This is a genomic window from Ruegeria sp. AI3, assembly GCF_056541245.1.
This window is the reverse complement of record NZ_JBQFYA010000001.1, coordinates 168,702-226,372: the sequence shown is the minus strand read 5'-3', so window position 1 is coordinate 226,372 and position 57,671 is coordinate 168,702. Positions and strand designations below refer to the sequence as shown.

Sequence of the window (57,671 nt, the reverse complement as noted above, 5' to 3'; positions counted from 1 at the left end):
GAATGCGTCGCCGCTACCGTTATCCAATTCGATGAAGCCGTAGCCTTTAGTTTCGTTGAACCATTTTACTGTTCCGGTCGTCATGAGATTATCCTTTCAATGACATGTGCGCCCGCCGGGATTGGCCGGGGCTGTTTGCTGCGTTAGGCAGCAGGTTGGGTGAACTCACCAATATTGGAGAGCATTCGCATAAGACCGTCCTGCGCTTGGGCGGGGTCGATCTTGTGTTTTTGGTGCCCGTTCCGCTGACGCGTTGCGTGACCAACCGTTCGCGGTTTTGGCGACGGTGCAATTTTGGCAGCACAGGGCTTTTGCGGTTGTGCAACCCGACTGCGTTTCGCAGGCTCGGCTTGCGTTTCATCGCCATTTGGCAGCCTGTTGCCGATCAGCTTTTCGATATCCCGCAGGAGGGGCATCTCTTCGCGATCACACAGTGAAATTGCGGTGCCGGTTCTGCCCGCGCGAGCGGTCCTGCCGATGCGATGCACGTAGGATTCCGGCACATTCGGAAGCTCATAATTCACCACATGAGACACATCGTCGAAGTCGATGCCCCGTGCCGCAATATCGGTTGCCACAAGGACGGTGGTCGCCCCTGTCCGGAACCCCGCCATGGCGCGTTCGCGCTGAGGCTGGCTTTTGTTCCCGTGAATGGATGCGGAGTTGATCCCGGCGGCAAACAAATACTTGCAGACGTTGTCAGCCCCGCGTTTGGTGCGCGTGAAAACAACGGCGCGATGCACGTCCTTGTCCGACAGAATGTCTGCCAATACACGGCGTTTGTCCTGCTTGGCCACATGCCGGACGCTCTGCGCGATCCGTTCAATCGGCTTTGAAACAGCCGCCACCTGAACCTCTGCCGGATCGTTCAGGAAGTCATCAGCGAGTTTTCTGATCTGCCCCGGCATTGTTGCCGAAAGCAGTGCCGTCAGGCGAGCCTCGGGCAGTTTTGCCATGATCTTGCGAATGCTGGGCAGAAAGCCCAGATCCAGCATCTGATCAGCCTCATCCACCACAATGGCTTTGGTTGCGGACAGGTTGATAACGCCTGTGCCAAGGTGGTCGAGCAGGCGTCCGGGTGTTGCCACCACAATGTCCACACCGCCGCTGAGAGCCTTGATCTGCCTGCCGGGGCGTACGCCACCGACGACAAGTGTCGCCGTGATCTGGCTGAACTTGCTGTAAGCGCGGATGTTGTCCACGATCTGCGCCGCAAGCTCGCGCGTCGGCGTCAGGATCAATGTCGTGCACTGTTTCGGAGCGGGTTTTGATCTCTCACGCTCAATCCGATGCAACAGTGGCAATACAAATGAGGCGGTTTTTCCTGTGCCGGTCTGGGCAATGCCGATCATGTCGCGCTCAGATTGCAGCAGCGGAATGACCTTGGCCTGAATGGGCGTAGGGGTCGAATATCCTTGAGCCTTGATGGCCTTCAGGATGGGCTCGGCAAGGCCGAGGGTGTCAAATGTCGTCAAAAGCGTTTGGTCTCGTGCCATAAACGCGGTTCACCGCTATCGGCACTTGGTCTCTCTAATCTACTGGGAAGCTCGTATGAAATAGCCGCCGTCGTTTCGTTGCTCTCAAGGAGCTATTCAAGACAACGATCTGGGAATCATGGGCGAGAATACTTTGCCGCTGATCTGGTCATCCACACGCGGCGTTGCGACTCACCTACAGGGCAAAGGTTAAGAAAGCAACAACTCATTTAAGAGCAGACATTTGCCAAGGTTACGTTGTCCGCAAAGCCGGAATAGCAAAGTCTTGGATTGAATGTCCGGTTTGCTGATTGCCGCCATGTCCTCGGCGAACGGAGTGGCGGATTTGTCCGCGATCTGTGAATTCAGGCTCGCCCAAATTTTGCTGTCGCAGCGAATGTCGGCAAAGCGGGTTGCAACCGCAGCATCGAGACGGGTGGCAGATGTCGGCTATGGGCCGAAATAGCTATCGTGAATGAGGATGCTGGTCTCAGTAGATTTTTTTGGGGAAAGAAAATGAAAAACTATTTTGATCTACCTGAAAGCAGACCCATCTGTTGTTCAAGACAAGTGCACTCGGTCGTGAGTAGGGCTACGAGAATGTATTCAGGTACAGTACTGGTCGCGAAATAATGGCGGAGAGACAGGGATTCGAACCCTGGGTGGGCTTGCACCCACAACGGTTTTCGAGACCGTTTCTAAAGGTGGTTTGGCAAATTTGACTCATATAAAATAAGGGGCAGGCGAGCCAACCTCGGGCAAAATCAGCAGGACTGGCAGCACGGGTTGGCATAGAAAGACGGCATAGTTCCAAAGCCATGCAAGCGAGTTGGATTCTGGCGTTGAGGAGGCTGGATGAGTTTGACCTTAATACCTCTAAAAGCGACAATTGCGGAACGGCGATCTATCTGGCAGGGACCAACACCCGACGCGTCAAGCGAGTGCTGTTCGGCCTGTTCGAAGGGGCAATTGGCAAGGGCGTGGTCAGCCGGGCATGGCGAAAGGCGAAGGTCGACTGGGACTTTTGGCGTGCCCGGGATCTGCCCATCCGGCGTTGCACGTGTCATAAGCACCGGAACCTCCTGGGCATGCTCCCAAGCGCCAGCTCGACGAACTGGGTGAGGACCACCGCGACACGCGGCTCTATGCGGTAGCCCCTGTCGGCCGAATTAGGTAGCAGGTACACAGCCAGGTGATCGTACAACGGCAAATAAATGAGAGGTTCCGATATTCGGTTGGACTATCCTCACTCACATTGCTTGAACCGCTTCCACACATCTGGCGTGAACTACGGTTTTTCACCAATCACCTGAGACCCAGCTGTGATAGGGAATTAGGCCGGGATTGGGCTTTTCTGAAATGTTGCGGAAGCTTGCGAAAAAACGGGCGGATGTTCGCGAACCATACGTTCAGGTCGGTATGGCTAAGATGGCGCGAACAGGAGGATTTCAACTTCTGGTGAGACGGTTTTTGCCAATATTTTGGTTGTTCCGGACCAGCTGGTCCTGCACAACTCAACCAAAAGAAGACCTGAGGCACGCGCTTGACGACGATACTCGACAGCATATTGGCATCGCGGGATGATTTGTGGCCGCGCCAGGATACGTTCTACTTCAAGGAGGGTGACGCGGTCTTCGAGATCTCGCCCGCGTCCAGTTTCTCGGCGGAGATTCCAGCGGACAACCAGAAGCTCTATTCAGAGACGTTTCAGTATGCCTGGCAGGTGCCGCGCCGGACAGCGGAGGGAAGCACTCAGGTTCGACGTTGGTTGGCGCGGATGACCTTCGCTGCGATCGGCTTTCTGCTGTTCGCGGCTTTTGAGATAATCAAGGCATACGTGGCACCGGTCGGAGATGCGACGGCATCATGGGACGTGCTAATGGAAGACGTCCGACTGAAATACGGCCTCTTCATAGCTGCTTTGTGTGGCGCGGCGCCGCAGCTTTTGGAGCAATGGCTGGGGCCAAGTCACTTCTATGAGAAAATTGCCTTCCGCGCGGCGGCACAGGGCCGGCGCTCTCGTGTTTTATTCTTCACGGACAAGGTGATTATCAAGCCGGGGACGGTTTCACAGATCACTATTCACCGTGATGAGCCGGATGTATCTCTCCGGGTGGTGCGGGGCAAAGGACTTTATGGTTTGGAGGTGCGGTTTGGCGGCAAGGTGATGGTCGTCTTCGGCCCGACGTTGAACGAAAAGGACGTCAACCTGCTACAGGATTTCCTGGGCATGTGGTGGCATGGCGAGGAGTATTTGGCTGCGGCGGCCGGACACATGATCCTGACAGACGGCGACTCAAGGCTTTTTGATATCATAATGATGGAGAAGTCGAGCTTTAGCGCGTGGGCATATGACGCGAAGGTGAACGTAGAGTTCGTCGACGAGCGCGCACGTAAAAACTGGATGCCCATTGGGGCGTCGGTGCACGTGTCGCCTGGCACGTGTCAGGTCTCTGGGCGATGGGTCGATCGAGGACTGTCAAAGCTGAATTATACCGACATGATGACGTTGCTGCGGGACCAAAAGCTCTCCGTCCTCGACGCCACGCTTGAGGCCGAGGAGGGCATTATTGAGATCCCGATCCGGACGGAAGATGAGTACCGCATGCTGGTCCAGCTGATGAGGGATTACGCGGATGCTTTCCTCTATCTCGAGGGCGACGGTGGAAACTACATCGTGGAAATTGCTGATCCAGACGTGCCTATTCGCGGCCCTCGTCGATATATCGGGGGCACGGATCATCTGAAGACGATGATGGATCTGGCTCGAAATTTTCGAGATTTTCGGGCTGAGATGTAGCAGCGTTCGCTCTGCTTTTCTCTGCCTGAAGCTGGCAGGGAAGGTGCTGAAGATTCACATCCAGATGGTTTGTCCCGTGATAGGATGGACAGAGGGCGACTGGCGCGAGTGTGCACTTCAACAACCTAAAGCTCCCTGCGGGTTAAAAGTTCGATTTCAACCCTGAAATACGCCGTGGAGCAGTATTTACTCTGCAAAGAAAATTATTGATAAAGCAATCGATGGTGATTGACATGGTTGAGAGAGCGCCATACTTACAACCTTAAGGCTATGGTCGGCCTGGGGCAGCTGCGAAGTTCGGTGCGGTTGACAAAGAGACCTACAGCAGTCGCTGCACCAACATGTTCTGCTACTTCCACCGAACAGTGGAGAGGCGAATATGCTTCAGACAACATCAAAATTTGCGCCGAAATACCTTCCGTTCAATAAGTTTCACGTCGCGGAGATCACAGGAATAGAGCCCGATTTTTTGCGCGGTTCAGCACGCCGCCTTACAAAAGACCGTGAAAGCATCAAACACACGACCGTTCTGAATTATATCTGCAAAGCGCTCGGTTTTCGGGGAGGGTTTTCAAGCTTCAAGCAGACTCATTCGCAAGAACTCAGTGTTTTCATGGAGCGTCATAAGTTGAATGGTGCCGGGCTATACGATCCAAGAATTCAGGACAAACCGATTCAGATCGATTTGGCTGAGATCTCTGGGCGATGCTTCCAGTCAGAGAATAACTCTCCGGCGCGCATCTTTACTGGCGCAGGTGTAGACTGGTTTGACCTTCTTGAGGCAGCTTTAGATGTTTCAGGTTTTGAGGTGAAAAACCGGTTCACAGGGCGAAAAATAACGGATGCAACAGAGATAGCGAATGCGCGGCGTGACATCCCGATGAACTGGATTGTTCTACACGAAAACAAGTACCTGTCGTTGGATGCGTGCTGGACTCTCAACACGCTGCTTGGTGATCAGTTGCTCCAATACGAAGGGCAACAAGGAGATGCTCAAACTTCATTTGTCGCGAAAGTCTACTTCCCGGATTATATGGAAGCTGAGGAGATTGCGCGCGACGAAGAAAGGTATCAGGGCGCGGCAGAGATGCTGACACGTATCCTGCCCAAATTGGACCGCGGCTGGGTTGATATCTTGCGGTTCAACAAAAACCTGATATTCGTTCGTGACTGGACCGGGGGCTATGACTTCGTATTTCCTCAGCTTAAGAAAACGAAGTTCAACCACAACATTCACACACCCTATCTGAAAAATGCCGACGTTCCGAAGTCGGATGACCTCTATCACTTCCGACGCTGGTATTTCTATGAATATGACGGCTGGTCGGAGTTGGATAGGCACAATGCGGAGCGTCACTTTTATGCGCAAAGCAACCAGCCATGCAACTACCCCGGTGAAGAACAAGTCCTCCGATCCTACTTTCTTGCCTCAGGACGCTACACTGCGCCGTCCGAAAAGGCATCGTTGGTCGAAGGTTTCATGGAAGTCACCATCGGCACCAAGCGGCTGGCCGTTTCGGATCCAATCTCGGTTGCGCAATTCCGGGATTTCATGATGCAAGAGAACGAATTCTACACTCGCTATCGACCTTGCGCGCCTCAGCAAGACGATTGGAGGCTGTGCAATCAGGATGATGACATCCAAGTCGCTCCGGCCTCTGCTACTTGGTATGACGCGACAGCATTTGCCGCGCATATCAGTAGGTCGAGAAAACTGCCTGTCCGACTTCCTACCGAGGAGGAATGGCTCGCGATCACTCACGAATTTCGGTCCAGCCTCCGTTTGATCCAAGTCGACTACGAGTTTCTCAATGAAGGCCGGATAGTCGAGAAATGTGAACGGGATGAGCAACACCAGTTTTGGGGGACCAGATATCAGTGCGATGAGGCTGATCTTCCATGGGAGAAGACAAAAGATGATGTCTGTTTTTTGAGAGCCATCGACTTCGGGGAATGGCTCATGCTCGAAGGGGCTGCGATCAATAGTCTACACTTCGGAGCGATGAATTTGGCTCCTCTTCATCTCTCTGAGACACATAACTCTGAAGCGGAGGAAGGCGACAAGTCTCCTCACTGGGAAAGAAGGGTTTCTGCTGAGAGGGATAGAATGTCTCCGCGTTCCACTGGGGCATACAAAGGTATGCGAGTCGGGTTCAGGCTTGTCTACGAACTTGCTTAAATTCGCGCGGTAATTTCTGCCGGTGATGCTTCCTCGCGCCCAGCGAGTGCGGCCTTGCCAGACCAAAATTCAAAAATGGTCATGTAGAAATAGCCGAGCGGCAATGAGTGTGAAAGCACGGTTCAATCAAATTTTTTCAAGGAGAAAATACGATGGGTAAAGGTCAAGGAAATGGCGGAGGCTGGCCGAGCTCCACTGGCAAACCTTCTGGCGGCGGACGTTCGAACGGTCCCGCAGGAGGAGGAAAACGGAAGTAACATGGATATGGCAGGGGCCTTTTAGGCCCCTGTCTACTTTCTGGAAGTCAGTCTATCTCGCCTCAGGATGATTGCCGGATCGAAAAGCGGCGCTAAAGGCTATTGCCACTACGTCTGCTCTGAAAAGAACATAGCGCTTGACCTGCCCCCCCGCTGGTCCCTCGCTTATAGGGAGAGTTCGCCGGGGCTGTCACGTTGAGTGATCTGCTGAAAGACATAGTCGTACAAATTGTTGAAAGCTCTGTTTGGCGTAGGGAAACCAACCAAAACCATTCGAATAGGAGGTGCGGTCTCGCGGCAACCGCCAGGGCCGTCACAGTGGAGTCGAACAACTTCTAAGATTCCTCGATTTTAATCTCAAAAATAGGTGTACTCGACCAGGTCAAGTGTTCAGAGAACCGCAGGTGTAGCTGGCCGACAATACCGTCTTCGGTTGCGTAATTCACTTCTACACAATGGCTCTCATCGTCTGACTCAGAGTATTGAATGTTGGAGAGCGTGTTTCCGGAAAACAGCCAAGCGAACCTATTTTCAAAATCCGAACCATACAAATCTATCCCATTCACCGTCGCGATATAGGATCCATATTTTGCTTTTTCGGCTTGGTGTTCGATCCTAAAATTTCCTTGCTTATCAGCACGTTCATAACGAAGATCTCTTATAATCCGCCCTTCGGATGCTCTTGAAACCAAAAGAACAGGGCAACTGCCCGTTTGATGTGCCAGTGGCTCCAAACCCCGCCAAAACTCCTCCTGACCGATACCATACTCAATAGTTCTAAGTGTACGGTCGCGCTGATCGAATGCTCTCCAGATCCGAATGCCGGTTTCTCTTTGAATACTTGAAGCGAAAAATTCTTCGAAGTTTGAGACCCGGTCGTCCATTGGCGGATCGGTCAGATAAGCCTTCTTAATTTCGCCAAATTCCCGGTCAATTGGCGACGCTTCGCTGAGGTTTGAAACGCGATAGATTTGTATGTCTTGAAAAAAGGGAAGGTTTGAAGGCCCCTTTAGGAGTGCATCTTCAACGGCTGAACGGATGCGTTCAAGCTGAGTTGCGTCAACGTCGCGATCTTTTAGACGCTTCTGTCGCACTGAATTTATAGCGGTTTCTACCGTTTTGAGAGTTTCTATGATGCTCTCAATTGAAAGGTCAGGTACGGATTCTGAAGTAAGCAACCGTAAACCCCTAAAAATTTGATCTGGTTTTTCCTCAAGTACAGATTTCAGACGGCTGATCTCTTGCAGACATTTTCGTAAGGATTGGTCACCCTCAGGCAAGAATTCTTCTTCTTCCGCCAATGTCTCAACACCCCTTGAAAGCGAAGCATCGCCGCCTTCCTGATGGGCAGCCAAAATAATCGCTGCAATAGACAAACCCAATCCGTCCCTGTTGTGCAAAGTGCTTGGGCTGTAGACCCTTCCTGGAACAACGCGCCGTTCGGTCATGTTATCCAAAGAGTTCACCAGCTGGTCGAGGTCACTGGCGTATGATCCTTCCGAATAGCGCTCACCAGCCATTTCAAGACGAAGAACATCCAAGAAGGTGGAGGAAAAGTTGAACACTCTCGAGCGCGATCTGCTTCCCATCTCGTCGCCTCTTTCTCGACGCAATACCGCCCGTGCGTTTCGACCCCCGATGTCCGAAACCTGTTTTCCCTCGATTGACCAATGGAGCAAAAGAGCAGAGACAAGAAGGAGGACGTCATCATGCGCGCCGCTAATGATGCCAGAGAATACTTGGTTGGGTGAAGGCGATTGATCGAATCTGAAACAAAGCGGTTCGACTTGTGCTAACGCTTCATGCCAGTTCTTTTTCAAGAGATCTGGATATACCAAACGCCGATGACGAAACTGGTGGAGATCGTCGAAATCTATTCTCAAGTTCTCTGGCCAGCGCACCAAGGCTTCATGAAAATGGTCAGCTCCTGCTTCGTCTTCATTCCATACGGCAACGGCGAGGCAATATGCTGTGTTAGTAAGGTGCTGCCAAAGGAATACCCAGCTTTCACGATAGGTCGACCAACACTCATCATCAGTACGAGACGAGTTTTTGGACCAACCGTAAATTGAAGCTGCTTTCTGAAGAAGGCTCTCCCAAGAACCGATCAGTTCTGGAAGGATACCCAAATAAGCCTTGGCATCCGAGCCAGACAGGGCCAGCCGCGGTTCAGCAGATTGGCCTTCGGAGGCCTCAATCAAGGTTCTCTTGGTTAACCATGCCTCAATCATGTGCATCATCATGGGTTCCAGATCGACAATCTTTTTGACGACATCAGGCGACAAGACTTGTCCGCTGGAGGGCTTCATTAGGCGAAGCGGGGTATATGCGAGTGATTTTATGAAGTGACCATCTTCAGGGATCCGTTCAGCAGCTCGTTCAAACAATCGCCGGTATTGTCCTGTCCATTCTCGGTGGGGGGGCATCCAAGAGTCACCTTGGATTTCCGCGAAGCTGAACGGCTTTCCATCAGTGGAGGGAGTTGAACTCAACTCCAGTAAGAAGCGATGGTAGCGCGTCATTTCAGCAATGGCGTCATCAAATGCCACAGGCGCCATCCTGGCTATCTGCTCCAGTGTTTTGTCCGCGAGCTCCTCAAGAATCTGCTCTGGTGTTGGAAGATCACTCATCTTCACTCTTCCTCCGAAATCTAAAGGCTCTTTGGATCAAGAACTTCTCGAAGCGATTCAATGGAATTCCGCCGCGCCTGCAACACCACTCCACACGGCCCTGTAGCGGGACTTCTAAACGCGGAGTAAACCAGATAACCGGCCCCTGATCGAAGAAGTCGGTTTGATGATTGGAGTTTTTGCTTGAGGCCTTCTGGCACCGCTTTTCCCAATTTCGCAGAGCCCAATGAAGCAACGCTACTCGTAGGTCAGACAAAACTACTTGAGACGAAAAATCTGTCTCAATCTCAACGAGATTAGGTGCTCCGATGTCGAAGCCGAACATTACGCTTGGTTGTCCGCTCTTGTTACTTGCATCTCCAAACACTCCGTTGGATGCGGATGCATACAAGTGCTCTCTAATGCGGTTGAGAAAGACCTTGGGCAAAACAACATGGGCCGTATACCGTTCCCTCATGCGCTCACGGGACGAGTGCTGGACAAACTCCAGAGTGGTCGCAATGAAATGCGCCAAGCCCGTCAGATTGACCAAAAGCCAAACTAAATGGATGCCCGCAATGCTTAACTCAAACACCTGCAACTCTATACCGACGTTGAAGTAGTCGAGTACGAGTTGACCCGGCCAGACGAGTTGAGCACACATTACCGCCAACAATGCAACCGAACTGGCAATCACTCCGAATGCGCAGGACTCGAAGTAATATAGTCTGACATCGGTTGAAGACCTTTCACGCTGGGCAAGGATTGTCACAAGTGCCAAAGCCAACGAGATAACACCAAGGACGCCGACCTGAGCGGTGATAAAATGGCTGGAAAGGCCAGAAAGCTGCTGAGACAGCTCGCGGGACCAGATAGCCTTCGAAATCCCAGGTAGCCAATGTGGAAAATACAGCGAAATTGCGACTTCGGAAATGACAAACCCCAAATAGACTGCGATGTAATACTTGATGTATCGCCCGAATGTTCCGATGGAAAAAAAGCCAAGCAGGAATTTGAGTGACGCCGAGTAACGCGAACGGCGAGCCGTAGGGTTGCTTCGGATTTGATTTCGAACCTCTTTTCGCGCCAATCTGTTTAGGCTTCCTGTCCACCCTCCATCTTTCCAATTGATCATTTGGGGAAAATCTCGCCGTGTATTCAGTTAAGTAATGTATTATTAGTAGTTACGCGTCGACTTTAAGGTAGGTTGCTCCAAATGCCTTCACCGCCCGGCGTTCCTGCATTGCGCCGGCGAGGTTGAACGCCACGCCGCTTTCGCCCTGGGTAGGAGAGATCGCCTACGGTTTCGAAAGTTGCTGCAGGTGCTTGATAGGCTACGAGCGCTTCCGTGGGCAAGGAAGAAATACCGTCAGCCAGTCAAGCCGATGCCAGTTTACCGCAAGACGGGTCATGTGACGTTGAATCGCCAACGGAAATTATTGGTTGGGCGCCGACCGAAACTCCCAAAACTGACCCAGCCCATTAGTCTTCAATCAGCGAAAAATCGTCGTCATCGCCCGACTTTCTTTTGCGGTTCCTTAGTTTCTTTGTTCGTCTCGGGCCTTTGGGTGCGTAGTTGTCGTTCAACGCTTTCTCGACCAACCATGTCGCAGGGTGATCAGGGAAACCTTCGCCGTAGTGGCGGATCAGATCGATATATTTGAACCCAAGCGCAGATATCTTACCGATCTCCTTGCCTGTAGAGGCGTTTTTGACCACAAGGCCGCCGCCCTTGGCCGCCAGTGCGATGTCTTTCTGTTTCAACGCTGCCGAAAGCTCATTCCAGGAACGCGTATCAGCAATAGCTGTGGTGAGGAGTGTTTTGAGGTCGAGTTTCGATGGACGATCAATCTCCTGTGGATCTTGAACCGAGATATCCATTGCATTTGCAGACGGGTCGGCCGCTTGTCGATATGGATTGTCCCTTACACGGACGGTCTGAACATCCTCTCGGGCTGTTGGTTTCGGCTGAGTATGCGAGGCTTCGGCATTCTCATGTCGGAAGATCAACTCTGGCAATAAGGTCTCCCAACTATCGCGCTTATGGTAGTGGGCGTAGTCTTCGCCACTATCAATCTTACGCCAGTTGATTATGGCCCCGATCTGGCCAGACGCAAAAACATGCCCGCGGGGTGGCTTCCACGATTTGGCCATACGTCCGACAACACGTTTTAGGGCGTCCAACAAAACCCAATGAGGTTGTTGAAACTCAAGGGAAAGGGTGTCCCCTACATTCGCTGTGCGCACGGCGTTGTGGACTTCATGTGCATCCCTTTGGCGACCGGCGAATGACAAATCTACAATATCGAGCGCGGGCATCTGGTATTTTGTTGCAGGCAAAGAGGTTTCGTCGAGATCGGGCGTCACATGCCTGATAAGAACTGAATCTGAACCCGTTTTCAGAAAGGGGTGCGTTCCGGATGTCAGCACTGTTAGGCTTTGCTGTGCGCGGGTCATTGCCACATAGAATAGGCGACGAGGGGCTTCGTTATCCTCCTCTTTCGAGACTCGGGTCCAACCGCCGTTTAGAATGGCGACATGGTCAAATTCAAGGCCCTTGGCCCTGTGCGCCGTCAGCAACAGCAGTCCACGTTGTTCACCGCGTGTATCCCGGGACCAGTCCGCGATCCATTCAATGATGTCAGGTACTGGCATAGTTTTGGTGCCCAACTCCCGGGCAAGTTCCGCCACACCTTCTGCCAGCAAATCCACCCATTTGTTGCGAGACTGAACGTTCAGGACCGTGAGGATATCCTGAATGCCCAGAAGTGCGCCTTGTTTCTCGCGTAACCCGGACACCAGACGTTGGGTCTCCCTAAGTCGCCAAACATTCGGAAGGTCTTCGTTGGCCATATCCACGCGCAGACCTTGTGCTTCGGCATAGGTCCGAACTGCATCCAGTGATTTCCAATCTCGGGAAATCACAGCAACGCGGGACCAGTTCCAATTGGGGTCCAGGCGAGAAAGGCGTATCAGCTCGTTGATTGCTGCTGCAGATTGCTGCATCGCGCCAGCTGGGACGTCCAGCAACTGCACTCGGCCATGGGCAACGGAATCTTTCCCCTCCAGACGTCCGCCGCTGGGTTGAGAGAGCCGCGCCTGATTGATTGTGATTTGGTGATCCATTTTCATGCGTTCAGGCGCCTTGGATATGACCTGATTGGCGGCTTCGATAATATGTGCTGTCGACCGGTAGTTTTCGATCAGAAAAGATGGTCTGGCCTTATAGTCCTCTTCAAATCTGCGGATGAAATCCACGGAAGCCCCGTTGAAAGCATAGATATTCTGGTCGTCATCGCCCACGGCAAACAGGCTTAGTTTAAGCTCGGCATCTTCCAGAGAACGACCGGCCACGGCCGAAATGAGCGCGTATTCCTCCGGGCCAATGTCCTGGTATTCATCCACCAAAATCCAGCGAAACCCCTGAATCAGGCTCTCGCGTTGCGCCTCTGCTTCGGCTTTTGTGAGGCCTTCGGGGTTGAGTTGGCGCACCGCCTCCATAATGACATTGTCGAAGTCTTCTGTCGCGGCCTGAACCCCCGCAAAACTGGCGCCAACCAGCTTCATCGCAAGCGAATGGCAAGTCGAGATCGTAACCCCCGCCGCATCATCGCCCACCAGCGCTCGTAGGCGAACACGGATTTCGGCAGCGGCATGGCGATTATAGGCCAGTACCAGGATACCGCGCGGGTCTTCGCGCTTCATCCGTAATAGATAAGCGATCCGGTGCACTAAAACACGGGTCTTCCCAGATCCGGGACCCGCCAAAACCAACACATTGGTCTGGTCCCGATCGTCCGCAACAATGTCCTGTTGGACCTTGTTGCCCAGATCTTCGACAATGGCGGTCCAGGACTTGCTGGTTGTCTGCCGCTTGACCTCTCGTGCCATGCCCGGCATCCAACGTTTCATGAACTGCTCTTTGTTGAGCAGGAAGTAATCCTCCGATAGGCGTTCGGCGTCTGTGATCTTCTCGAGGCCGGTTTCCGCGTAAGTTGCCATGACATGGGTCTGAAGCGTCTGTTCGGCGTAATGCTCTTCCAGAGGGAGGAAGTCCGATTGCGTGAACTGACCACCTTCAGGATTGAGGAATACGGTCATGGCGGGGCGGAATACGGTCAACCCTTTCCCCAGTGTCAAAACGCCCTGTTCATGCATCCAAAGCAGGGAGCGTTCTAACAGCTTGGTCATGTCGCGCAGACCGCTGGATTTTAAGACAGCATCCTGTGTGAGCTGCGCCAGAAGGTCACCCACAGTGGTTTCAACTTGCAGATCTTTGCCGCGTGCGCCTTTGTCGAGTCGACCCGTCAGAAACTTCAAAAGAATCCCGGCCGCTTGCCACCGAACCTCAGCGGTTTGGGCAATGACGTCCCACGACCTTACCCGAGTCACGTTCAGGGTATTTCGGCTGATTTTGCGCAACCTGATATTACCGGTGCCACCATCCTGTCCCTTGCCGTCCCGCGCTATGCCCCGGATCAGTTTGTCGATGACATCGGGGCGGGCATCGGCGTGGTCCTGATCGCGCAGATGCTGGCAGGTTTCCTGCAGGTTCAGCGGTATTGGAGTCTCTTTGTCCGCATCCGGTGCCAGCTCTCGCATCGACGCGATCAAATCCCGTTCAAGATTTGCAGCCTCTGTGAGGCGCCCGGAGGAAGACTGCGCCACACCGACATGGATGAAGAGCGTCATCGCAACGTCGTTGCGTGCGATGCCAAAGCTTTCGAGATTGGCCATCGCCTTGGTAAGTGCGCCGGGTGTCAAACCGCTCACGCCGCAGAGCTGATCGGTCGAGACCCCTTCATCCGCCGGGGCCAAAATCAGATGCTGCACGATGGCCAGCAATTGTTTGCGATGCGCTTGAGTGATCTCCGCAACCGCAAGCCGTTGTTTCGCTTCGTCCATTGTGCGGACTGTTAGCGAAGACGGGAAAATACGAACACGGTTCTCTTCTCGCGAAACAAGTGTTGCTTCTTCAAGCCAAGATACGGCCGTCTTGACGCGAGTGTCATCAGTCGCACTGTCCCGTTCGAACTCTTGATCCTTTTCGAACCGGACGATTTCACCCGCAGTGGCGACGATCTTGCCAGTTTTGCGTGTGCGCTCGTCGATCCGCCGTAGGGCTTTCAGAATGGCTCCGATTTCATGCCGTGCCAAACGCGAACCCGCGGACAGCCTGAACTGGCGTTCTACATCATCCCCCGCGTACAGAAGCACGCAATCGGCGATTTCCCGGTCGCGTCCGGCGCGCCCAGCCTCCTGCAGGTAGTTTTCCAAGGACCCTGGGATGTCTGCATGCACCACCAGCCGTATGTCGGGTTTGTCGATGCCCATGCCAAAAGCGTTCGTGGCTGCGATCACCCGCAGATCTCCGACCCGGAACCGTTCCTGGACGTCGTGTTTGTCGTCGGACCCAAGTCCAGCGTGGAAATGTGCCGCGTCCATACCTTGTGATTTTAGAAACTCGGCGACGCGCTCGGTCTCTTTACGCGTCGCGCAATAGATCACGGCGCCGGATCGGCCCCCAGCGGGCAACAGCTCTTCGATCACGTTCAAGACATCGGTTAGTTTACTGTTCTTAGTCGTAGGCCTGACATCAAATGTCAGGTTTTTCCGCGATGCTCCACCATCAAGGGACAGCAGCTCGACCCCGGCGCGAGACTGGAAATGCTCGACGACATCGGCGACGACCTCTGGTTTGGCGGTGGCCGTGAGACATAGGATTGGGGCAGGGGCTTGATCGCCCGAGAACTCTTTGATGAACCTTCCCAGGTATCTGTAATCCGGCCTGAAATCATGACCCCATTTCGACACGCAGTGAGCTTCGTCAATTGCCCATAGGCCAACTTCGCGCTGAGCCAGTACCGACCGGATTGATGTGCTGCGCAATTGCTCGGGCGAGATGATCAATATGCCCGCATCGCCCATGCGGACCTTGTCCAGGGCGTCTTGTCGCTCGGGCATGGACATCTGTCCATTCACAGTCACGGAACAGGAAATGCCTACGCGTTCCATGCCCTGAACCTGATCTGCCATCAGCGCGACCAACGGGGAAATGACTACGGTCAAAGCCCCGATTTTGTCGAACCGCGACAAAGCGGGCACCTGATAACAGACGGACTTTCCAGTGCCTGTTGGCAGTATGCCGAGCAGGCTTGTTCCGGACATAGCCTCATCGACAATGCGTTCCTGCAGCGGGCGACCATCTGGGTCCACAGGCTGTGGGCGGAAACTGTCGAACCCGAACCACCTGTTCAGCGCACGGACCGGGTCATTCTGTTCAGCACACCACTGGCAGGAAGGATCTTTGCAGGACGTATCCCTGAGATGCCGGACAATCAGAGATGCCTCGCGAAATTGCGCCCGAACCCAGGGCGGCATGACCGAGTCCCCACCCGCTACGGTGATCCAGGATAGCGCATAGGCCATAGGCCATCCGTTTCGGGGATTGCTAAGCCTTGCCAGAGTCTGTTCGACCCGTTTACTACAAGCTCGACCGTCCAGCATCCGACGGATGGCGGGAACGGCTTCATCCTGCGGCGGGCAATTGGCTCTTCTTAGGTACTTGAAAACCGCGTCGAACCCTTCGGATTGTTCCGTTCGAGTGGCCAGGAAGTGATAGGCTACAAGCGCATCTGGTTCGCTTTCGGCAAGGTTTTGAAAGGCATCGAGCTGATTAGCGAACACCTCAAATACAAGCCGGGCGTCAAGTTCTGGATCATTGATATGCCCCGCAGCCAGCCGCCCGTCCTGATAGTGTTTGACCAGATGGTGGTACGGGTTGCGAGGGAAGGCCAGCGGGTTCAGCCACAATGTATCAATTGGTGCCCGCATGATCTGGGTCAGATGTGGTCTGGCGGTAATTAGGTGTTCCATATCGTGGTGCAGGAAATTGTGCCCAATCGAATGTGGGACGCCTGCGATGGCCTCTTCCAGGCGATCGAGATCTTTCTCCAGCGCGCTGGATTTCGACTTCAAAGCCGGTTGCTCATCGTTTCGAACGGCGGCAAAGGCAAATACCTTCGAGGTTTTGGGATCCACCTCCAGATCGATGGACAGACATTTGGAAAGAAACTCGTTATGTCGACCGTTCATTTGTGATGCGCAACTGTTCCAAGACTGTAGTCAGAGAATACCTTTTTGAGACCATGTACAACCCGGGCGGGAAGTGATGACTAAACCTATTGGTTGCAAAGCCACAAATGGTGGCGATCAATCAAAGTCCGGATACGGCCTTGACGGGGTGGTTCCAACAAACCAGATATTTTTTTGCTTTTAGTCTTTATCCGTTTTCGGGAACCGCGCAGCGGTGATGCTGGTTATTTTGAATGGCCGGTTTGGGATGGCCACGCAGGTCTTGGTGATTGGGCCTCAGGCCAATTGCATCCCGCGTCGAGCTTAACAGGTGGGTGAAAATTTTGGGGCCGGTCACATCCAAATAAACAAAGCAACTTGCCGATCGTGTCCTCGGCAAGTTGCACTTTCTATAGTGCCAAGCTTGAAAGGGCGGAAGTGGAGAACCGCGGGTTAAGCGAATGCTCCATCAAGTCCGCCCAATGGCTTCGAATTGAAGGATGTTAACATCCAGCCTCCTGCCTCCTCAGGCATATAAAGTTTCTCGGGTGCCAAACGTTGTTGCAGAACGTCATAAGCGGTTTGCATGAACTCCGGCGGCAATTTGAAGTTTTCGACCGAGAAGTTTTCAACTCCATCGAAGCTCACTTTTTCAATCACGGGCATCAGACCAGGGCGGCCGAAGTCATCGCACCAATCGCCGCGGAAAAAAAGCACTCCCAAAACGGAACACTCAGTCATTGATAGTGTGAACCGAATGGTCCGGCCATCTTGATCCAGGAGCAATGCTCCGTTGGCAATGGTATTAACCATAGATTTCGACAGATACTCTTTTAAAGTCATAGGTTTCTCTTTGATTGCGGTTTGCCTCGTAAACAGGAAGTGGGATCAGAACTGGAAGCGAGAAGTAATTCTTTGGATATTTTTTGCTCGACGATTGTCAGTCCCGAAAAAAACAAATCCAAATGGGCCGCAGGCCATTTGTTGATTTCCTGATTTCAGGCACTTCCATGACTTCGCGGTCATAAAATATGTTTATAATCAGTATTTTATAGAAAATTTCGTCGCATCGATCCGGGATGATGAAGCGATCCTTCGGTTGACCAAAATCACGATCCGGGTCTCGTGCACCGTCGATCCGGTGTTTTCACACACCTATCAAACCGTCGTTGGAGCGAGCGTGTCGGTACGAATTTTTCGACATACGAAACACGGAGAACGACATGCCCGAAGACAATGGCCGCTTCATCATTTCTCGTCCGATGGCTGAATACATCAAACTATCGCCGCTGGGACCCAGTGCAAAAAAGCTGCTGATTGCGCTGATATATCTGCAGCATCTTGAAGAGGATGAATGGCCGAAGGTCGTGCTCGACAAGGAGCCGATCAGGTATGAATACTCAGACAAGTACCTTTGTCGGCACTACCACACGCTGAATACATTTCGGACATTGGGTTTTGCGCCAAAGTCCAAAAGTGCTCGTTTCCTCGACAATGCGATCCACGATCTGCGAATGAAGACGGATCTCTTCGACGTGTTGGAAGTTCAGGCGGGCAAACCAACAGTCCTTGTCTGGCAGTTTTCGATTTATGCTGCCGTATTGATGTCCATGCGAAGACCCTATGCACTCATGCACACCAGAGACATCGCCCGCATGAAAACCGATTTAGAGCCCGGTTTCATCACCTTGTTGACACTGCACGAAAATATGGATTGGCCGGAGTTCTCGCTCTTTAAAGCGGTTCTCCATAATCGTGGCTGGGAAGGTTTTCGCGACGCTCCCATACCTGACATGCGAGGATTCAAGCCTAAACTGATGCGGCTCCTGAGAAAGTGGAGCGCTCTCAAGTCTCATGAATACGCTGCCGTGATCTGTCAAAACGGTGAACGTCCGGGCGTCACCGATGTCCGCATTCGTGTTCGCCACGCAAGAACAAAGTGGTCCGAAAACAGTTTTTACAAAGTCTGCATCCGCGACGAGTTGGTAAAGATCCCTAAAGGCACCAACTGTATGTCGGCGGCCTTTAACGTGGGGCAGCAAAACAAGTTTCGGCATTTTTTTCCCAGATCGTCGTTGTGGACCCATCTGCTCTTTATGAAGCGACTATCCACACTCAGAACCCATTCCGCAGCGCTGACCGGCTTGCCAAGCTTGTCACAAACCCAGATATCGAACCGCTGGCAATTGCATCCGGACACCGTGCGCCGAGTACTGCGCGAATTGAGTATTCGTCCCGCGCCCGGGCCATGGAAGCGCCCGCGCTATGCCATCACGGATGTCTGGCGGGTCGAAGGCGTGCCCCATGCCAAGATGCTGGATCAAGATCAACATCCGGCGCTGCTTGAGCCACTGCTGACCGGCAAAGACCTTGCTGCGGAACTCGGCTGCGTTCCGGCAACCATCCGCAATTACGCCCGCGATAACATCATTCCAAGCCTCCGGATTGGTGGCTCTATCCGGTTCCGGAAACACCAGATTGAGGGGCTTTTTGATGTTGTGTGAGGCCAAAAACACGGCAATTCGCACCTATGCCCGATCTGGAAAAAGTGAGGAATACGCCCACAAAACCTAACCTCAATACGTTTTGGAGCCCTTTTCCTCATTTCGTTTCCAGAGTGCCGAAATTCGAAAAAAGAACCTCAAAACGCATCTCTGAAGATCACCCGAACTTCCAAGAACGACCGCGTCACTAACGCCAAAAAACAACACCAATGATGGAGGCAAGAATGCAGATGACCCTCGAGCAAGCTGTCGAAAAACTCGACGCCGGAGACTACCCATATTCGCAAGCAAACGCGAAGAAGATCCGGGGATCCGCAAACAAATGTAGGAAACTGCCAGCGTATAATTGTCCGCTGGCGATGATCCCGATCGATGTCGATGCCTTCGTCAAGCGATGGTCAAGTCACATCGCCAACAAGGATGCGCCCGAAGGCTTCAACACTTTCAAGCAGTTCGAAGCGTGGCACGGCAATGTAAAGAGCCTGATGGCGCACGCGTCAGGATTGCGCGCCGAGGAAAAGCGTCTGCGCGGGCTGGAGGACGACTGGTCACAGCTCCAGAAAGCCGCGACCGCTCTGATCCAACCGCGTCGGAAAGGCAATAACATCCATACACCAGAACTTATTGCCCTGACCGTTCTGACAAGCTTGGCGAGAAGCAAGGGCATCCAGCCGGCACAGATGAATATTGATATGTTGCACCTCTGGATGAAAGACTGTCACGATCAGGGCCGCAAGAACGCAATTCGTAAAGCTGCGCGTCTGCTGGATCGCCTGCATGAGTTCCCGGAGACTGTCGAATCCTCGCTTTTGCCATCTGTTATCGGTGAGATCCCCAAGGCCACACGCCACCGCGTGACACCAGATTTACCGGCCGAAGTCATCTCGGCTATTAGACAATACCAGGCGACGATGCGCCTCGGTCGACCCTATGATGGGCTCCTGGCAGGCCGCCGTCGCGCCCCGCTTTCTCCGCAGACTGTCAAATCTGCCGGGGATGATCTGAACTGGTACTTCACCTGCCTCTTTGAACTCGGTCGATTGGATTTGGACGGCGGCCAAACCATCGCGGAATTGACCACGGTAGACAATCTGTTTGCCGTCTTCGATGCGGAAGTGGGCGGCGAATACTACTGGAAACCGCTCGGGGCCAGAACGCTCAAGAAAAACATGGGGGCGGCATTTCGCTTCGCCCGTGAGTTCCACCCTGAATTCTCAAAAGTTCAAAAGGAGTTTTTCGAGACCGAGTACTTCCAAAACTGGGACACAATGACGGAGGCAAACCAGGCATTCTGTCGGCGCCTTGTCGCGTCACCTCGGCGCGTCGAAAAGTTTCTGGCGCTCGCAGGTGAATTTCATATCCAGGCTGTGCCGCTCATCCAAAACTATAAAGATCTTTCGATGGGTGATCAGGCGCGAGCTGTGAGACTTTCACTTGCCGCTGCCATGGCCGCTGTTTTGACCTTTATGCCGCTTCGGGTTGATACACTGGTCAATCTGTCAGTCACTGGCGAGAAGGCCAATGTTTCCTTCCCGATTGGTTCGCGAACTGTCAGCTTCGCCATTCCAAAGGAAATGATGAAAAACAAGAAACCTTTGACAGCGTTTATCAAGAAACGCGGCAAGGTCGATCCTCGTCGAATCCTGGAATGGTGGCTTACCGAAGCGCGCCCGCACTTCATGAAGCGGCTTCACAACCCGGACCCACAGCTGCTGTTTGGGGGAGCCCGTTACAGCAACGCAGCCGATGCCTGGCGCTACGCGACCGCTTCGGTCGATTTATACATGAAGCTGCATCAGGTGCGCCACGCCATCGCCTCGATCCTGATCAATCAGCCCGGCGCCGATCTGAGCGTCATTGCCGCACTTCTCAACAACTCTCCGGCCACGGTTTCGAAGACTTACGCATTCTTTGACCAAACTGCCGCGATTGAACGCGGCCAAGATGGGTTGGATGCCGTCAACAACGCACTCGCAAAAGGGAAAAACAGATGAAGTACCTGATCACGGAACAGGAATTGCCGCGACCTATGCGTCGGTATCTCGCCGACGTTGATACTGGACGGGCCTATTATGCAAAAAGTCTTCACCCGAGCAGGCATTCTCTTTCCTCAGCCTTTCGCGGACTCATTGAGACCGCGCGACATCATGGTTATGCGGAAAGGCTATCGCGGGAGACCGGAGTGGCTTTTTTTAATCGCCTGAGGGCGGACGGATGGCAAGAAAACAGCCTGAGTAGTCAGGCAGGGCTGCTTCGGAAATACGCTTTTGAAACCGGCGAGGGCATGGAGTGGGCGATCGAGAGCAGCGCATTTGACCGCCGCCCTCTCGAACTCGTCTTTCGTGCACCGCATTGGTCGCGATTTCTCGCAATCCAAACGGATTTGCAGGAGGTCTGCGAGCCTTCGCTGATCCGTCTTGCCGATCGCTGGATGCGCTGGCGTCAGTCGGTGCCTCGACTTGATGATGCCACAATGCAAAGCTTCAAAGCAGACGCGCGTAACCTCGGGCTTCTGGCTGAATTGATGTCGGAAATTGATCCGGAGAACCCGGACACAAACTTCCTACAGCAATGTCAACGCATACGTCGAACGGTTACCCGCCCAAAATCGCCTCCGCATAAGAAGCCCTCGTTTCACGACCTTCCGGAACCTTTCCATACGGAAATGGTTCGGATCGCCGCGCAGTCCGATAAGCCCAACGGTCTGTCCAGTGCCCGGATCGAATTGTTTTCCTGCGCTCTGCGACGCTTGGTACGGGTCACCAATAACAGGCAAATGCCAGTGGAGCTTTCGATGGAGACGGCGAAAGCCTTCGCCGAAGACGTATTCGACAGCGACATCAAAACGCGAAGCAAAGCAAATTACTGCGACGCACTCGCAGGCTTTGCAAAACACGCCAACTATCCCAGCGAAATTCGCGAGGCGTTTATGGAAACGCACAATGCATTGAAACTTGAGTCCTCGTCTGATCTGCGTCGGAAGGAGGTGGCTTTGGCACAGAACCCACTGAATCTCGTTGACCTCGCAGAAATTGCCCATGCGCAACTTCAACAGGCTCCTCACCAGGATCATATCCGTACCCGTCGGCGTGACTACGCGCTTGCTGGCGCTATGGCTTTGTTGACGAAACTGCCATTGCGCTCTCTCGACCTGCGGACCGGGCGGATCGGTAGGGAATTCCTTAGAGATAGTGAAGGTTGGCGCGTGGAGATCGAGACATCCAAGACTGGAACTTTCATCAACGGTCGACTTGCAGAATGTCTGATCCCCTATCTGGATGCGACGCTACTAATGGGAGTCGGCGAAATGCATCTTTGGGCCGTCTATGAGGCGCGGGTCGGAACGGCACTGTTCGGCAATCCTGCTCGCGGTTGGAAACCTTTCGGTGACAATTGGTTATGGGAGAACATGCGGCGACTGACCGGCCACGGGCCACATATCGCGCGTAGTCTCACATATGATGCCGTGGTGGAGGACCCCGATCTGGATCTACGCGTCGCGCAAGCGCTCTGTGGTCACGCCCACGAGACAAGCCGACACTTTTATGAGCTGAATGCAGATCGCTACCGACGATTGGAAGCGCAAATCATCCTCGCGGAAATTGCTGAATCGAGACCGAACAAAAAAGCCTTCGGCGCCTTTGTTGAAAACGCGCGTCTGCAGCTTGATCGAGAATGCAAGACCCAGACGATACGAAACGTGATCGCGAAATAATTCACCGCGCCCCAGATTGATAACAAGTGCGGCACAGGCGGCATGATCTACTCAATGGCCCTCGGCGACTCCTCACTTCGATCGGTCGCGTGCCTAATAGGGTGTGAAGTATCCCGGCCCTGACTTCCTCTCATCTTGCTACGTCTTTGTGAGCAGCAAGATGAGAGAAAGCTCAGAGCTCAGATCAACAGAAACTACGTGCAGGGTGAAAGGAGAACGCCCCCGCCTGCGCGCTTGTCGTCCGATGGGGGCGGCGTAAACACAGGGTAATTCCCCATGAATAAAAACCAAATCCTGACCCAGGTCGGCGTCTTCCTCGAATCTGCTGATCTCGATCTTCAACATGCAGTGTTGCTGCTGGGTGGATCCGCAGCACTGATGCGACTACAGCGACTGCGCGCGTCGGTCGCAACTGACAATGCCTACACAATCTGGCATCGCCGCGGTTTGGAGTGGCTGCACGAACTGCTCACTCTGGAGCACGTCGGTGATTTGGACCGCGACGAGAGCGGGCATTTCGCCGAGATTTCACCGGAAGATCCGGCGGTGCTGGTCATCTGCGGGCTGACTGACCAGCTGGAAGCTTTGATCGCCAGAATTGATGAACCAACGCACACGTCTTTAGTGGCTGATTTAGTGGCTGAGAGTGAAGCGGCGGCGTGAGGAGATCGTGATGAGCTACACATACATTCGCCGGGAACAAACGCTCGAGGAACTAAGTGCTTGCGTGATCTCGCAAGCGGCCGCTTTTGCAGACGACTGCGCGCGGCATGGGCCAATTCCACGCGGGCTGATGCGGCGCAGCTTTTCGCATATGCTGGAGCGGCTGGAACGCGGCGACGTTCTCGATGAGCGGGACGATGCGTGTATCGCAATGATCGGCAAAGATCTCGTCTCCGCTGCAAATGCGCGGTGCGCGGGGTACGGAAACAAGGTGCTCGAGATGGACACTGAAGAAGATGTTCTGATCGACAGCGAACTGGAGCACCTGCGTCGCCGGATTCTGGCATGGAGTCAGTTTCAGTTTCTCCGAAATCGCCTGAGGGCGCGGGTGAAGGCGCAATTGCTGATTGGTGCATCGTCCTGACAAGATGCGGAGCGGCGATGTGCAACTGCGCCGCTCGCAAATCCCAACAGGCAACCGACCTCCATTGCTCCACACAGGCTGCTGAATCAGAAATTTACCGACGATCCCGGGCATCGCGAATCCATCTTCGTGAGATGGAATTGACCCAGTCGTTTCAGTTTCGGTCTCAAAATAGGGATTCAAACCAATCTCCAAGCTTTGAGTAGCCGCGCCTAACTGCTCCTTACACCCAAACGAAGTTGTGAGGAGAAAATGAAAACTCGTGCACCAGAGAACACCAGACAATTCGGGACAGGGATGCCTGAATCGTAATTGGGCGTTCGCGAGGTGATCGAAGCGGCTCCGCCAGGTTGGTCATCTTGGCCACAAGCTCTGCCGCTTCAACCTCTCAGTTTCCACCAACGGCACAGGATAGGGCCCCGAAAGACAATAATGGGACATGAAAACAATGGCTAAACGAGCAGTCCGAAACCCTGCTTCATTCGAAAACCTTGAGCTGATTGATGGGCTGGCCAACCGACCTCCTCCCATCAAGGCAGCAGTCGTCGCGCGCCTCAGCGGATTCTCCCAAAGGAAGATCACTGACCTCGCAAGCAAGCAGGAAATCCCTGGCGCCACAAAACGTGAAGGTCTCTGGCTTTTTGACCAACACGCAATTCACATCTGGCTCAATGAGGGAAACAAAAAATGTCGAGCAACATCTACAAGCAATCGGGAAGCAAAAACTGGCATCTCCGTGTCACGATCGACGGAGTCCGCCACAGAGAGTCGCTTCGAACAACTTCGAAGCGCGTCGCGGAAAAGAAGGCGAAAGACCGCATAAAGGAATTGCGGGCGAAAGCCGATAAGGGCGAAGATGATTGGTTGTTTCAGATCGGTTACGTCAAGTTCTACGACGGAATGGGGCAGGGAGACACCGCTTGGTCGGACGAGACCGTCAAGCGTTACAAGACAAGCCTGCGCCAAATACTCAACATCCTCGATGAGCTTTGTGAAGATGAGGACCGTGATATTCGCGATCTCTTTGCAACGGACATTACAACGGCCGTGGTATCCGAGTTCGTCGAGCGAAGGAAAGACAAAGGTGTCACTGTGTCTACGATCAACCGCGATCTGACCGCGTTCCGGCACCTGATGGCTGAGATGAAAAACCAAGGTTGGGTTAGTGAGAACCCAGTCGTGTCCTATGAACGACAGGGAATGAAAGAGAATTTGCCAGACATTGAAATTCCAACCGATGACGCAATCAGGAAATTGGGGGCCAGAGCACCGGGAACACTGGCGTTCTTTCCGGAGTTCCTAAACGAAACCGGGGGGCGGGTCACCGAAACTGCGATGCTCAAGTGGTCCGACATAAAGGGACTGGAGCAGCCGACTGAAGGCAACGTTAAGGTCACCTATCGGAAAACCAAGGGGGGCAAGATCCGGGTCGTATTATTGCGACAAGCGGCGATCGACATCCTCCTTCGCATTCCGCGCTCCAATTCGTCCCCATATTTATTTTGGAACCGGAGCGATCACGGTTACTACAAGGATGCCTCGAACCTGTTCTGGGAATACGGGCAAGAAACTGGATTTGGCTCACGCCTGCATGATATCCGGCACAAGTTCGCGATCGAACGTCTGCAGGAGGGCTGGAGCATCTACCGGGTCAGCCGCTACATCGGCCATGTGTCGGTGAGGACGACCGAGCGCTATTACTTCCGGTATCTGACCCAGGAAGAGCAAGATGCCGCGAGTTCCGATGGGGACAACGGCTTCCGGTAAGTCTTCGCTGGCTCATGACCTGAAGACGGGCCTCGCAGATCTGCGGGGCCCGTTTCCCATTGTCGATCTGCGGTAAGCAAAGGCTGTCTGAACGACGCATTTGCCGATAAAATTGGATTGGACCGATGACATAGTCGGCGCAATCGGAGCTCGAAATGTGACATAGTATGTCAAGTTTCGGGATTGTGAGGTCTGGCATGGGCACCTGATAAGTCGCCGCATCGGCGATAACTATTCTTATTTATCAAGGATATAGTGGCGGAGAGACAGGGATTCGAACCCTGGGTGGGCTTGCACCCACAACGGTTTTCGAGACCGCCCCGTTCGACCACTCCGGCACCTCTCCGCGGGGGTCTGTGAGGGGGGGATTTAGTGAGGAACGCTCAGGGGTGCAAGCAGAAAATTCCCAGAAATCACATTCCTTGGATTTTCCATTGCCTGCCGCAACAAAACACCTAGGCTGATAGTCATGAAAAATCGAGTTGAGTGTTCTGTTGTCCCATTGCTCGCGCTGCTTGTCGCGCTTGTTTTGGTCCCTGTTTCTTCGGCTGCGGCCAATCGCGACCGGATCGAAGCCTTCCTCAATACCACCGGGTTTGATGTGGCGCTGGAGAGTATCGCGCTAGCGTCTGGCTCCGCCCCTGAAATGCTGGGCATTGATCCCGATGGCTTCGGATCCGACTGGACCCGTCTGACCGAAGAGGTGTTCGATACCGAGCTCATGCATGAAACCGCTGTTTCGATTCTCGAAGAGACGCTGAGCGATGAGGCGCTGGCCCATGCGGTCGAGTTTTATGCCTCGGATCTGGGGCAAAGGCTGGTCGAGGTCGAAAACGCCGCGCATCTGAATGAGGATGAAGAGGCCAAGCAGCAGGAGGGGCAGGAAATCGTGGCTGTTCTCGTGCAGGATGGTTCGCCCCGTGTGGAGCAGCTCAAGCGGATGAACAATGCGATTGATGCCAGCGGGACTTCGTTGCGTGCTTTGCAGGAGATCCAATTGCGGTTTCTTTTGGCGGCCAGCGCGTCTGGCGTGATTGATCTGCAATTGGAAGCGGATGAGCTGCGGTTGATGCTGCGGCAAAACGAGGCCGGGATGCGTCAAGCGCTGCAGCTTTCTGCGCTGGCAGGGGCAGCTTATACCTATCAGGATTTCTCGGACGAAGAGGTCGAGGCCTATGCCGAGGCGCTTGAACAGCCTCTGATGCAAGAGGTTTATGAGCTTCTGAATGCGATCCAGTATGAGATCATGGCCATGCGGTTTGAGGTTCTGGCTGTCCGCATGGCAGACCTTCATCCGGCTCAGGATATCTGATGCGTCTGGCACTTGCCTTAGTAGTGACGATTCTCTGCGCACTGCCAGCTGTCGCGAATGAACGGGCCAATCGGCTGGCGCATGCCATGAAGCTGGATCAGGTTGTAGGCATTCTGATCGACGAGGGCATGGTCCATCAGCAGGAACTCGAAGAGAGCCTGTTGGACGGTGACGGAGGCCCTCTGTTTCACGATCAGGTTCAAGAGATCTATAACCACTCCTGGATGAAATCCCGTCTGACCGAAGCTTTCGCCGAAGGCATGACGAAAGAGCAGATGGACCAGGCAATCGTTTTCTTCGAAAGCGATCTGGGGCAGACGATCGTGACGCTGGAGAACTCGGCCCGCAAAGCCTTTGCCGATGAGGCAATCGAAGAGATGGCGAATGAGGCCTATGAGGGCACCGAACCTGACTCGCCCCGGTTCGAACTGGTCGAGGAATACATCCGCGCGAACGACCTGATTGACCAGAACGTCCAAGGCTCGCTGAGTGCGGATTACAATTTTTTCCTGGGGCTCTACGGGGACAGTCTGGCCGAATACGAAGAGGTTCTGGATGGGTTGCTGGCGCAGAAAGACACTGTGATGGAAGAGACGACCACGTGGTTGTACTCCTTTCTGCTTCTGGCCTATCAACCGCTGGATGAGGTCGAGATGCGCGAGAATATTGCGTTTTCTCGAACCGAGACCGGGCAGGCCTTGAACGCGGCCCTTTTCAAAGGGTTTGACGAGATGTTTGATGGGATTTCCTACCGTCTGGGGGCGGCGGTGGCGCAGGTTTGGCAATCCTCTGATCTCTGACCGGTCTTGGGTGTTGACTTTGCCTTTCATTATGTGGATAAGCGCGCATCCCGGCCGGTTCTCCGCGCCGGGTGTCGTTATTATATGACCCTATGATACCTCACGGGGTCTTCCACACAGCCCAAACAGGGCGCGCTGTTCGAGGTGGCTTTCAAGCCAAAAACGCCCGTTAGGGGACCACAGAACGCGGGTTAGAAAAGGAAAGACGCATGTTTGCGGTCCTCAAGACTGGCGGCAAGCAGTACAAGGTTCAGGCGGGCGACGTGCTCCGCGTTGAAAAACTGGCTGCCGACGCAGGTGAAAAAGTTCAATTCAACGATGTTCTGATGCTGGGCGGCGACGCTCCGGTTGTTGGTGCACCTTTCGTTGAAGGCGCAGGCGTACAGGCCGAAGTGATCGAACAGATCAAAGGTGACAAGGTCATCAAATTCGTCAAGCGCCGTCGTAAGCACAGCTCGAAGCGTACCGTTGGCCACCGTCAGAAGCTGACTCTGGTCAAGATCACCGACATCCTGTCGTCGGGCGCTGACAAGTCGGGCATCAAAGCTGCAACCGGGTCTGCTCCGGCCGGCGAAGCGGCACCTGCTGCAAAGCCTGCCAAGAAAGCAGAAGCCAAAGCAGAGGCACCCGCCGCTGCTGCCGCTGACGATCTGACCAAGCTGAACGGTGTTGGCCCTGCCGCTGCCAAGAAGCTGGTCGAAGCCGGTATCGAAAGCTTTGCCGCTCTGGCCGCCTTGTCGGACGAGCAGATTGCTGCTATCGACACCATCAAAGTGAAGCCCGAATGGGTTGAGCAAGCCAAAGAGCTGGCTCAAGGCTAAGGAGAGAGAGAATGGCACATAAAAAAGCTGGCGGTTCCTCCCGTAACGGTCGCGACTCAGCTGGTCGCCGCCTTGGCGTGAAACTGTATGGTGGCCAAGCGGCCATCGCAGGCAACATCATCGTACGTCAGCGCGGCACCAAGTTCTGGCCGGGCGAGGGCGTAGGCATGGGCAAAGACCACACAATCTTTGCAACCACCGATGGCGCCGTGAAGTTCCACAAGGGACTCAAAAACCGCACCTTCATTTCGGTCCTGCCAGTGGCGGAGGCCGCAGAGTAAGCCGAAACCCAGAAGGTTTAATAAAAAATTCATGGGGGACCGGCAGAAAATGCCGGTCCCTTTTTCGTTTTAACGCAGTCGTGATCTAGAACAACAATGCCCGTCGCAACCACTAGCTTTCTCATCTTTGCCGCCTCACAGGTTGGCACGCCGGGACCGGCCAACATGGTCCTGATGGGAACAGGTGCGCGCTATGGTTTTCGCGCCGCATTGCCCTTTGTGGCCGGGGTCGTTTTGGGCAAGCAGTTGATCATCTGGCCTATGGGCTTTGGTCTGATGCAGGTTGCCGATCAGGCTCCGCTGGCGTTTGAGGTGCTGAAATACGCCTCTGCTGCCTATATTTGCTGGCTGGCATGGAAGATCGCCAATCTAAGGCTGTCTCGGGCAACGGCGGACGGGAAAGCACCGGGCTTTGTGTCCGGGCTCATCGTGCATCCGCTTAACCCCAAGGCCTGGGCGATGATCATTGCAGGGTTCACGGGGTTTGTTGCGGCGGGGACGTCCAGTTTTGAGGCGACGCTCACGATCGCTCTTTGTTTGTTGTTCTGCCAGATCGTTTTGCACCCGATCTGGACATTTGCAGGGGACCGGATCGCCCATGTGGTTGAAGGTCGGCCTGCGGAAAAATATCTGATGTGGACGCTCGCCAGTCTGACTGTTGCGTCCGTACTTTTTGTGTTGTTCGGAGGAGGAACGCACTCATGAAACTTGAAGCAATCATAAATCAGCCGGTCATCGAAACCGAGCGGTTCGATCTGCGCCCTCTGCGTCGGTCGGACATGGGGCTTATCGAACATTACGCAGGTGATGAGCGAGTGGCGCGCATGACCACGTCAATCCCACACCCGTTGCCGCCGGGCTCGATCGAGGCCTTCGTGACGCGCTCGATGGCGGAAGACCGGGATGAGGACGTCTGGGCGATGGACGCCACCAAGGACGGCGGGCCCGAGCTGATCGGCCTGATCTCTCTGCAGCGGCTTGATCGCAACCAGTCCGAGGTTGGCTATTGGGTTGCTCCTGTCTATTGGAATACGGGCATTGCCTCGATGGCCGTTGAGGCCCTGGTCGGTGCCAACCCGCTTGAGAACGCCAATATGTTCGCCAGCGTGTTTCAGGACAATCCGGCCTCAGCGCGGGTACTGACCCACTGCGGGTTCCAGTATCTGGGCGATGCGGAAAGCTATTCGGTGGCGCGCGACGCGAATGTGCCCACCTGGACCTATACAAAGAAACTCTGACTTGTGGCCGGTGGGGCCTTTGCAGTAGGGGACAGACCATGAAATTTCTCGATCTAGCAAAGGTCTACATCCGGTCCGGGGCCGGAGGTGGCGGCTGCGTCAGCTTCCGACGCGAAAAGTACATTGAATACGGCGGCCCTGATGGCGGGGATGGCGGCAAAGGCGGGTCCGTCTGGGCCGAGGTCGTGGACGGGCTGAACACCCTGATCGACTTCCGCTATCAGCAGCATTTCTTTGCCAAGAACGGACAACCGGGCCGGGGTCAGCAACGCACCGGTAAGGATGGTGACGACATCATCCTGCGCGTTCCCGTCGGGACCGAGATCCTCGATGAGGACGAAGAGACCGTGATTTGCGACCTGACCGAGGTTGGGCAGCGGGTTCTGCTGGCCAAAGGCGGCAATGGCGGTTTTGGCAATCTCCACTTCAAATCCGCAACCAACCAGGCGCCGCGTCGGGCCAATCCGGGGCAGGCGGGTATTGATCGCACCATTTGGTTGCGGCTGAAACTGATCGCGGATGTTGGCCTGTTAGGCATGCCCAATGCCGGCAAATCGACCTTTCTGGCCGCAACTTCGAACGCGCGGCCTAAAATCGCCGACTATCCGTTTACCACTCTGCACCCCAATCTGGGCGTGGTCGGTGTAGACAATGTGGAATTTGTGGTGGCCGACATTCCGGGCCTGATCGAAGGCGCTCATGAAGGGCGCGGGATCGGCGACCGGTTCCTCGGTCACGTTGAACGCTGCGCCGTGTTGCTGCATCTGGTCGATGGCACCTCGGAAACCGTGGCGGATGACTACCGCACCATCATCCATGAGCTTGAGGCTTATGGCGGTGAACTGGCCGAGAAACCTCGCATCACGGTGCTGAACAAGGTCGACGCGCTGGATGATGAAGAACGAGATTTGGCCAAGGTCGAGCTGGAAGAGGCCGTTGGCGGCCCCGTCATGACGATGTCAGGTGTCGCGCATCTGGGCGTGACCGAAGTGCTGCGCGCGCTCCGTGCACAGATCGACGAAAACCGCCTGCGTCAGAAACCTGCCGAGGAGGCCGCGCCGTGGCAACCCTGACCGCAGCCCGTCGGCTGGTGGTCAAGATCGGGTCCGCCTTGCTGGTGGATCGGAACACGGGACAGCTGCGCTCAGATTGGTTGAAATCACTGGCTCAGGACGTGGCCTGGCTCAAAGGGCAGGGCACGGATGTGATTCTGGTGTCTTCTGGCTCAATCGCTTTGGGGCGCGGTGTTTTGGGCTTACCTGCGGCGGCTTTGGCTCTGGAGCAGTCACAGGCTGCGGCGGCTGTAGGACAAATCCGTCTCGCGCGTGCCTATGAAGAGGCGCTGACCCCGCACCAGATCACCACGGCCCAAGTGTTGGTGACGCTCGAGGATAGCGAGGATCGTCGCCGCTATCTGAATTCACGCGCGACACTTGAGACGCTTTTGGGCCTTGGCGTTGTTCCCATCGTCAACGAAAACGATACAGTCGCCACGGATGAAATCCGCTACGGCGACAATGATCGGCTGGCAGCACAGATCGCGGTAACCGTTGGTGCGGACCAACTGATCCTTCTGTCGGATGTGGACGGGTTTTATACCGGCAATCCAAACGAGGACGCCTCGGCCGCGCGCTATGACACGATCGACCAAATCACGCCCGAGATTGAGGCGATGGCCGGTGATGCTGGATCCGGCCTCTCCAAAGGCGGTATGAAGACCAAGCTGATGGCAGCCAAGATGGCGACGGCTGCAGGTTGCGATATGGCGATCACCGAAGGATCGACGCTCAACCCATTACAATCGCTTGAGAATGGCGCGAACAGCACGTGGTTCACGGCAACGCTTGATCCGCATGCGGCGCGCAAGCGCTGGATCTCAGCGATGAAGCCGCGCGGAGAGATCACGATCGACGACGGCGCCGCAAAGGCGCTTTCGAATGGCAAAAGTCTCTTGCCTGCGGGTATCGTCGAAGTGACCGGTGATTTCGGCCGGGGCGATCCGGTTGCCATTCTTGACCTGCAAGAGCGTCGGCTGGCACAGGGCATCAGCCGCTATACCGCGCAAGAGGCGGACGCAATCAAAGGGCGAAAATCCTCAGAGATTGAGGCAACGCTGGGCTATCCTGGTCGCGCAGCGCTGATTCACAGGGACGATTTGGCGCTATAAAGGCGCAGAAAGGCTAAGGTTATGAAGGATCTCGACAATATTCCCGCTCTGATGGCCGATCTGGGTAAACGCGCCAAAGCTTCCGCGCGCGAGCTGGCCTTTGCCTCGGCCGAGCGTAAACATGCAGCCCTGATCGCCGCGGCTGAAGCTGTCTGGGCCAATCGCGCTCAGATTATCGACGCCAACAAGAAGGATCTGGAGTTCGGGCGTGAAAAGGGCCTGAGCCCTGCCATGATGGACCGTCTGATGCTAAATGAGGACCGCATTCAGGGCATGGTTGATGGCCTGCGCACAGTGGCTGATCAGACCGATCCGGTGGGCGAGGTGATGACCGAGTGGGACATGCCCTCGGGCCTGAATATCCAGCGCGTGCGCACGCCGTTGGGTGTCATTGGGGTGATTTACGAAAGCCGTCCCAACGTGACCGCTGATGCGGGGGCGTTGTGCCTAAAATCCGGCAATGCCGTGATCCTGCGCGGCGGGTCCGAGAGTTTTCACTCCTCCACCGCCATTCACGCCTGTCTGGTCGAGGGTTTGAAGGCCGCGAGCCTGCCTGAGGATTCTATTCAACTTGTGCCGACCCGTGACCGCGCGGCGGTGCAGGAATTGCTGACCATGACCGACTATGTCGACGTTATCGTTCCGCGTGGCGGTAAAGGACTGGTCGGACTGGTTCAGCGTGAGGCGCGCGTGCCGGTCTTCGCCCATCTTGAGGGTATCGTGCACATCTACATCGACAAGGCCGCCGACCCGCAAAAGACCTTGGATGTGGTGCTGAACGCCAAAACCCGCCGTACCGGTATTTGCGGCGCGGCAGAGTGTCTGTTGATCCATCAGGACGTGGCCGAAACCCTCGGGCGCGACGTGGTTGCCGCGCTCATGGCCGCCGGGGTCGAGGTTCATGCCGAAGGTGCTCTGGCCGTCGATGGAACCACCCAAGCCACCTCTGAGGATTGGGGCAAAGAGTTTCTGGACTGCATCATTGCCGCAAAACCTGTTGCCGACATTGACGCCGCCATTGCGCATATCCAGCATTATGGCTCGAACCACACAGATTGCATCATGACCGAGGATGACGCGGCTGCTGCCCGTTTCTTTGAACGACTGGACAGCGCGATCCTGATGCACAACGCGTCAACCCAGTTTGCGGATGGCGGTGAGTTCGGAATGGGCGCTGAGATCGGCATTGCCACGGGCAAAATGCATGCACGTGGTCCTGTCGGTGCAGCGCAGTTGACCAGCTTTCAATATCTGGTGCGCGGGAACGGAACGACCCGCGCCTAGAACCTCAGGTTGACGCGGGTTGTGCCGGTTTCGACTGCAACCCGCCGCCCCATTGCTGCGGCTGTTTCCGACAGCAAGGCAAACTGAACCTGCGCTGGGGTGAGTTTGTTGGCGAAGTTGCCCGTGGCAGCATTCTTCCACAAGTCATTGTCAATGTTCAGTTTGTCGGCTGCCCCAGTCACTTGCCAACCGGTGTCAGAGGCAGAGATATCGACCTGCCCACCAAACGGCATCGCGCTCTCGCAGCACATCAGGGCCAGGAAGGCCAGTTTGATCTGATTGCGTGGCACAGCCTCTGTCAGGTTCCAGTTGACCCGCACACGACCCGCGCGCTCCACGTCTTTCTGCAACTCGGCAACCTCGCTGCGCCCCAATGGCTGGTCACTGGCCGAGCCAAAGGCCACTCGGAAAAACCGAATGCGCGCGCCGGCACTGCCGACACTGCCCGAGATCAGCTCCATCTCGGGGCCTTGTACCGCGCCAACCATATCCAACAGCTCAAGCCCGTTGGTGATGGCCCCGATCGGGCTGATCAGATCATGACAGATGCGCGAGCCAATCAGCTCGGCCAGGTTGACGTCTGTGGCGCCCATGCGTACCTCCTTCTGTATCTGCCACCGGACCGGAGCCCCCATGACAGACCTCAATGCCATACTTGCACCGGGCATGTTCGTCCGCCACCCCGATTTCCCCGATTGGGGCGTTGGACAGGTGCAGTCCAATATCGGGGGCAAGATTACCGTGAACTTCCGCGAGCAGGGGAAAGTGGTAATCGACGGAACGCGTATCGCCTTGATGCCGGTCTTTGATCCGTGAAACTGGTTTAGGAAAGGTTAACGCCAGTCATCGGATGGGACCCGTATTGCCTTTGGGGGAACAGCTGCGGTATCAGCCGGAGGCAACTTCAAGGAACGACATGCCGGATTCAGGCCCTTCTTTCACCATCCGACTCGCTGAAACCGAACAGGACCTGCGCGCCGCGCAGCGCCTGCGGTACGACGTGTTTGTACGCGAGTTAGGTGGTGGTGGAGAAATGGTCGATCACGATGCAGGACTGGAGCAGGACAAGTTCGATCCGTATTTCGATCACATGTTGGCGATAGATGATCAAACTGGGGAAACTGTCGGCGTTTACAGGCTGTTACCGGGCGAACGTGCAGCAGAGTTGGGCCAGTTTTACTCCGAAGATGAGTATGATCTGACCGTTCTGAAGCAAAGCGGTCGCAAGCTACTGGAGCTTGGCCGGTCTTGCCTGCATCCGGACTATCGCGGCGGCACGGCCATGTATCACCTGTGGAACGGTTTGGCGGCCTATGTCAACGAGCGTGAGATCGAGGTTTTGTTCGGTGTTGCCAGCTTTCACGGCACCGATGTCACAGCGCTCGCCCAGCCCTTGTCGATGCTGCATCACAACCACCTGGCGCCCGAAGATCTGCGGGTGCGCGCGCAGCCAGATGTGTTTCAATCCATGAACCTTGTGGCACCCGAAGACCTCGACCGCCGGGTGGCCATGGTGCAGGTGCCTGCGCTGATCAAAGCCTATCTGCGTTTGGGCGGTTTCGTGGGCGAGGGGGCCTTTGTCGACCATAGCTTTAACACCACCGATGTTTGTCTGATCCTAGATACCGCGCGCATGAACGAGCGGCAAAAGCGCATCTATGGCGGAGCCTAAGCCCGTGAGTGATCCGCTTTGGAACAGTGACGACGCGCCCGATGCAGTTCACCTTGGTGTTCTGGGGTGGGTATTGGTTTTCTTGCGTGGTGTACCTTTGGCGCTGGTGGTCTTTGGTGGCTTGATCATCTTGCTGGCAATACGCCTGATCGAACTCCCCTTATTCGGTATTCGCCGACCAATAACTCCGTTCATCACTCAATTTGTTTGCCGCAACGCCTTTCGCATTCTGGGCATAGGTTTCCGAACGTCCGGAGATCTGATGGCTGAGCGTGGTGCAGTGGTGGCCAACCACACCTCTTGGTTGGATATCTTTGCGCTGAACGCCCGCAAACGGGTGTATTTCGTATCCAAGGCCGAGGTGGCGAAATGGCCAGGTATTGGTTGGTTGGCGCGTGCAACCGGAACGGTCTTCATCGAGCGCGACCGGAAGAAGGCCAAAGAACAAACGCTTGTGTTCGAAACTCGCCTGAAAGCGGGGCATAAGTTGCTGTTTTTCCCGGAGGGAACCTCGACCGATGGCCTCAGGGTTTTGCCATTTAAAACAACGCTCTTTGCCGCGTTCTTCGCAGATGAGTTGCGAGATTTCATGTACGTTCAGCCGGTCTCGGTGGTGTTTCACGCACCTGTGGGTGAACCGGACCGGTTCTACGGTTGGTGGGGCGACATGGAGTTCGGCCCGCATTTGCTGAAGACGCTCGGCGCGCGCAGGCAAGGGGCGGTCGAGCTGATTTATCATGCGCCAGCCAAGGTCAGTGACTTTGAAAACCGCAAAGCGCTGGCTGCGCATTGCGAAGAGGCTGTCCGTCACGCGCACAGCTTGGCGCGGCTTGAAAAATAAGGGCGATTGGCCCTTGCGCTGCATCCAAACCTGCCGTATACGCGCGCCATTCAAACCCGCAGGCGGGGTTTGGGCTTTTTGAGGGAGACATCCTTATCAAGACCGCCGGTTGGAGCATCCGCTTCTTTCACCCCCGCCAAGGCGTAAACCGGAAAAGGAAAATAGCATGGCTCTTCCCGAGTTCTCCATGCGTCAGCTGCTGGAAGCTGGCGTTCACTTTGGTCACCAGACACAGCGTTGGAACCCCCGCATGGGCCCGTTCATCTACGGCTCGCGCAATGGCATCCACATCATGGACCTGACCCAGACTGTTCCGATGCTGGATCAGGCTCTGCAGGCTGTTCGTGACACCGTTGCAAAAGGTGGTCGCGTTTTGTTCGTTGGTACCAAGCGTCAGGCCGCTGGCCCGATCGCTGAAGCGGCTGAAAAGTCGGCTCAGTACTACATGAATCACCGCTGGCTGGGCGGCACTCTGACCAACTGGAAAACCGTTTCCCAGTCGATCAACCGTCTGAACCAGATCGACGAAGCAATGGAAGCGGGCGCGGAAGGCCTGACCAAGAAAGAGCGTCTGGGCATGGAGCGTGACCAGCAGAAGCTGCAGGCTTCGCTGGGCGGTATCCGTGAAATGGGCGGCGTTCCTGATCTGCTGTTCGTCATCGACGTCAAAAAAGAAGCACTGGCCATCGCAGAAGCCAACAAGCTGGGTATCCCGGTTGTGGCTGTTGTCGACACCAACTGCTCGCCCGACGGCGTTGACTACATCATCCCCGGCAACGACGACGCAGCCCGCGCGATCTCGCTGTACTGTGACCTGGCCGCTCGTGCCGCTCTGGACGGTATGACCGCTCAGATGGGTGCTGCTGGCGTTGACCTGGGTGCCTTCGAAGAAGCACCGGTTGAAGAAGTCGTTGCAGAAGAAGCCGCCGAAGCTCCGGCCGAAGCGTAAGCTGCCCGTCACGTAATTGACACATGGGGCAGGGTATGACCTGCCCCAATTCCGTTTGAATTGAGGAGAGCCAAAAGATGGCAATCACAGCAGCAATGGTTAAAGAACTGCGCGACGCAACCGGCGCAGGCATGATGGACGCGAAAAAAGCCCTGACCGAAACCGGCGGCAACATGGACGAGGCCGTTGACTGGCTGCGCACCAAAGGCCTGGCCAAAGCGGCCAAGAAATCGGGCCGTACCGCAGCAGAAGGTCTGGTTGCTGTTCACGTCAACGGTGGCAACGGTGTTGCTGTCGAGGTGAACTCGGAAACCGACTTCGTTGCGAAGAACGCTGAGTTCCAGGAAATGGTCGGCAAGATCACCTACGCTGCTGAAGGCGTCGACAATGTCGAAGCTCTGCTGGCTGCTGATCTGGGCGGAAAGTCCGTTGCAGACACCATCACCGACAAGATCGCCACCATCGGCGAGAACATGTCGGTGCGCCGCATGTCGAAACTGTCGGGCGACACCGTTGTGTCTTACGTTCACAACGCAGCCACCAACGGTATGGGCAAAATCGGCGTTCTGGTTGCTCTGACCGGTGGCGACGAAGCAATCGGCAAGCAGGTTGCGATGCACATCGCGGCTGTGAACCCGGCAGCTCTGTCCGAGGCCGACATGGATCCGGCTGTTGTCGAGAAAGAAAAGCAGGTTCAGATGGACATCGCCCGCGAGTCCGGCAAGCCGGAGCAGGTGATCGAGAAGATGATCGAAGGCCGCATGAAGAAATTCGTGGCTGAATCGACTTTGTTGAACCAGTCCTTCGTTGTTAACCCTGACCTGACCGTTGAAGCAGCGGCCAAAGAAGCAGGCGCAACCATCACCGGCTTCATCCGTCTGGAAGTTGGCGAAGGCATCGTGGTCGAAAAAGAAGACTTCGCTGCAGAAGTTGCTAAAGCGGCACAAGGCTAAGCCTTTGCTCTAGGCTCCGGTTGCGGGGCCTGACTACATTCAGAACCGGTCACGTCGAACGTGGCCGGTTTTTTTGTGCCAGAGATGGGTTTGTCTGTTCAAGCAGAAGGTGAATGGAGGGCCCCGCATGATGGGGATGGTCGGGACCCTCCAAAATTCCGACGTCGGTACGCGGACGAATAGGCGCTCCAAAAGTCAGAGTGATTGGAGAGCTCTGGTATTGCAAAGATCCAATCGAATGTTCCTTGGCTAAAGCCACCACTCACGGAACGGTATCAATCTGCAATTTTCCCGTGAAGATGGGAAGTCATGATTTCCTTACCTAAGGTAAATTGACGCGGTTTGGCGTCAATCTCTTGTGGTCAGGCTTCCATAACATACATCTGGTTGTGTAGGGCGGCTTTCAGAACGGCCTGGGCCGTCGTCTCGACCGAAAGCGATTCGCGTGCCAGCCTCAGGTGTTTTTCTACTGTCGCCGCCGTCAGCCCCATCAGCAGGGCTATATCCTGAGTCGTTTTGCCATCACCGACCCATTGCAGCGCCTCTCGCTGGCGTTTGGTGAGCGAACGATTCGGAGGTGTGTAGGGAAGCGTCAGGATCTTGAGATGAGCGATGTTGTTCATTAGAAGAATATCCTCGCCATGCTCTTCCCACATGTCGTCAATCTCGTCCTGGTTGCGGTTTTCTTCGGCCGATAGCGAGATCGCACCCTTGGACCGCACGGAGACTGAGTTGAAGCTGACAGTATATCCAGCAAGCACGTTGTGCGACTTGTTGAAATCCACAACCTTCTGCTGCTCGGGCGTGAGTTCTCCGTTCGAGGCCAAATCCTGAATCAATCCCCAGCTTGCCGCACCATCATTGTTCAGAGCCCATTGCAGCATCGGAGCGTTGGAATACCTGCTGTCCCCGAGGAAACCGTCAACATATTCACGCCGATGATTGCTGAGGATTACAAAATCCTCAGGGTCACCCAAGGACGTGGCAGTACGATATTGAGTGTAGCCATAAATTAGCCGGTCAAAACCGTATATGGCCATCTGTCGGCAATGGGCATCCCAAAGCTCTTCCAGGGTTCTGGCATAGCTCACAAAGCGAAGATATTCCTTCAACTTCATGCAACGTCCCCTGATTTCAAATGAGCCGCCAAGGCATCAAGTGCCAAAACATAGCTCTGTGCACCAAAACCGCAGATCTGCCCAAGGGCAACCGACGCGATGTAGGACTTGTGGCGGAAGCTTTCCCGCGCGTGGATGTTCGACAAGTGAACCTCGACCAAGGGCAGTTCCACCGAGGCAATCGCATCCATCAGGGCAATCGACGTATGGGTATAGGCGCCTGCGTTCACAACCAAACCGTTCTGCGTGCCACGGGCCTGATGGATGGCGTCTATCAGCGCACCTTCGTGATTGGACTGAAATGTCGAAACCTCAAGCCCGATAGACGTGCCATGAGCAACGCATTGTTCCTCCACCATTTTCAAGGTGGTGCTGCCGTAAACCTCAGGCTGTCGGGTGCCCAAAAGATTGAGGTTCGGGCCATTCAACACAAGAATTTTATTCATAAATCTCCGTCCCCATATTCGTTTCTTAAACGGCATTTGGTGGGGATGTCTACCGGACAATGCTCCAATGAGGCGAGTGGGCTGACAAAGATGCCTTTGATGCAACCCGCTCCAGTTAGGTATCGTCCATTGTGACCACAACCTTTCCGAGAACGAAGCGCTGAGAAAGCAGCTCGATTGCCGCCGCGCCCTCGGATAAGGGAAAGCGCGCTGTGATGCGGGGTTTGACTTTACCTGCGGCGTATAAGTTAAACAATTCACTTAGGTTTTCGGCATGAGTGTCAGGTTCGCGAAAGACGGAGGCCCCCCAGAAGACGCCGACGATCTGGCATCCTTTCAGCAGCGCGAGATTGAGTGGCACACTGGGGATTCCTGCTGGAAACCCGACAACCAGATATCGACCCTTCCACGCGATGCTGCGCAACGCGGGTTCCGCATAGGCTCCGCCCACCGCGTCATAGATGACATCGACACCTTCAGCACCCGCTAACGCCTTGATCTCCTTCGAGAAGGCTTTCTGGGCGTCTTTGTCCGGGTCTTTGGGGTACAGGATTGTCTCATCCGCACCGATTGAGCGGCAGAATTCAGCTTTGTCTGGCGTGGAAACCGCAGCGATGACTCGCGCGCCCATGGCTTTGCCCAACTCGATCGCCGCCGATCCGACACCACCCGCAGCCCCAAGCACCAACAACGTCTCACCTGGTTGGAGGGCTGCTCTATCCTTCAAGGCATGGTAGGAGGTGCCATAGGTGAAGATAAAACACGCCGCCTCATCAAAGGGCATGGTGTCAGGAAACTTGATTACGTCCTTGGCTTTTGTCGCAAGATGCGTGGCAAAGCCGCCATGACCGGTCAGCGCCAGAACGCGATCTCCGATCTCGAACCCTTTGACACCGTCGCCAAGCGCAAGCACCTCACCTGCGATTTCGCCGCCAGGGGCAAAGGGCCGCGGTGGCTTCATCTGATAGAGGTCGCGGATCATCAGCGTATCGGGAAAGTTCACCCCGCCGGCTTTTATTCCAACCAGTATCTCTCCGCGGCTCGGGGTCGGATCGGGCAGGGTGGTCAGTTCCAGAGTCTCCGGTCCACCCGCTGCGACGCTGAGTAATGCTTGCATGTTGCCCTCATTGTTCCTGTTATTCTTGCAGATAGAATTTTGGGGCGGGATCGCGCGCTGTCAACGGCGCACCCCCTTTCCCCTACGACAAGCGAGGAGTGCGGCATGACCCCGGAAACCCTGTTTTCTTTGGATGGAAAGGTGGCGCTGGTCACGGGCGGTGCCACCGGAATTGGCCGCATGGCCGCCGAAGCGCTTGTTCGGGCCGGAGCGCATGTACTGATCGCCTCCCGCAAAGGTGACGCCTGCGAAGCCGTCGCGGCGGAGCTGAACGCGTTGGATGCCACCGGCAGTGCCGAGGGGTTTGCCGGGGATCTGGGCAGCAAAGACGGAATCGACGAAGCCGTCGCCGAGATCAACAAACGGACGGAACGCCTTGATATCTTGATGAATAATTCGGGTGTATCCTGGGGTGCGCCTTTAGGTCAATTCCCTCATGACGCGTGGGACAAAGTGATGTCCGTCAACGTCGCGGGTGTGTTTGAGCTGACGCAGAAACTGTTGCCCTTGCTTATGAAATCCGGCACCGCCGAAGACCCGGCGCGGGTGGTCAATGTCGGCTCGGTCATGGGTGAGGTTCCCATGGGCGACGGGGCCTACAGTTATTCAGCATCCAAAGCGGCTGTTCTGCATCTGACCAAAATCCTGGCCAAGGAATTGTCACCGTACCACGTCACCGTCAACGCTCTGGCACCCGGCCCGTTTGTCTCGCGCATGACCGCTTTTGCAACTGCGGATGAGACGACGCGCGAGAAGGTCGGCAAATCGGTTCCTCTGGGTCGAGTTGGGCGTGACGATGACATTGCGGGCTGCATGCTGTTTCTGTGTGGGCGAGGGGGCAGCTATGTGACCGGAGCCGTCATCCCTGTGTCCGGAGGCATCAACGTAGTTACAGCGGGCAACATCTTTGCCGAAGCGTTTTGACGATGAATACGAAAAGCCCATTGGATCTGGACGCCGTTGACATCTATCTTGCCGCAAACCTCCGAGGGTATCGCGGCCCCCTGAAGGCCCACAAGTTCGATGTCGGGCAATCCAACCCGACTTTCGCACTAGAGACACCGGATCGCACTTACGTTTTGCGTCGTAAGCCTTTGGGAAAGATTCTGAAATCCGCGCATGCAGTGGAGCGTGAGTTTCGCGTGCAACAGGCGCTTGCAGGCAGTGACGTCCCGGTGCCCGAGATGTTTCTTTTATGCGAAGATACCTCAGTCATAGGGTCCGCTTTCTACGTGATGGAACACCTAGAGGGTCGTGTCTTCCTGGAACCAACCCTGACCGGTGAAAGCAACGAGGCGCGAACCGCCGTCATGGATGAAATGAACCGGGTGCTGGCCGCTTTGCATTCCGTCGATATCGAAGCGGTCGGCCTCGCCGACTATGGCCCGAGCGGCAACTACTTCGAACGTCAGATCGCGCGCTGGACGAAGCAGTTCCGCGCCTCCGAGACAAACAAGATTGCTCAAATGGATGCGCTGATCACAGGGTTGGAGGAGGCCTTGCCCGAAGACGATGGTCAGCGCACTCTTGTGCATGGCGATTATCGGATCGACAACTTGATGTTTGAACGCAACGGCACCCGGTGTATAGGCGTGCTGGATTGGGAGTTGTCGACGATCGGCCACCCTTACGCCGACCTTGCCGCGGTAATCATGCAGTGGCAGTTGCCTCCGGGTCCGGAAGGGCGGGGGCTGGCCGGGATTGACCGCAAAACCCTCGGATTGCCCAGTGATAGAGACTATATCGAGCAATATTGCGCCCGGCGCGGGCTGGCGGAAATCAAGGATTTTGGGTTCTATCTTGCCTTTAACTTCTTTCGCATGGCCGCCATTCTGCAGGGTGTCTACAAACGCGCGCTGGACGGCAACGCATCGGACCCGGGCCGGGCGAAACTGTTCGGTGACTACGTGCCGCTCTTTGCGCAGCATGGTTTGTCGGCTTTGGATGCCTAGGGCAGAGGGAACTTTGGAATGCCGGTTACGTTGGATCAAGACAGGTTGGATCGCGTTCGCCCGTGGATGCAACGCTATGTAGATCAACGAAAATATCCCGGCAGCTCAGTTCTTCTAAAACACAAAGGGCAGGAGGTCTTCTTCCACGCCTGCGGCCGGCGCAATATCGAATCCGAACTGCCTTTTGAGCGTGACACGCTGGTCCGTATCTACTCGATGACCAAACCGATCACCTCAGTTGCGGTGATGATGCTGGTCGAGCGTGGGTTGATTCACCTTGGCGCACCCTTGTCCGAATATCTGCCCGAATTTGCCGCGCCTCAAGCGTTGGTTCCCAATGCCGAGCGGTTGGATCAGACCGAAGCCGCGCCGCCGCCGACTCTTCATCAGCTTCTGACCCATACGAGCGGGTTCAGCTACCCATTCAATCACGGCCTCCTGCCATCGGCGATGGACGAGCGGGATATGATCTTCAAGCCCAATCAAGGGCTTCTGAAGGATAGAGTAAGTGATCTCGCCGAGCTGCCTCTGGCGTTTCAACCGGGCAGTCGGTGGGAGTATTCGGTCAGCACCGACGTCCTAGGTCGCGTTGTCGAAGTCGTCTCGGGAAAGACGTTGGACCGGTTCTTCCAGCAGGAGATCTTTGAGCCGCTCGGTATGCAAGAGACCGGTTTTGTGGTCCCGAAAGATGCGGGTGATAGATTTGCGTCGCTCTATACGCCTCTGGCCGGTGACGCGATGGATCTTAACTCGGCCGAACAGTCCGAGGATACGCTCAGGCTGGTGGATCAAGCGGGATCTTCGCCATTCGAAGCCACCACCACGTTCTCGGGCGGCGGCGGCTTGGTCGGAACGATCGATGACTATAGCCGGTTTGCTGAAATGCTGCGGAACCGAGGTCAGGCCGGTGGCGAACGGCTATTGGGTCCTAAAACGGTAGATTTCATGATGATCAATCACTTACCCGGCGATATTGCCTCAATGGGCCCCAATAGTTTTGCGGAACAACCGATGGTGGGTATGGGGTTCGGATTGGGCGGCTCTGTCGTGCTAAATCCGGGTCAAACTGGAGTACCTGGGTCTGTCGGGGATTTCAGTTGGGGTGGTATGGCCTCGACCTATTTCTGGATCGACCGGTCCTTGGATTTGACGGCTGTGTTCTTCACTCAATTGTCGCCGTCCAGCTCTTACCCGTCACGCGCCGAACTCAAGGCTCTGGTTTTGGGTGCGGTGATTGATTGATGTTGCGGGTGTTGGTACCTCATCCCCCAAATGAACAAGATCGAGCAACCCATGACCGAAGCTGAGCGCATTCTCCTGGACCTTCTGAATATCGAGCGGCTTGAGGTTGACCTGTTCCGCGGCACTGGGTCTGGCGGCGAGACACCGACACGTATTTTCGGTGGCCAGGTCATCGCGCAGGCACTGGCAGCGGCTTACAGAACGGTTGATGACAGGCTCTGCCATTCCTTGCATGCTTATTTCATCCGTCCGGGTGATCCCAGTATTCCCGTTGTTTATCAAGTGGATCGTGCCAGGGACGGCGGGTCTTTCACCACGCGGCGCGTTGTTGCGATTCAGCATGGTAAGCAAATCCTGAATATGTCTGCATCCTTTCATGTTGAGGACGAGGGGTGGTCTCATCAGCATCCGATGCCGTCTTCTGAGAGCCCAGAAACCCATCCATCGCGCAGCGAACTACGCCACAAGTATGTGGACCAAGTTCCTGAAAAGATGAAGAAAGAGCTGTTGCGTGAGCGGCCAATCGAAGTGCGCGAAGTGGATCATCTGGACCCATTTCGACCTGAAATTTCCGACGATCAGAACAAGATCTGGTTCAGAATGCCCGGAGCGGCGTCAACCGACCCGCGTACGCAACACCTGATACTGGCCTATGCCTCAGACATGAGCCTGATGAGCTCCGGCATGCGGCCCCATGGACTGAGCTGGTTCACAGGTCAGGTAAACGCAGCGAGCTTGGATCACGCGCTGTGGTTTCATGCGCCGGTGCGTTTTGAAAACTGGCATCTCTATGTGATGGAATCACCGTGGACGGGGCAGGGGCGGTCTTTCAATCGCGGCTCCATCTATTCCGAGGATGGAGTTCTGGTGGCGTCAGTTGCGCAAGAAGGATTGATGCGGCGACCAAATGGGCGCTCTTAAGTGTCGCCTATAAACTGTTGATTTAACTTGTTCATGCCGATCAGCCATCGGTCATAGTCGGCCGTTTTGTGACGCATGTATTGAAGGACTTCGGGATGCGGCAGGATCAGGAATTGCTCGGCTAGAATACCGTCCACACAGGCCTGTGCGACATCCTCCGGCTCGAGCATGCCGTCAATTGCCGCGACCGAGGTTTCATGACCGCGTGTCATCTCGGATCTGACGGCTTGTGGGCATAGTGCCGAAACCTTCAAACCTTTATGGCCGTAGGTCAACGCCAACCATTCTGCAAAACCGATGGCCGCGTGTTTGGTGACGCCATACGGCGCCGCGCCGGGTTGGTTCAAAAGCCCGGCAGCCGACGCCGTGATGATGATGTAGCCACTGCCGCGCTCGACGAACCGTGGAACAAGGTGACGCGCCAACCAGACATGAGACATCACGTTGATGTCCCAAATGCGGTTCCAGTCTTCGTCTGGTACATCTAAGCCGCCGAGCGTCAGAATTCCAGCATTGGCGCAAAACAGGTCGATCGGAACGATCTCGTCCTCTACATACTCGATCAGGGCTTTGATCTGCGCTTCGCTGGAGACGTCACACGGAAATGCGTGCCCGCCGATTTCGTCCGCCAAGGCTTGCGCAGTTGCTCCGTCGATGTCGGAACAGACAACGGTTGCGCCATCTGCAGAGAACCTTTTAGCTAGACCTTTGCCTATACCGCCAGCTGCGCCGGTTATGACAACTGTCTTTCCGCTGAGTTCCAAATCGTTTTCCTCTGTGGTTGGGTTTGATTAGCGGTCATAATATTTACCATAATACCAATTACACGTATTACAGATTAGTGTCGCCCTAGATCAAACCCTATACCTAACCGCCTTTAAGACCTAGAAAAATGCCTGCAGCCCAGTTTGCGCACGCCCAAGGATAAGAGCGTGAACGTCATGAGTGCCCTCATAGGTGTTCACAGTCTCCAGATTGACCATGTGGCGGATAACCTGGAACTCCAGCGAGATACCGTTGCCGCCGTGCATGTCACGGGCCATGCGCGCGATGTCCAGCGCTTTGCCGCAGTTGTTGCGTTTGACGATTGAGACCATCTCGGGCGCCGCTTCGGCCTGATCCATCAGGCGACCGACGCGCAGGCTTGCTTGCAGAGCCAAAGCGATTTCGGTCTGCATGTCGGCCAGTTTGCGTTGGTATAGCTGCGTTTGCGCCAGCGGTTTGTTGAACTGCTTACGGTCTAGGCCATATTGCAGCGCTGCATGCCAGCAATGTTCGGCTGCACCCATCACGCCCCAGCTGATCCCATACCGCGCGCGGTTCAGACAGCCGAACGGGCCTTTCAGACCTTGCACGTGAGGTAGCAAAGCGCCCTCGCCTACCTCAACGCCATCCAGCACGATTTCTCCGGTGATCGAGGCCCGCAGGCTGAGTTTGTTTTCGATCTTCGGCGCAGACAGCCCGGGCTGACCCTTGTCCAGAACGAAGCCTCGGATCTTTCCGTCGTGCGCGTCTGACTTGGCCCAGACCACGAAGACATCCGCAATTGGCGCGTTCGAGATCCACATCTTGGTGCCAGTCAGGCGGTATCCGCCGTCGATCTTTTCGGCCCGTGTTTTCATGCCCGCGGGATCAGACCCAGCATCCGCCTCGGTCAGGCCGAAACAGCCGATCCATTCGCCCAAAGCAAGTTTCGGCAGGTATTTGCGGCGTTGTTCTTCGGAACCGTAGGCATAGATCGGGTACATCACCAGCGAGCTTTGCACCGACATCATTGAACGATAGCCCGAGTCCACGCGCTCAACTTCGCGCGCGACCAGGCCGTAGGAAACGTAGCCGCTGCCGAGACCGCCATATTCTTCTGGGATCGTGGTGCCCAGAAGGCCCATCTCGCCCATTTCGCGGAAAATCTCGGGGTCGGTTTCTTCGTTCTGAAACGCGGCGGTGACGCGCGGCTGCAGCTTTTCCTGCGCGTACGCGCGTGCGCTGTCGGCGATCATGCGCTCGTCTTCTGACAACTGGTCGGACAGGCGGAACGGATCGTCCCAGGCAAACTTACCCAGATCCGGCGCATCTTTTGCGCGCAAAGTCGGTTTGGTGGCAGGGGCGTTCATCGGGTGTCTCCGGTCTGTCTGAAGTTGCTGCACAGTAACGTGGCACTTCGAGGAAAAACAGCAAGAGTTTGACACCCGATTATGAGTAAATGTCATAGGTAGGGGGATACGCACCCCCTTCCCTTTCTATCCCAAGGCGTACCCTGCCCCGCGCACGGTCCGCACCGGATCATTCCCGCCATGCTGGGTCAGCGCCTTGCGCAAACGGCCGATATGCACATCGACCGTACGGGTGTCGACATAGATGTCGCGGCCCCAGACCCGGTCCAGCAATTGCTCACGGCTCCAGACCCGGCCGGGTTTTTCCATGAAGGTGCTGAGAAGGCGGAATTCGGTCGGACCCAGTTTCAGCGAATGACTGCCACGGCTGACCTTGTGAGTTTCGGAATCCAGTATGATATCGTCGAATTCCAGACGAATACCCACCGTGGCTGGGCGTACGCGGCGCAATTGGGTGCGCACGCGAGCCATGAGTTCCACGACTGAGTACGGCTTGACCACATAGTCATCTGCACCGGTCTCAAGGCCACGCACCTTGTCGACCTCTTCCGACCGCGCCGAGAGCATAATGATCGGAATAGAGCGGGTGTCTGGCCGTGTTTTCAGGCGTCGGCAGACCTCGATCCCGCTGAGATTGGGCATCATCCAGTCCAGAACGATGATGTCTGGGCTGTCCTCGTCTACCAACAACAGCGCCTCGTCACCGCTGGCGGCTTTCGAGACGCGAAAGCCTTCGGCCTCGAGGTTGTAGGCCAGCACTTCACGCTGGGCGAGCTCATCTTCGACCACCAGAACCGTTGGTTGATCTGCAGACATGGGAGGCGTCTCCTAGACGGTTTGCGACGTTGTGTCGGCCTTGGGGCGCGACTCGGTCGGGCGCTCGCCGGTGACCAGATACACAACCTGTTCGGCAATCGCGGTCACGTGGTCGCCCATGCGCTCGATGTTCTTTGCGATGAAATGCAGGTGCATGCAGGACGAAATGCTGCGCGGATCCTCGGCCATGAAGGTCAGGAATTCGCGGAACAATCCGTTATACATCTGGTCCACCTCTTCATCGCGGTCGATGACATCGGCGGCCAGTTCGGCATCCCGTTGAATATAGGCGTCCAAAGCGTCGCGCAGCATGACCTCAACCTCGCGCGCCATCCGGCGCAGCGCCGAGGCACTGCCGTTGATCTCGCCCGAGTTCACAAGCACCGTGGTCCGCTTGGCGATATTCTTGGAATAGTCGCCAATCCGTTCCAGGTTGGCCGAGACCTTCAGTACCGACAGCACCAACCGCAGGTCGCTTGCCGTGGGTGCGCGCAGGGCGATCAGGCGGGCGGTTTCTTCGTTGATGATGTCCTCGAGCGCGTCGATGGCTTTGTCGCCCTGACGCACCTGCTGTGCCAGTTCCTCGTCCCGCGTCTCTAGCGAGCGGGCGGCACCCATGATCGCGGCTTCGACCAGACCGCCCATCTTCATGATATGTGCCTGGATCGCTTCGAGATCGCGGTCGAAGACAGAGGCAATATGTTGTTCTGAATCGTTCATGTCGGAATACCTGTGCTCAGCCGATCCGGCCAGTGATGTAGCTTTCGGTGCGCGGGTCCACCGGGTTGGTGAAAATCTGTCCTGTTTCGCCGAACTCGACGAGGTTACCTAAGTGGAAAAAGGCTGTTTTCTGGCTGACACGCGCGGCCTGCTGCATTGAGTGGGTCACGATGACCACCGAATACTGAGCACGAAGTTCGTCAATCAACTCTTCGACCTGGGCAGTCGCAATCGGGTCCAGTGCCGAGCAAGGCTCGTCCATCAGCAGAACCTCCGGTTCTGTCGCCACGGCGCGTGCAATGCACAAGCGCTGCTGCTGACCGCCAGACAAGCCGGTGCCCGGAGCGTCCAGACGATCCTTGACCTCTTCCCAGATCGCACCGCGACGCAAGGATTTCTCGACGATCTCATCCAGTTCCGCTTTGTTCTTGGCAAGACCGTGGATTCGCGGGCCATAGGCCACATTGTCATAGATCGACTTCGGGAACGGGTTGGGTTTCTGGAACACCATCCCGACCTTGGCGCGCAGCTGAACCGGATCAACGCGTTTGTCGTAGATGTCTTCGCCGTCCAGTTTAAAGCTGCCTTCAACCCGCGCAACATCAATTGTGTCGTTCATCCGGTTCAAACAGCGCAGGAACGTGGATTTACCGCAGCCCGACGGACCGATGAAGGCTGTGACAGTCTTGTCTTCGATATCGACATTCACATCTTTGATGGCGTGAGTGTCACCGTAAAAGACTTGGCAGTCCCGGCACTCCAGCTTGATTTCATTGGTATCCACTTGTCTCTCCACTCGTGACATGTCGTTCATGGGTCTGCCCTTCTTACCAGCGGCGTTCAAAGCGGCGGCGCAGAATGATTGCGATGATGTTCATTGTCAGCAGGAAAATCAAAAGGATGATGATCCCGCCCCAAGCTTTTTCGTAGAAACCAACGTCTGCGCGCGCAGCCCAAGTGTAGATTTGGGCGGGCATAGCTGAGTTTGGTTCGGTGAACCCGGCAAGGAATCCATCTGGGTAGCCACGGGCAACAAAGCCCACCATCCCGATCAGCAAAAGCGGTGCGGTTTCCCCCAGCGCCTGCGCCAGACCAATGATTGTGCCGGTCAGGATACCGGGTGCGGCCAGCGGCAGAACGTGGTGGAAAACGGCCTGCATTTTGGAAGCCCCTACCCCAAGTGCGGCATCACGGATCGATGGCGGAACTGCTTTCAGCGACGCCCGGGTCGAGATGATGATCGTCGGCAAGGTCATCAAGGTCAGCACCAGACCACCGACCAGCGGGGCCGATTGCGGCAAGTGCATGAACTGAATGAAGACAGCCAGACCAAGGATACCAAACACGATCGAAGGAACCGCAGCCAGGTTCGAGATATTCACCTCAATGAGATCGGTGAACCTGTTTTGCGGCGCGAATTCTTCCAGATAGATCGACGCGGCTACGCCAATTGGCAGCGAAAGCGCCAGAACCACCAGCATCATGAAGAACGATCCAACAACCGAAGCACCAATGCCGGCGCCGCCAGGGTTGTCCACGCCCGAGTCTGCCCCGGTGATGAACGGCCAGTTGAAGACCTGTTTGATGATTCCAGCTTCCTTAAGTGCATCGACCAGATCCAGATCGCTTTTCTGGAGGAAGCGACTATCCTGTATGGTGTCACGCGACACCCGGCCCTTAAAGTATCCATCGACGCGGCTTGAGGCTGCTAGATCAAACTCGATAGGTTCGCCTAGTTTGTCCGGGTTGTCTGCATAGAAGGTCCGGATGGTTCCGCCAACTTTACCCAGCAGACGCTCAATTGCCGCTTCGTCGAAATCGACTTGGAGACCGCTTTCATCAAGCTCCTTGTTCAGAGCAGCAATGAACAGGTCCGAATAGGCTTTGGTTTTGAACAGCGTGCCTTCGGCCTCTTCCTGCTCTTGCTGGGTTAGGGTGAACTCTACGCTGACAACAGTCCGGGTGAAGGCCGGAATACCCTCGGACAGGATCGATGCGAACAGGACGATCAGGAAGAATAGCCCGGTCGCGATGGCAACGATACCATAGGCACGGAAGCGTTTTTCTGCCTTGGCGCGTTTGCGGGTCCGCGCATCATACGCAGTCAGGGAAACAGCTTGGCGACCCGTTTCTGGGGTTTGCATGCTTGCGTCGGTCATTCGTACTGCTCCCGGTACTTGCGCACGATGTAAAGGGCAAAGACGTTCAGGCCCAGCGTGACAACGAACAGTGTCATGCCAAGCGCGAAGGCAACCAGCGCTTCTGGAGAGGCAAAGTCTGCGTCGCCGGTCAGTTGGCTTACGATTTTTGCAGTGACGGTTGTCATCGCCTCAAACGGGTTGAGGCTAAGCCGCGCGGCCGCCCCTGCCCCCAAAACCACGATCATGGTTTCACCAATAGCACGTGAGGCTGCCAGCAGGATCGCACCGACGATGCCCGGTAGCGCGGCTGGCAGAACCACCTGGCGGATGGTTTCGGACTGCGTAGCGCCCAGGCCATAGGACCCGTCACGCATCGCTTGTGGCACGGCGTTGATGATGTCGTCGGATAGCGAAGACACAAAGGGGATCAGCATGATGCCCATCACCAGACCGGCTGTCATCACGGCGGTACCAGCCTTCATCCAGCCCAATCCATTATCACCAAAGACGTCCAACAAAAGAGGACCGACGGTCAGCAGGGCGAACAAGCCGTATACAATGGTTGGAATGCCCGCCAGAACTTCCAGCAACGGCTTGGCAACAGACCGCACGGCGGGCGATGCATATTCGCTGAGGTAAATCGCGGCAAACAGCCCAATTGGCACAGCCACCAGCAGAGCAACGATAGAGATATAGAGCGTGCCCCAAAGCAGCGGGATGATCCCAAGTTCCGACAACCCGCCCCGGCCCGAAAAGCTGGGCGACCAGGTCAGGCCAAAAAAGAACTCTGGCGCGGGGTAAAGCTTGAAAAACTCCCACGTATTGAAAACCAGTGACAGAACAATGCCAACGGTGGTCAGAATAGCAATCGAGGCCGCCGCTAGGAGCAAAAAGCGCACACCCTGCTCAACAACGTTGCGGGCGCGATAGTCCGCCTTGGTTTGCATCCAGCCTGCCCCGGCGCCAATCAGCGCCACCACCAGAACCACGACGGTCATGATTCCATATCCGGTTGCATTTAATGCGCGATGGCTCTGTGCCGCGTTCAGCACCGGTTGGGTGATATCGGATGTAACCACCTGACCCGCATCTTTCAGATTCTGAGTCACTTCGGTCAGATCGGCTTGGGGGTCACTAGCGTCTGCTTCGGTCATATTCCCCTGCGACACAGCGGCTTGAAGTCCGCTAGCCGTGCGACGCACCTCGGCCATGACCAAACTTAGAGAGGAACCCTCTTTGACTGATGTATCGGGGATCATGCCCGAGACCTTGGAATTCACATACAACGGCTGAACCAGCAGCCAGATAATGAGAAGGCCAAAAGCCGGGACAATTGTCTTCAAAAGAACATTTGCGCCGTAATAGGCTGGCAGCGAATGCAAGTCTCGCGGTTCGCCTCCTGCGCTTTGAATTGCGCGGGCCCGTCCCAGAACATAGCCGAGCACAGCGATCGCCAAAACGATCAGAACAAGCCAAAATATCGGCATCATATCCCCACTATTCTTGACTGGGCAAAAGTCGCAGAAAGGGACGGCGAATTCCGCCGCCCCAAACATTCATCCATAGATCGGCTTAGCTGCCCGAACCCATGGTCACTTCGTTGTTGATCGCTTCCTGAGTTTTTGCCAGCTCAGGGTCGGCAACCAGACCATAGTTGGCCAGCGGGCTCGAGGGGCCAGCGATTTCGTCTGCGACGAAGAACTGAGCGTATTCTTTCAGACCAGGGATCACGCCAATGTGGGCTTTTTTCACGTAGAAGAACAACGGACGCGATACAGGGTATTCACCGGTCGAGATGGTCTCGGTCGATGGTGCGATACCCGACATGGTCGCAACTTTCAGCTTGTCGGTGTTGTTCTCGTAGAACGCCAAACCGAAGACGCCGATGCCGTTCGGGTTGGTGTCGATACGAGCCAGGGTCTCGGTGTAGTCACCGTCGATGTCGACTGATTTGCCATCGGTACGAACAGCCAAGCATGCATCTTCCGCGTCATCTTCGCTCATGCCGCCAGCGATCATCGCTTCCATGGCGCCAGTTGCTTCACAGCCGATCAGCAGAACTTTCTCTTCGAACACTTCACGGGTGCCGTGTTTGGTACCGGGGATGAAGCCCGCGATTTCAACGTCAGGCAGGTCGCCGTTGAACTCGGCCCAAGTGTTGTATGGGTTGTCGACAATCTCGCCGTCTTTCAGAACCTTCGCGCCTAGAGCGTTGAAGATGTCCGAAGGCTCAAACGCGTTGAAGGCCGGGCCGGTCTGCTGGCTGGCGAACACGATGCCGTCATAGCCGATGCGGACTTCCATGATGTCGGTCACGCCGTTTTCGGCACAGGCTTTGATCTCTTTTTCACGGATGGCGCGCGATGCGTTTGCAACGTCGATGGTGTTTTCGCCAACACCTTCACAGAAACGCTTCAGGCCAGCCGACGAACCGCCGGATTCAACAACAGGTGTCGGGAAGTCGGTGTTTTCACCGAACAGTTCCGCAACGATCGAGGCATAAGGCAGAACGGTCGACGAACCGGCAACCTGAACGTTGTCACGCGCAGCAGCAGCAGTGGCCGAGACAGCAGCGATAGCCAGCGCAGAAGCCGACAGTTTTACAAAGGACATTTCAGTCTCCCTGAGGATTGGGTTTTCGATCACCCCCATGATGATCTTGCGCGAACCACTAGGCCCCGTGCGTAAGGCTTTTGTGACAGGTACGTAACAGTTTTATGACAAGCCGGGTTTTTCTTGCGCCCTGCTGTCATAAAACTTTTGGCACGGCCATGATGGATTTACGGAAACCCGCCCTTTAGCGCGGTAAAATCACTGTAAAAACAGTGCCTTTTCCCAAATCGCTTTCCACCCGAAGCCGTCCGCGGTGACGGTTGACGATATGCTTCACAATCGCGAGTCCAAGCCCGGTTCCTCCCAATTGGCGCGATCTGTGACTGTCGGCGCGATAGAACCGCTCGGTGAGTCGCGGCAGGTGAATGGAATCAATGCCAGGCCCTCGATCGATGATCTGCACCCGGACTGCCGGGCCACGCATGGCCGTATCCCTCTCTGAGGTGGTCACGCGCAACTCGACACTGCCGCCGCTGCCGCCATATTTGATGCCGTTCTCGACCAGATTGGTAAACACCTGACGCAACTGATCGCTGTCGCCGGTCATAGTCACCGGATCCTCAGGCGCATCAAGCGTCAGCACCACCTCGGCATCATCGGCCAGAGGGCGCATTGAGTTCAGCGTGGAATGCAGCAGGCCCGTCAGTTCCACTTCCTCTTTCGGGCGCACGCGTTCCTCGCTTTCGACCCGGTTGAGCGACAGAAGATCGCCGACAAGGCGGTTCATGCGGTTTGCCTCATCCGTCATGATCTGCAGAAATCGCTCGCGCGCGGCAGCGTCATCGCGGGCCGGACCCCGCAGGGTTTCGATGAAGCCCATAAGGGCGGTCAGAGGGGTGCGGAGTTCATGACTGACATTGGCGACGAAATCGCGACGCATCTGGCTGGCTTGTTCCAGATGCGTGATGTCCTGAAAGATCGCCAACACCGCCCCGCCCGACACCGCGCCGATGCCGTTCATATAGCGGCAGACCACCTCGAAGGTCGTATCCTGCGCGCCATCATTTGAAAGGTGCCGCGTTTTGGCCGGACCCTTACTGCGCAGGCTTTGTTCAATCGCTTCAATAACCTGAGGCTGCCTGAGGATCGTCGCAAAGTGGCGGCCCGTTATATTCTGGCTTAGCAGGGTTTTGGCGTCGGTATTGGCGGCGATGATCCGTTCGGTCTGGTCGACCAGAAGCGCGGGCATCGGAATGGCCGATACATATTCTTCCAGAAGGTTTTCAGCCATGTCCGATTGATTTCCTGCCGCTTAAGCCAACGGTTTCAGGGTTTCCCTGAATTTGCGCATGTTCTGTTGATAGTGCAGCGCGCTGAGCGTGTTCCGCTGGGCTGCGGCCTCATCCAGCTGCCGCACCACCTTGCCCGGAGACCCCATGACCAGCGAGTTGTCAGGGATCTCTTTGTTTTCCGTGATCAGTGCCCCTGCCCCGATCAGGCAGTTCTTGCCGATCTTCGCCCCGTTCAGAATGATCGCCCCCATCCCGATGAGAGAGTTCTCAGCGATCGTGCAGCCATGCAGCATGACTTTGTGCCCAATGGTACAGTTCGCCTCGATGGTCAGCGGAAAACCAGGGTCGACATGCATGACGCAGTGCTCTTGAACATTACTGCCCGCACAGACGCGGATTTCTTCGTGTTCCGCCCGGATCGTGCAGCCAAACCAGACCGAGGCGCCCTCTTCCAATACCACTTTGCCGATCAGATTGGCGTCCGGCGCGACCCAGGTGTCTTCGTGGATTTGGGGCGTGTGATCTCCCAGTGCGTAGATCGTCATGACTGCTCCTCGAATTCCATCTGCAGGGTGCGGACGTGGTTTTGCAGTTTCGGTTGCTGTATGCGACGCATCCGTTCGGCGCTGACGATGGTCTTCAGCTTTTCCTCTGTCGAATCCAGATCGTCATTCACCAATACATAGTCGTAGTAGCCCCAGTGGCTGATCTCATCCCAGCTTTTCAGCATGCGCTTGCCGATCACATCGGCGCTGTCCTGAGCCCGGCTTTCCAACCGGCGGCGTAGTTCTGGGATCGAGGGCGGCAGAATGAAGATCGACAGCGCGTGTTTGCCCAGATCTGAGTTTCGGATTTGCACCTCGCCCTGCCAGTCCACGTCGAACAGCACATCCTTGCCGGATTCGATGGACTCGCGCACCGGGCCGGCGGGTGAGCCATAGAAGTTGCCGAAGACATGCGCGTGTTCCAGCATTTGCCCATCGGCCACCTGCTGTTTGAACTCGTCTTCCGACAAGAAGTAGTATTCGCGGCCATGTTCTTCACCCGGACGTGGTTCGCGGGTTGTGGCCGAGATCGAGAATTCGAGGTCGGTATCCCAGGCCATCAGTCTGCGGGCCAATGTGGATTTGCCCGCGCCCGAAGGGGATGACAGGATGATAAGGAGGCCGCGGCGATCTGCCATGTCAGTTCTTCCTACTTTTATTCAACGTTTTGTACCTGCTCTCGCATCTGGTCGATCACCGCTTTCAACTCCAACCCGACCGAGGTCAGATCGGCGCTTTGCGCCTTGGAGCAGAGGGTGTTGGCCTCCCGGTTAAACTCCTGCATAAGGAAATCCAACTTGCGACCAACCGCGCCATCCTGCGCCAGAAGGTCCCGCGTGGCGGTGACATGGGCGCTGAGGCGGTCGATTTCTTCGGTGATGTCGGCCTTGACGGCGATCAGGGCGAGTTCCTGTGCCACTCTCTCAGGTTCGACTCCTTGGGCGTTGTCCAACACGCGGGCGAGGTTTTCGCGCAGCGCCTCGGCCATCTTGTCCTTGCGCTGTTCGGCCAGTTCGGCGGCCTTCGACGTCAATGCCGCGACCTGATCCAGCTGAGACGCCAGGATCGCGGCCAAAGCTTCACCCTCGGTCTGACGCATGTCGAGAAACGCGGCCAGAAGCGGAGTGAATTCGGTGGTCATCTGCGCGACCAGCGGCGCGGGATCGTCTGCCTCGGCCCCCGCATCCAGCATGCCTTTGAGGGTCAACAGATCACTCGCCTTGGAGGGGGCAAGTGCAATCCCCCTTGCCTCGGCCATGAGCTGTGTCTGTTGCAAGGCATCCAAGGCCGCCGACATCGCAACCGAATTTAACGCCAGATCCGGCTGAGATTCGTCCCGGCTGATCCGCAACGACAGGGTCACATTGCCCCGGCTCAACGATTTGGACAGAACACCCCGCAACGCGGCCTCAAGCCCGGTCAGCCAGTCGGGGACGCGGATGCGCATGTCCAGCCCCTTGCCGTTCACGCTGCGCAGCTCCCATGTCCAGCTATGGGGGCCGAATTCTCCCTTGCCCGAGGCGAACCCGGTCATGGATTTGATCATCACTGCCCTTTCCATCGCTGTCAGTCTTCGTGTCTGCCGCACCTAATGCCATTGCCCGGTGCAGAGCAAGAGTTTGCTGAGACCGCCTCTGTCCGACAGAAGTTAACCATTCGTTAAAGAATTACTCCAAAATTGACTTAACCCGTGTCAATCATGTCTCTAGCTCGGTCGTTTGGCCGAAAATGCCTCCGATATGTTGCATTTTATGAAAATGACGGTGATTAGGCGCTAGGGTAATGAAAATGGGAACCTTTTTCGGGACTGGCTCGAAGTCCAAACTTGGAAAGATTGTCGCAATGGATCGCTTTGACAGCGGGTGCAGCCTCTCACCGATCCGTCAGGCCGAGGCCTACTGGACCGCGTTGCTTGACGGGAATGGCGTGCCCATGCGGTCGCAGATTGATCCGCGCGGGCTTGAGAATATTCTGGAATACACCTTCATTCTCGAGCGGATTGCCCCCGGTCTGGCCCGGTTTCGCCTTGCGGGCAGCCACCTGAACAAGCTGGCCGGGATGGAAGTGCGGGGCATGCCTCTGACCGCGTTTTTCGATCCCGAGGCGCGTAAGGCAGCCACGAATGCTCTAGAGCAGGTCTTTGCCAACCCCGCAATTGCCGAATTGGATATGGTGTCCAGGGGCGCGTTCGGGCGCGCCCGGATGCAGGCGCGTATGCTGCTTTTGCCGCTGAAAAGCGATCTGGGGGATGTCAGCCGCGTTATGGGCGTCATGGTCAGTGACGGCGCGATCGGAGCGACCCCGCGCCGCTTCTCGATCCAAGACAGCCGGATCAAACCGGTGAGCGAGGTTCAGGCGCCGGCCAAGCCAAAGCTGGAAGTCACGGACGGTTTTGCTGAGGGCTTTGCCGAGGGCAAGGCAGAGTTCAAACGCCCCAAAGGGCACCTCAGGCTGGTTGCATCGCGCGACGACTGATCCAAAGAAAAACGGCGGGCTAAGGACCCGCCGTTTTCTTTGATTGATTGAACCTTAGCTTGCTTCGCGCTTGGTGCGGTCGCGGCGCAGGTTGGTCAGTTCTTCGGCGACCAGGAAGGCCAGTTCCAACGATTGCGACGCGTTCAAACGCGGGTCGCACGCCGTGTGGTACCGGTCCGAGAGGTCCTCTTCGGTCACGGCACGCACGCCGCCGGTGCATTCGGTGACGTCCAGACCGGTCATCTCGAAATGCACACCACCGGGGATGGTGCCTTCGGCCTGATGCACGCCAAAGAAGTCGCGCACTTCGCGCAGGACCGAATCGAACGGGCGAGTTTTGTACCCGGTGGCCGATTTGATCGTATTGCCGTGCATCGGGTCGCAGACCCAAGTGACCTTGGCGCCCTCTTCCTTGACCGCTTTGACCAGACGCG

At 55.7% G+C, this 57,671-nt stretch carries 50 protein-coding genes, 1 tRNA gene and 1 pseudogene (2 of these 52 cut by a window edge); 28 read left to right on the top strand and 24 right to left on the bottom strand.

The genetic code is table 11. The features are described from left to right. Window positions 1-84, bottom strand: the start of a protein-coding gene (locus ACRZ95_RS01085) for a cold-shock protein (protein WP_170329064.1). 126 nt of this gene lie to the left of the window's left edge; the window shows 84 of its 210 coding nt (coding positions 1-84); the start codon lies at window positions 82-84; its stop codon lies beyond the left edge, outside the window. Window positions 85-143: 59 nt separating this feature from the next. Then, complete coding sequence (locus ACRZ95_RS01080; RefSeq protein WP_480554391.1) at window positions 144-1,496, bottom strand: DEAD/DEAH box helicase; 1,353 nt, start codon at window positions 1,494-1,496, stop codon at window positions 144-146. Window positions 1,497-2,326: 830 nt separating this feature from the next. On the opposite strand from ACRZ95_RS01080, the pseudogene ACRZ95_RS01075 reads away from it, so the two are divergent. The 3 genes and pseudogenes from ACRZ95_RS01075 to ACRZ95_RS01065 all read left to right on the top strand — a co-directional run. Continuing rightward, window positions 2,327-2,610 (top strand): annotated as a pseudogene (locus ACRZ95_RS01075) (hypothetical protein); the annotation flags it as partial. A gap of 408 nt (window positions 2,611-3,018) precedes the next feature. Further along, window positions 3,019-4,275: a hypothetical protein gene (locus ACRZ95_RS01070; protein ID WP_170676076.1), complete on the top strand. Its 1,257-nt coding sequence runs from the start codon at window positions 3,019-3,021 to the stop codon at window positions 4,273-4,275. Between the two features lie 379 nt (window positions 4,276-4,654). Beyond that, on the top strand, window positions 4,655-6,454 hold the full coding sequence (locus ACRZ95_RS01065) for an SUMF1/EgtB/PvdO family nonheme iron enzyme (protein ID WP_170676075.1): 1,800 nt from the start codon (window positions 4,655-4,657) through the stop codon (window positions 6,452-6,454). A gap of 592 nt (window positions 6,455-7,046) precedes the next feature. Here ACRZ95_RS01065 and ACRZ95_RS01060 read toward each other — a convergent pair. From ACRZ95_RS01060 to ACRZ95_RS01045, 4 genes are all read right to left on the bottom strand, one after another. Next, entirely contained in the window at window positions 7,047-9,341 is a 2,295-nt protein-coding gene (locus tag ACRZ95_RS01060) for a kinetochore Spc7 family protein (RefSeq protein ID WP_170676074.1), read from the bottom strand. Further along, window positions 9,334-10,410, bottom strand: a complete 1,077-nt coding sequence (locus ACRZ95_RS01055) for a hypothetical protein (RefSeq protein ID WP_170676073.1) — start codon at window positions 10,408-10,410, stop codon at window positions 9,334-9,336. The genes ACRZ95_RS01060 and ACRZ95_RS01055 overlap by 8 nt, the downstream gene beginning before the upstream one ends. 392 nt (window positions 10,411-10,802) lie before the next feature. Continuing rightward, window positions 10,803-16,415, bottom strand: coding sequence for a RecQ family ATP-dependent DNA helicase (locus ACRZ95_RS01050; RefSeq protein WP_170676072.1), 5,613 nt, complete (start codon window positions 16,413-16,415; stop codon window positions 10,803-10,805). Between the two features lie 432 nt (window positions 16,416-16,847). Continuing rightward, window positions 16,848-17,237 (bottom strand): hypothetical protein, encoded by a 390-nt coding sequence (locus tag ACRZ95_RS01045; RefSeq protein WP_170676071.1) that lies wholly within the window; start codon window positions 17,235-17,237, stop codon window positions 16,848-16,850. A 380-nt stretch (window positions 17,238-17,617) separates the two neighbouring features. Between ACRZ95_RS01045 and ACRZ95_RS01040 the strand changes: the two genes are divergently transcribed. The 6 genes from ACRZ95_RS01040 (at window position 17,618) to ACRZ95_RS01015 (ending at window position 25,467) form a co-directional block, all read left to right on the top strand. After that, entirely contained in the window at window positions 17,618-18,898 is a 1,281-nt protein-coding gene (locus tag ACRZ95_RS01040) for a helix-turn-helix domain-containing protein (RefSeq protein ID WP_170676070.1), read from the top strand. 224 nt (window positions 18,899-19,122) lie between these two features. Further along, window positions 19,123-20,892, top strand: coding sequence for a hypothetical protein (locus ACRZ95_RS01035; RefSeq protein WP_170676069.1), 1,770 nt, complete (start codon window positions 19,123-19,125; stop codon window positions 20,890-20,892). Next, the gene (locus tag ACRZ95_RS01030) at window positions 20,889-22,613 is read left to right on the top strand and encodes a hypothetical protein (protein WP_170676068.1); all 1,725 of its coding nucleotides are present in this window, start codon (window positions 20,889-20,891) and stop codon (window positions 22,611-22,613) included. Before ACRZ95_RS01035 ends, ACRZ95_RS01030 begins: the two co-directional genes overlap by 4 nt. 276 nt (window positions 22,614-22,889) lie before the next feature. After that, the gene (locus ACRZ95_RS01025; protein WP_170393092.1) at window positions 22,890-23,276 is read left to right on the top strand and encodes a hypothetical protein; all 387 of its coding nucleotides are present in this window, start codon (window positions 22,890-22,892) and stop codon (window positions 23,274-23,276) included. Between the two features lie 10 nt (window positions 23,277-23,286). Continuing rightward, window positions 23,287-23,700, top strand: coding sequence for a hypothetical protein (locus ACRZ95_RS01020; protein WP_170676067.1), 414 nt, complete (start codon window positions 23,287-23,289; stop codon window positions 23,698-23,700). Window positions 23,701-24,387: 687 nt separating this feature from the next. Continuing rightward, the gene (locus ACRZ95_RS01015) at window positions 24,388-25,467 is read left to right on the top strand and encodes a tyrosine-type recombinase/integrase (RefSeq protein ID WP_170676066.1); all 1,080 of its coding nucleotides are present in this window, start codon (window positions 24,388-24,390) and stop codon (window positions 25,465-25,467) included. Window positions 25,468-25,723: 256 nt separating this feature from the next. On the opposite strand, the gene ACRZ95_RS01010 is transcribed toward ACRZ95_RS01015, so the two are convergent. Further along, window positions 25,724-25,813: transfer RNA gene (locus ACRZ95_RS01010), tRNA-Ser, on the bottom strand. Between the two features lie 123 nt (window positions 25,814-25,936). Here ACRZ95_RS01010 and ACRZ95_RS01005 point away from each other — a divergent pair. The 9 genes from ACRZ95_RS01005 (at window position 25,937) to ACRZ95_RS00965 (ending at window position 33,370) form a co-directional block, all read left to right on the top strand. Further along, window positions 25,937-26,779, top strand: coding sequence for a DUF2059 domain-containing protein (locus tag ACRZ95_RS01005; RefSeq protein WP_170676065.1), 843 nt, complete (start codon window positions 25,937-25,939; stop codon window positions 26,777-26,779). Next, complete coding sequence (locus ACRZ95_RS01000) at window positions 26,779-27,579, top strand: DUF2059 domain-containing protein (protein ID WP_170676064.1); 801 nt, start codon at window positions 26,779-26,781, stop codon at window positions 27,577-27,579. The genes ACRZ95_RS01005 and ACRZ95_RS01000 overlap by 1 nt, the downstream gene beginning before the upstream one ends. A 209-nt stretch (window positions 27,580-27,788) precedes the next feature. Further along, complete coding sequence (locus ACRZ95_RS00995) at window positions 27,789-28,400, top strand: 50S ribosomal protein L21 (RefSeq protein ID WP_170373741.1); 612 nt, start codon at window positions 27,789-27,791, stop codon at window positions 28,398-28,400. 11 nt (window positions 28,401-28,411) lie between these two features. Continuing rightward, window positions 28,412-28,681 (top strand): 50S ribosomal protein L27, encoded by a 270-nt coding sequence (gene rpmA, locus ACRZ95_RS00990; RefSeq protein WP_039535512.1) that lies wholly within the window; start codon window positions 28,412-28,414, stop codon window positions 28,679-28,681. 96 nt (window positions 28,682-28,777) lie between these two features. Further along, window positions 28,778-29,386, top strand: coding sequence for a LysE family translocator (locus ACRZ95_RS00985; protein WP_170676063.1), 609 nt, complete (start codon window positions 28,778-28,780; stop codon window positions 29,384-29,386). Then, window positions 29,383-29,919: a GNAT family N-acetyltransferase gene (locus tag ACRZ95_RS00980; protein WP_170458229.1), complete on the top strand. Its 537-nt coding sequence runs from the start codon at window positions 29,383-29,385 to the stop codon at window positions 29,917-29,919. The genes ACRZ95_RS00985 and ACRZ95_RS00980 overlap by 4 nt, the downstream gene beginning before the upstream one ends. A gap of 38 nt (window positions 29,920-29,957) precedes the next feature. Then, window positions 29,958-30,992, top strand: coding sequence for a GTPase ObgE (gene obgE / locus ACRZ95_RS00975; protein ID WP_170676062.1), 1,035 nt, complete (start codon window positions 29,958-29,960; stop codon window positions 30,990-30,992). Next, on the top strand, window positions 30,980-32,086 hold the full coding sequence (gene proB / locus ACRZ95_RS00970) for a glutamate 5-kinase (RefSeq protein ID WP_170676061.1): 1,107 nt from the start codon (window positions 30,980-30,982) through the stop codon (window positions 32,084-32,086). The genes obgE and proB overlap by 13 nt, the downstream gene beginning before the upstream one ends. Before the next feature lie 21 nt (window positions 32,087-32,107). After that, window positions 32,108-33,370 (top strand): glutamate-5-semialdehyde dehydrogenase, encoded by a 1,263-nt coding sequence (locus tag ACRZ95_RS00965; RefSeq protein ID WP_170676060.1) that lies wholly within the window; start codon window positions 32,108-32,110, stop codon window positions 33,368-33,370. Here ACRZ95_RS00965 and ACRZ95_RS00960 read toward each other — a convergent pair. Continuing rightward, complete coding sequence (locus ACRZ95_RS00960; RefSeq protein ID WP_170676059.1) at window positions 33,367-33,963, bottom strand: histidine phosphotransferase family protein; 597 nt, start codon at window positions 33,961-33,963, stop codon at window positions 33,367-33,369. The genes ACRZ95_RS00965 and ACRZ95_RS00960 overlap by 4 nt on opposite strands. A gap of 40 nt (window positions 33,964-34,003) precedes the next feature. On the opposite strand from ACRZ95_RS00960, the gene ACRZ95_RS00955 reads away from it, so the two are divergent. The 5 genes from ACRZ95_RS00955 (at window position 34,004) to tsf (ending at window position 37,785) form a co-directional block, all read left to right on the top strand. Beyond that, entirely contained in the window at window positions 34,004-34,186 is a 183-nt protein-coding gene (locus ACRZ95_RS00955; protein ID WP_170393080.1) for a DUF3553 domain-containing protein, read from the top strand. A 100-nt stretch (window positions 34,187-34,286) separates the two neighbouring features. Then, on the top strand, window positions 34,287-35,042 hold the full coding sequence (gene olsB / locus ACRZ95_RS00950; RefSeq protein ID WP_170676058.1) for an L-ornithine N(alpha)-acyltransferase: 756 nt from the start codon (window positions 34,287-34,289) through the stop codon (window positions 35,040-35,042). Next, window positions 35,029-35,883: a lyso-ornithine lipid O-acyltransferase gene (gene olsA / locus ACRZ95_RS00945; protein WP_170676057.1), complete on the top strand. Its 855-nt coding sequence runs from the start codon at window positions 35,029-35,031 to the stop codon at window positions 35,881-35,883. The genes olsB and olsA overlap by 14 nt, the downstream gene beginning before the upstream one ends. Window positions 35,884-36,049: 166 nt before the next feature. After that, entirely contained in the window at window positions 36,050-36,832 is a 783-nt protein-coding gene (gene rpsB, locus ACRZ95_RS00940) for a 30S ribosomal protein S2 (RefSeq protein ID WP_170466928.1), read from the top strand. Window positions 36,833-36,909: 77 nt separating this feature from the next. Continuing rightward, window positions 36,910-37,785: a translation elongation factor Ts gene (tsf, locus tag ACRZ95_RS00935; RefSeq protein WP_170373730.1), complete on the top strand. Its 876-nt coding sequence runs from the start codon at window positions 36,910-36,912 to the stop codon at window positions 37,783-37,785. A gap of 362 nt (window positions 37,786-38,147) precedes the next feature. On the opposite strand, the gene ACRZ95_RS00930 is transcribed toward tsf, so the two are convergent. The 3 genes from ACRZ95_RS00930 to ACRZ95_RS00920 form a co-directional block, all read right to left on the bottom strand. Continuing rightward, entirely contained in the window at window positions 38,148-38,903 is a 756-nt protein-coding gene (locus tag ACRZ95_RS00930; protein WP_170373729.1) for a LuxR family transcriptional regulator, read from the bottom strand. Continuing rightward, window positions 38,900-39,349 (bottom strand): type II 3-dehydroquinate dehydratase, encoded by a 450-nt coding sequence (gene aroQ / locus ACRZ95_RS00925; RefSeq protein ID WP_170676056.1) that lies wholly within the window; start codon window positions 39,347-39,349, stop codon window positions 38,900-38,902. The genes ACRZ95_RS00930 and aroQ overlap by 4 nt, the downstream gene beginning before the upstream one ends. A 115-nt stretch (window positions 39,350-39,464) precedes the next feature. Next, the gene (locus tag ACRZ95_RS00920; protein ID WP_170676055.1) at window positions 39,465-40,466 is read right to left on the bottom strand and encodes an NADPH:quinone oxidoreductase family protein; all 1,002 of its coding nucleotides are present in this window, start codon (window positions 40,464-40,466) and stop codon (window positions 39,465-39,467) included. A gap of 105 nt (window positions 40,467-40,571) precedes the next feature. Here ACRZ95_RS00920 and ACRZ95_RS00915 point away from each other — a divergent pair, with 105 nt between their 5' ends. The 4 genes from ACRZ95_RS00915 to ACRZ95_RS00900 are packed head-to-tail and all read left to right on the top strand — an operon-like array spanning window position 40,572 to window position 44,581. Further along, complete coding sequence (locus ACRZ95_RS00915) at window positions 40,572-41,390, top strand: SDR family NAD(P)-dependent oxidoreductase (RefSeq protein WP_170676054.1); 819 nt, start codon at window positions 40,572-40,574, stop codon at window positions 41,388-41,390. A gap of 2 nt (window positions 41,391-41,392) precedes the next feature. Beyond that, entirely contained in the window at window positions 41,393-42,418 is a 1,026-nt protein-coding gene (locus ACRZ95_RS00910) for a phosphotransferase family protein (RefSeq protein ID WP_170676053.1), read from the top strand. Window positions 42,419-42,436: 18 nt separating this feature from the next. Continuing rightward, window positions 42,437-43,660 carry a serine hydrolase domain-containing protein gene (locus ACRZ95_RS00905; protein ID WP_480554386.1) on the top strand — a complete coding sequence of 408 codons (1,224 nt, stop codon included), beginning with the start codon at window positions 42,437-42,439 and terminating at the stop codon, window positions 43,658-43,660. A 51-nt stretch (window positions 43,661-43,711) separates the two neighbouring features. After that, the gene (locus ACRZ95_RS00900; protein ID WP_170638831.1) at window positions 43,712-44,581 is read left to right on the top strand and encodes an acyl-CoA thioesterase; all 870 of its coding nucleotides are present in this window, start codon (window positions 43,712-43,714) and stop codon (window positions 44,579-44,581) included. On the opposite strand, the gene ACRZ95_RS00895 is transcribed toward ACRZ95_RS00900, so the two are convergent. From ACRZ95_RS00895 to ACRZ95_RS00840, 12 genes are all read right to left on the bottom strand, one after another. After that, on the bottom strand, window positions 44,578-45,345 hold the full coding sequence (locus tag ACRZ95_RS00895; RefSeq protein WP_170659557.1) for an SDR family oxidoreductase: 768 nt from the start codon (window positions 45,343-45,345) through the stop codon (window positions 44,578-44,580). The two genes, ACRZ95_RS00900 and ACRZ95_RS00895, sit on opposite strands and share 4 nt — an antisense overlap. Before the next feature lie 120 nt (window positions 45,346-45,465). Further along, window positions 45,466-46,695, bottom strand: coding sequence for an acyl-CoA dehydrogenase (locus tag ACRZ95_RS00890; RefSeq protein WP_170676051.1), 1,230 nt, complete (start codon window positions 46,693-46,695; stop codon window positions 45,466-45,468). Window positions 46,696-46,821: 126 nt separating this feature from the next. Then, window positions 46,822-47,511 (bottom strand): phosphate regulon transcriptional regulator PhoB, encoded by a 690-nt coding sequence (gene phoB / locus ACRZ95_RS00885; RefSeq protein WP_170373721.1) that lies wholly within the window; start codon window positions 47,509-47,511, stop codon window positions 46,822-46,824. 12 nt (window positions 47,512-47,523) lie between these two features. Then, window positions 47,524-48,231 carry a phosphate signaling complex protein PhoU gene (phoU, locus tag ACRZ95_RS00880; RefSeq protein WP_170373720.1) on the bottom strand — a complete coding sequence of 236 codons (708 nt, stop codon included), beginning with the start codon at window positions 48,229-48,231 and terminating at the stop codon, window positions 47,524-47,526. Between the two features lie 16 nt (window positions 48,232-48,247). Then, window positions 48,248-49,045, bottom strand: coding sequence for a phosphate ABC transporter ATP-binding protein PstB (gene pstB, locus ACRZ95_RS00875; RefSeq protein WP_170373719.1), 798 nt, complete (start codon window positions 49,043-49,045; stop codon window positions 48,248-48,250). Between the two features lie 13 nt (window positions 49,046-49,058). Next, the gene (gene pstA / locus ACRZ95_RS00870) at window positions 49,059-50,390 is read right to left on the bottom strand and encodes a phosphate ABC transporter permease PstA (RefSeq protein ID WP_170676050.1); all 1,332 of its coding nucleotides are present in this window, start codon (window positions 50,388-50,390) and stop codon (window positions 49,059-49,061) included. Next, on the bottom strand, window positions 50,387-51,859 hold the full coding sequence (gene pstC / locus ACRZ95_RS00865; protein WP_170676148.1) for a phosphate ABC transporter permease subunit PstC: 1,473 nt from the start codon (window positions 51,857-51,859) through the stop codon (window positions 50,387-50,389). The genes pstA and pstC overlap by 4 nt, the downstream gene beginning before the upstream one ends. A gap of 85 nt (window positions 51,860-51,944) precedes the next feature. Further along, the gene (locus ACRZ95_RS00860) at window positions 51,945-52,985 is read right to left on the bottom strand and encodes a substrate-binding domain-containing protein (protein WP_170676049.1); all 1,041 of its coding nucleotides are present in this window, start codon (window positions 52,983-52,985) and stop codon (window positions 51,945-51,947) included. Between the two features lie 184 nt (window positions 52,986-53,169). After that, window positions 53,170-54,216 (bottom strand): ATP-binding protein, encoded by a 1,047-nt coding sequence (locus ACRZ95_RS00855; RefSeq protein WP_170676048.1) that lies wholly within the window; start codon window positions 54,214-54,216, stop codon window positions 53,170-53,172. Window positions 54,217-54,237: 21 nt separating this feature from the next. Beyond that, on the bottom strand, window positions 54,238-54,762 hold the full coding sequence (locus tag ACRZ95_RS00850) for a gamma carbonic anhydrase family protein (protein WP_170676047.1): 525 nt from the start codon (window positions 54,760-54,762) through the stop codon (window positions 54,238-54,240). Next, window positions 54,759-55,400, bottom strand: coding sequence for a guanylate kinase (gene gmk, locus ACRZ95_RS00845; protein WP_170487126.1), 642 nt, complete (start codon window positions 55,398-55,400; stop codon window positions 54,759-54,761). The genes ACRZ95_RS00850 and gmk overlap by 4 nt, the downstream gene beginning before the upstream one ends. A gap of 17 nt (window positions 55,401-55,417) precedes the next feature. Further along, window positions 55,418-56,308 (bottom strand): YicC/YloC family endoribonuclease, encoded by an 891-nt coding sequence (locus tag ACRZ95_RS00840; RefSeq protein WP_170676046.1) that lies wholly within the window; start codon window positions 56,306-56,308, stop codon window positions 55,418-55,420. A 296-nt stretch (window positions 56,309-56,604) separates the two neighbouring features. On the opposite strand from ACRZ95_RS00840, the gene ACRZ95_RS00835 reads away from it, so the two are divergent. After that, entirely contained in the window at window positions 56,605-57,237 is a 633-nt protein-coding gene (locus ACRZ95_RS00835) for a PAS domain-containing protein (protein ID WP_480554383.1), read from the top strand. 54 nt (window positions 57,238-57,291) lie between these two features. Here ACRZ95_RS00835 and ACRZ95_RS00830 read toward each other — a convergent pair whose 3' ends face one another. Beyond that, a protein-coding gene (locus tag ACRZ95_RS00830; RefSeq protein ID WP_170373710.1) for a class II 3-deoxy-7-phosphoheptulonate synthase crosses the window boundary here: on the bottom strand, window positions 57,292-57,671 show its end. It continues 991 nt past the right edge of the window; 380 of the gene's 1,371 nt are visible here — the last part of the coding sequence; its start codon lies off the right edge, out of view — the gene reads right to left on this strand; the stop codon is at window positions 57,292-57,294.

Bases quoted from the DNA above. Each gene is read 5' to 3' on its own strand.
- ACRZ95_RS01080 (WP_480554391.1), bottom strand. From the start codon at position 1,496: ATGGCACGAGACCAAACGCTTTTGACGACATTTGACACCCTCGGCCTT.
- ACRZ95_RS01065 (WP_170676075.1), top strand. From the start codon at position 4,655: ATGCTTCAGACAACATCAAAATTTGCGCCGAAATACCTTCCGTTCAAT.
- ACRZ95_RS01060 (WP_170676074.1), bottom strand. From the start codon at position 9,341: ATGAGTGATCTTCCAACACCAGAGCAGATTCTTGAGGAGCTCGCGGAC.
- ACRZ95_RS01050 (WP_170676072.1), bottom strand. From the start codon at position 16,415: ATGAACGGTCGACATAACGAGTTTCTTTCCAAATGTCTGTCCATCGAT.
- ACRZ95_RS01045 (WP_170676071.1), bottom strand. From the start codon at position 17,237: ATGACTTTAAAAGAGTATCTGTCGAAATCTATGGTTAATACCATTGCC.
- ACRZ95_RS01040 (WP_170676070.1), top strand. From the start codon at position 17,618: ATGCCCGAAGACAATGGCCGCTTCATCATTTCTCGTCCGATGGCTGAA.
- ACRZ95_RS01035 (WP_170676069.1), top strand. From the start codon at position 19,123: ATGCAGATGACCCTCGAGCAAGCTGTCGAAAAACTCGACGCCGGAGAC.
- ACRZ95_RS01030 (WP_170676068.1), top strand. From the start codon at position 20,889: ATGAAGTACCTGATCACGGAACAGGAATTGCCGCGACCTATGCGTCGG.
- ACRZ95_RS01025 (WP_170393092.1), top strand. From the start codon at position 22,890: ATGAATAAAAACCAAATCCTGACCCAGGTCGGCGTCTTCCTCGAATCT.
- ACRZ95_RS01020 (WP_170676067.1), top strand. From the start codon at position 23,287: ATGAGCTACACATACATTCGCCGGGAACAAACGCTCGAGGAACTAAGT.
- ACRZ95_RS01015 (WP_170676066.1), top strand. From the start codon at position 24,388: ATGTCGAGCAACATCTACAAGCAATCGGGAAGCAAAAACTGGCATCTC.
- ACRZ95_RS01005 (WP_170676065.1), top strand. From the start codon at position 25,937: ATGAAAAATCGAGTTGAGTGTTCTGTTGTCCCATTGCTCGCGCTGCTT.
- ACRZ95_RS01000 (WP_170676064.1), top strand. From the start codon at position 26,779: ATGCGTCTGGCACTTGCCTTAGTAGTGACGATTCTCTGCGCACTGCCA.
- ACRZ95_RS00995 (WP_170373741.1), top strand. From the start codon at position 27,789: ATGTTTGCGGTCCTCAAGACTGGCGGCAAGCAGTACAAGGTTCAGGCG.
- rpmA (WP_039535512.1), top strand. From the start codon at position 28,412: ATGGCACATAAAAAAGCTGGCGGTTCCTCCCGTAACGGTCGCGACTCA.
- ACRZ95_RS00985 (WP_170676063.1), top strand. From the start codon at position 28,778: ATGCCCGTCGCAACCACTAGCTTTCTCATCTTTGCCGCCTCACAGGTT.
- ACRZ95_RS00980 (WP_170458229.1), top strand. From the start codon at position 29,383: ATGAAACTTGAAGCAATCATAAATCAGCCGGTCATCGAAACCGAGCGG.
- obgE (WP_170676062.1), top strand. From the start codon at position 29,958: ATGAAATTTCTCGATCTAGCAAAGGTCTACATCCGGTCCGGGGCCGGA.
- ACRZ95_RS00965 (WP_170676060.1), top strand. From the start codon at position 32,108: ATGAAGGATCTCGACAATATTCCCGCTCTGATGGCCGATCTGGGTAAA.
- ACRZ95_RS00960 (WP_170676059.1), bottom strand. From the start codon at position 33,963: ATGGGCGCCACAGACGTCAACCTGGCCGAGCTGATTGGCTCGCGCATC.
- ACRZ95_RS00955 (WP_170393080.1), top strand. From the start codon at position 34,004: ATGACAGACCTCAATGCCATACTTGCACCGGGCATGTTCGTCCGCCAC.
- olsB (WP_170676058.1), top strand. From the start codon at position 34,287: ATGCCGGATTCAGGCCCTTCTTTCACCATCCGACTCGCTGAAACCGAA.
- olsA (WP_170676057.1), top strand. From the start codon at position 35,029: ATGGCGGAGCCTAAGCCCGTGAGTGATCCGCTTTGGAACAGTGACGAC.
- rpsB (WP_170466928.1), top strand. From the start codon at position 36,050: ATGGCTCTTCCCGAGTTCTCCATGCGTCAGCTGCTGGAAGCTGGCGTT.
- tsf (WP_170373730.1), top strand. From the start codon at position 36,910: ATGGCAATCACAGCAGCAATGGTTAAAGAACTGCGCGACGCAACCGGC.
- ACRZ95_RS00930 (WP_170373729.1), bottom strand. From the start codon at position 38,903: ATGAAGTTGAAGGAATATCTTCGCTTTGTGAGCTATGCCAGAACCCTG.
- aroQ (WP_170676056.1), bottom strand. From the start codon at position 39,349: ATGAATAAAATTCTTGTGTTGAATGGCCCGAACCTCAATCTTTTGGGC.
- ACRZ95_RS00920 (WP_170676055.1), bottom strand. From the start codon at position 40,466: ATGCAAGCATTACTCAGCGTCGCAGCGGGTGGACCGGAGACTCTGGAA.
- ACRZ95_RS00915 (WP_170676054.1), top strand. From the start codon at position 40,572: ATGACCCCGGAAACCCTGTTTTCTTTGGATGGAAAGGTGGCGCTGGTC.
- ACRZ95_RS00910 (WP_170676053.1), top strand. From the start codon at position 41,393: ATGAATACGAAAAGCCCATTGGATCTGGACGCCGTTGACATCTATCTT.
- ACRZ95_RS00905 (WP_480554386.1), top strand. From the start codon at position 42,437: ATGCCGGTTACGTTGGATCAAGACAGGTTGGATCGCGTTCGCCCGTGG.
- ACRZ95_RS00900 (WP_170638831.1), top strand. From the start codon at position 43,712: ATGACCGAAGCTGAGCGCATTCTCCTGGACCTTCTGAATATCGAGCGG.
- ACRZ95_RS00890 (WP_170676051.1), bottom strand. From the start codon at position 46,695: ATGAACGCCCCTGCCACCAAACCGACTTTGCGCGCAAAAGATGCGCCG.
- phoB (WP_170373721.1), bottom strand. From the start codon at position 47,511: ATGTCTGCAGATCAACCAACGGTTCTGGTGGTCGAAGATGAGCTCGCC.
- phoU (WP_170373720.1), bottom strand. From the start codon at position 48,231: ATGAACGATTCAGAACAACATATTGCCTCTGTCTTCGACCGCGATCTC.
- pstB (WP_170373719.1), bottom strand. From the start codon at position 49,045: ATGAACGACATGTCACGAGTGGAGAGACAAGTGGATACCAATGAAATC.
- pstA (WP_170676050.1), bottom strand. From the start codon at position 50,390: ATGACCGACGCAAGCATGCAAACCCCAGAAACGGGTCGCCAAGCTGTT.
- pstC (WP_170676148.1), bottom strand. From the start codon at position 51,859: ATGCCGATATTTTGGCTTGTTCTGATCGTTTTGGCGATCGCTGTGCTC.
- ACRZ95_RS00860 (WP_170676049.1), bottom strand. From the start codon at position 52,985: ATGTCCTTTGTAAAACTGTCGGCTTCTGCGCTGGCTATCGCTGCTGTC.
- ACRZ95_RS00855 (WP_170676048.1), bottom strand. From the start codon at position 54,216: ATGGCTGAAAACCTTCTGGAAGAATATGTATCGGCCATTCCGATGCCC.
- ACRZ95_RS00850 (WP_170676047.1), bottom strand. From the start codon at position 54,762: ATGACGATCTACGCACTGGGAGATCACACGCCCCAAATCCACGAAGAC.
- gmk (WP_170487126.1), bottom strand. From the start codon at position 55,400: ATGGCAGATCGCCGCGGCCTCCTTATCATCCTGTCATCCCCTTCGGGC.
- ACRZ95_RS00840 (WP_170676046.1), bottom strand. From the start codon at position 56,308: ATGATCAAATCCATGACCGGGTTCGCCTCGGGCAAGGGAGAATTCGGC.
- ACRZ95_RS00835 (WP_480554383.1), top strand. From the start codon at position 56,605: ATGGATCGCTTTGACAGCGGGTGCAGCCTCTCACCGATCCGTCAGGCC.